The organism is Streptomyces sp. A3M-1-3, assembly GCF_024213665.1.
Taxonomy (GTDB): Bacteria; Actinomycetota; Actinomycetes; order Streptomycetales; family Streptomycetaceae; genus Streptomyces.
Window position 1 is genome coordinate 1 of record NZ_JANAVP010000016.1, and the last position, 57,671, is coordinate 57,671.

The 57,671-nt window shown below is 70.1% G+C and carries 39 protein-coding genes and 1 pseudogene (1 of these 40 running past the window's edge); 33 read left to right on the forward strand and 7 right to left on the reverse strand.

Annotated features, from left to right (window positions below):
* The first annotated feature begins 168 nt into the window (after positions 1 to 168).
* The 3 genes from NLX86_RS19435 (at position 169) to NLX86_RS19445 (ending at position 3,430) form a co-directional block, all read left to right on the forward strand.
* Entirely contained in the window at positions 169 to 885 is a 717-nt protein-coding gene (locus NLX86_RS19435; protein WP_254372999.1) for a class I SAM-dependent methyltransferase, read from the forward strand.
* Positions 886 to 952: 67 nt separating this feature from the next.
* The gene (locus NLX86_RS19440; RefSeq protein ID WP_254373000.1) at positions 953 to 2,335 is read left to right on the forward strand and encodes a DoxX family protein; all 1,383 of its coding nucleotides are present in this window, start codon (positions 953 to 955) and stop codon (positions 2,333 to 2,335) included.
* A 156-nt stretch (positions 2,336 to 2,491) separates the two neighbouring features.
* On the forward strand, positions 2,492 to 3,430 hold the full coding sequence (locus NLX86_RS19445; RefSeq protein ID WP_254373001.1) for an FAD-dependent oxidoreductase: 939 nt from the start codon (positions 2,492 to 2,494) through the stop codon (positions 3,428 to 3,430).
* Positions 3,431 to 3,727: 297 nt separating this feature from the next.
* Here NLX86_RS19445 and NLX86_RS19450 read toward each other — a convergent pair whose 3' ends face one another.
* On the reverse strand, positions 3,728 to 5,557 hold the full coding sequence (locus NLX86_RS19450) for a non-ribosomal peptide synthetase (protein ID WP_254373002.1): 1,830 nt from the start codon (positions 5,555 to 5,557) through the stop codon (positions 3,728 to 3,730).
* A 217-nt stretch (positions 5,558 to 5,774) separates the two neighbouring features.
* Between NLX86_RS19450 and NLX86_RS19455 the strand changes: the two genes are divergently transcribed.
* On the forward strand, positions 5,775 to 6,518 hold the full coding sequence (locus tag NLX86_RS19455; RefSeq protein ID WP_254373003.1) for a tryptophan 2,3-dioxygenase: 744 nt from the start codon (positions 5,775 to 5,777) through the stop codon (positions 6,516 to 6,518).
* Positions 6,519 to 6,613: 95 nt separating this feature from the next.
* On the opposite strand, the gene NLX86_RS19460 is transcribed toward NLX86_RS19455, so the two are convergent.
* The gene (locus NLX86_RS19460; protein WP_254373004.1) at positions 6,614 to 8,227 is read right to left on the reverse strand and encodes a (2,3-dihydroxybenzoyl)adenylate synthase; all 1,614 of its coding nucleotides are present in this window, start codon (positions 8,225 to 8,227) and stop codon (positions 6,614 to 6,616) included.
* Positions 8,228 to 8,242: 15 nt separating this feature from the next.
* Entirely contained in the window at positions 8,243 to 9,445 is a 1,203-nt protein-coding gene (locus NLX86_RS19465; protein ID WP_254373005.1) for a cytochrome P450, read from the reverse strand.
* A gap of 148 nt (positions 9,446 to 9,593) precedes the next feature.
* On the opposite strand from NLX86_RS19465, the gene NLX86_RS19470 reads away from it, so the two are divergent.
* The 4 genes from NLX86_RS19470 to NLX86_RS19485 are packed head-to-tail and all read left to right on the forward strand — an operon-like array spanning position 9,594 to position 13,119.
* Complete coding sequence (locus NLX86_RS19470) at positions 9,594 to 10,331, forward strand: thioesterase II family protein (RefSeq protein WP_254373006.1); 738 nt, start codon at positions 9,594 to 9,596, stop codon at positions 10,329 to 10,331.
* Between the two features lie 13 nt (positions 10,332 to 10,344).
* Entirely contained in the window at positions 10,345 to 11,427 is a 1,083-nt protein-coding gene (locus NLX86_RS19475; protein ID WP_254373007.1) for an isocitrate/isopropylmalate dehydrogenase family protein, read from the forward strand.
* Complete coding sequence (locus tag NLX86_RS19480) at positions 11,408 to 12,793, forward strand: NAD(P)/FAD-dependent oxidoreductase (protein ID WP_254373008.1); 1,386 nt, start codon at positions 11,408 to 11,410, stop codon at positions 12,791 to 12,793. The genes NLX86_RS19475 and NLX86_RS19480 overlap by 20 nt, the downstream gene beginning before the upstream one ends.
* Entirely contained in the window at positions 12,784 to 13,119 is a 336-nt protein-coding gene (locus tag NLX86_RS19485) for an antibiotic biosynthesis monooxygenase (protein WP_254373009.1), read from the forward strand. The genes NLX86_RS19480 and NLX86_RS19485 overlap by 10 nt, the downstream gene beginning before the upstream one ends.
* Positions 13,120 to 13,238: 119 nt before the next feature.
* On the opposite strand, the gene NLX86_RS19490 is transcribed toward NLX86_RS19485, so the two are convergent.
* Positions 13,239 to 15,647, reverse strand: a complete 2,409-nt coding sequence (locus tag NLX86_RS19490) for an excinuclease ABC subunit UvrA (protein WP_254373010.1) — start codon at positions 15,645 to 15,647, stop codon at positions 13,239 to 13,241.
* A 235-nt stretch (positions 15,648 to 15,882) separates the two neighbouring features.
* On the opposite strand from NLX86_RS19490, the gene NLX86_RS19495 reads away from it, so the two are divergent.
* From NLX86_RS19495 to NLX86_RS19510, 4 genes are all read left to right on the forward strand, one after another.
* Positions 15,883 to 23,643 carry a non-ribosomal peptide synthetase gene (locus tag NLX86_RS19495; RefSeq protein WP_302061521.1) on the forward strand — a complete coding sequence of 2,587 codons (7,761 nt, stop codon included), beginning with the start codon at positions 15,883 to 15,885 and terminating at the stop codon, positions 23,641 to 23,643.
* 7 nt (positions 23,644 to 23,650) lie between these two features.
* On the forward strand, positions 23,651 to 33,115 hold the full coding sequence (locus NLX86_RS19500; protein WP_254373012.1) for a non-ribosomal peptide synthetase: 9,465 nt from the start codon (positions 23,651 to 23,653) through the stop codon (positions 33,113 to 33,115).
* Between the two features lie 46 nt (positions 33,116 to 33,161).
* Positions 33,162 to 33,374, forward strand: a complete 213-nt coding sequence (locus tag NLX86_RS19505; RefSeq protein ID WP_254373013.1) for an MbtH family protein — start codon at positions 33,162 to 33,164, stop codon at positions 33,372 to 33,374.
* Between the two features lie 390 nt (positions 33,375 to 33,764).
* Complete coding sequence (locus NLX86_RS19510) at positions 33,765 to 34,076, forward strand: winged helix-turn-helix domain-containing protein (RefSeq protein ID WP_254373014.1); 312 nt, start codon at positions 33,765 to 33,767, stop codon at positions 34,074 to 34,076.
* 94 nt (positions 34,077 to 34,170) lie between these two features.
* Here the strand turns inward: NLX86_RS19510 and NLX86_RS19515 are convergent, their stop codons facing one another.
* Entirely contained in the window at positions 34,171 to 35,358 is a 1,188-nt protein-coding gene (locus NLX86_RS19515) for an erythromycin esterase family protein (protein WP_254373015.1), read from the reverse strand.
* Positions 35,359 to 35,433: 75 nt separating this feature from the next.
* Positions 35,434 to 36,189, reverse strand: coding sequence for a TioE family transcriptional regulator (locus tag NLX86_RS19520; RefSeq protein WP_302061527.1), 756 nt, complete (start codon positions 36,187 to 36,189; stop codon positions 35,434 to 35,436).
* A gap of 139 nt (positions 36,190 to 36,328) precedes the next feature.
* On the opposite strand from NLX86_RS19520, the gene NLX86_RS19525 reads away from it, so the two are divergent.
* The 4 genes from NLX86_RS19525 (at position 36,329) to NLX86_RS19540 (ending at position 39,692) form a co-directional block, all read left to right on the forward strand.
* Positions 36,329 to 37,309, forward strand: a complete 981-nt coding sequence (locus NLX86_RS19525; protein WP_254373017.1) for an ATP-binding cassette domain-containing protein — start codon at positions 36,329 to 36,331, stop codon at positions 37,307 to 37,309.
* Entirely contained in the window at positions 37,309 to 38,133 is an 825-nt protein-coding gene (locus tag NLX86_RS19530) for an ABC transporter permease (protein ID WP_254373018.1), read from the forward strand. Before NLX86_RS19525 ends, NLX86_RS19530 begins: the two co-directional genes overlap by 1 nt.
* A 184-nt stretch (positions 38,134 to 38,317) precedes the next feature.
* Positions 38,318 to 38,758, forward strand: coding sequence for a hypothetical protein (locus tag NLX86_RS19535; RefSeq protein ID WP_254373019.1), 441 nt, complete (start codon positions 38,318 to 38,320; stop codon positions 38,756 to 38,758).
* Between the two features lie 73 nt (positions 38,759 to 38,831).
* Positions 38,832 to 39,692, forward strand: a complete 861-nt coding sequence (locus NLX86_RS19540) for an NAD-dependent epimerase/dehydratase family protein (RefSeq protein WP_254373020.1) — start codon at positions 38,832 to 38,834, stop codon at positions 39,690 to 39,692.
* 7 nt (positions 39,693 to 39,699) lie between these two features.
* Here NLX86_RS19540 and NLX86_RS19545 read toward each other — a convergent pair whose 3' ends face one another.
* On the reverse strand, positions 39,700 to 40,308 hold the full coding sequence (locus tag NLX86_RS19545; RefSeq protein ID WP_254373021.1) for a TetR family transcriptional regulator: 609 nt from the start codon (positions 40,306 to 40,308) through the stop codon (positions 39,700 to 39,702).
* 367 nt (positions 40,309 to 40,675) lie between these two features.
* Between NLX86_RS19545 and NLX86_RS19550 the strand changes: the two genes are divergently transcribed.
* The 17 genes and pseudogenes from NLX86_RS19550 to NLX86_RS34770 all read left to right on the forward strand — a co-directional run.
* A complete protein-coding gene (locus NLX86_RS19550; protein WP_254373022.1) occupies positions 40,676 to 41,437 on the forward strand; it encodes an SDR family oxidoreductase in 762 nt (253 codons plus the stop codon).
* Between the two features lie 101 nt (positions 41,438 to 41,538).
* Entirely contained in the window at positions 41,539 to 42,336 is a 798-nt protein-coding gene (locus tag NLX86_RS19555) for a carbon-nitrogen family hydrolase (RefSeq protein WP_254373120.1), read from the forward strand.
* A gap of 373 nt (positions 42,337 to 42,709) precedes the next feature.
* Entirely contained in the window at positions 42,710 to 43,561 is an 852-nt protein-coding gene (locus NLX86_RS19560) for a hypothetical protein (protein WP_254373023.1), read from the forward strand.
* Positions 43,562 to 43,671: 110 nt separating this feature from the next.
* Positions 43,672 to 45,336 carry a GH3 auxin-responsive promoter family protein gene (locus NLX86_RS19565; protein WP_254373024.1) on the forward strand — a complete coding sequence of 555 codons (1,665 nt, stop codon included), beginning with the start codon at positions 43,672 to 43,674 and terminating at the stop codon, positions 45,334 to 45,336.
* Positions 45,337 to 45,390: 54 nt separating this feature from the next.
* Positions 45,391 to 46,275 carry an alpha/beta fold hydrolase gene (locus NLX86_RS19570; RefSeq protein WP_254373025.1) on the forward strand — a complete coding sequence of 295 codons (885 nt, stop codon included), beginning with the start codon at positions 45,391 to 45,393 and terminating at the stop codon, positions 46,273 to 46,275.
* Complete coding sequence (locus NLX86_RS19575) at positions 46,268 to 47,437, forward strand: mandelate racemase/muconate lactonizing enzyme family protein (protein WP_254373026.1); 1,170 nt, start codon at positions 46,268 to 46,270, stop codon at positions 47,435 to 47,437. The genes NLX86_RS19570 and NLX86_RS19575 overlap by 8 nt, the downstream gene beginning before the upstream one ends.
* Positions 47,438 to 47,530: 93 nt before the next feature.
* On the forward strand, positions 47,531 to 48,427 hold the full coding sequence (locus NLX86_RS19580) for an FAH family protein (RefSeq protein WP_254373027.1): 897 nt from the start codon (positions 47,531 to 47,533) through the stop codon (positions 48,425 to 48,427).
* Positions 48,388 to 49,707, forward strand: a complete 1,320-nt coding sequence (locus tag NLX86_RS19585) for a hypothetical protein (protein ID WP_254373028.1) — start codon at positions 48,388 to 48,390, stop codon at positions 49,705 to 49,707. The genes NLX86_RS19580 and NLX86_RS19585 overlap by 40 nt, the downstream gene beginning before the upstream one ends.
* A 157-nt stretch (positions 49,708 to 49,864) precedes the next feature.
* Positions 49,865 to 51,124: an MFS transporter gene (locus tag NLX86_RS19590; RefSeq protein WP_254373029.1), complete on the forward strand. Its 1,260-nt coding sequence runs from the start codon at positions 49,865 to 49,867 to the stop codon at positions 51,122 to 51,124.
* 76 nt (positions 51,125 to 51,200) lie between these two features.
* Positions 51,201 to 51,947 carry an SDR family NAD(P)-dependent oxidoreductase gene (locus tag NLX86_RS19595; protein ID WP_254373030.1) on the forward strand — a complete coding sequence of 249 codons (747 nt, stop codon included), beginning with the start codon at positions 51,201 to 51,203 and terminating at the stop codon, positions 51,945 to 51,947.
* Positions 51,948 to 51,993: 46 nt separating this feature from the next.
* Positions 51,994 to 52,305, forward strand: coding sequence for a YciI family protein (locus NLX86_RS19600; protein ID WP_254373031.1), 312 nt, complete (start codon positions 51,994 to 51,996; stop codon positions 52,303 to 52,305).
* Positions 52,306 to 52,382: 77 nt separating this feature from the next.
* The gene (locus NLX86_RS19605; protein WP_254373032.1) at positions 52,383 to 53,747 is read left to right on the forward strand and encodes a PLP-dependent aminotransferase family protein; all 1,365 of its coding nucleotides are present in this window, start codon (positions 52,383 to 52,385) and stop codon (positions 53,745 to 53,747) included.
* A gap of 86 nt (positions 53,748 to 53,833) precedes the next feature.
* Positions 53,834 to 55,093 carry an ATP-grasp domain-containing protein gene (locus NLX86_RS19610; RefSeq protein WP_254373033.1) on the forward strand — a complete coding sequence of 420 codons (1,260 nt, stop codon included), beginning with the start codon at positions 53,834 to 53,836 and terminating at the stop codon, positions 55,091 to 55,093.
* A gap of 94 nt (positions 55,094 to 55,187) precedes the next feature.
* Positions 55,188 to 56,297: an LLM class flavin-dependent oxidoreductase gene (locus NLX86_RS19615; RefSeq protein WP_254373034.1), complete on the forward strand. Its 1,110-nt coding sequence runs from the start codon at positions 55,188 to 55,190 to the stop codon at positions 56,295 to 56,297.
* A 143-nt stretch (positions 56,298 to 56,440) separates the two neighbouring features.
* A complete protein-coding gene (locus tag NLX86_RS19620) occupies positions 56,441 to 56,914 on the forward strand; it encodes a flavin reductase family protein (protein ID WP_254373035.1) in 474 nt (157 codons plus the stop codon).
* A 66-nt stretch (positions 56,915 to 56,980) separates the two neighbouring features.
* Positions 56,981 to 57,235: pseudogene (locus tag NLX86_RS35105) on the forward strand (AfsA-related hotdog domain-containing protein); the annotation flags it as partial.
* Between the two features lie 25 nt (positions 57,236 to 57,260).
* On the forward strand, positions 57,261 to 57,671 hold the 5' portion of the coding sequence (locus NLX86_RS34770; protein ID WP_254373036.1) for an AfsA-related hotdog domain-containing protein. 261 nt of this gene lie beyond the right edge of the window; only the first 411 of its 672 coding nucleotides appear in the window; its start codon is at positions 57,261 to 57,263; its stop codon lies beyond the right edge, outside the window.

Genomic DNA, 57,671 nt, shown 5'->3' on the forward strand with positions numbered 1-57,671 from the left:
TCGTCCGTCAGATCTGCACGCGCCACAACACAAGATCATTTCACAGGCGAGATCCACTTTCGCAACAGGCCCTAGTGCCCCTGAGCCGTGGCCGTTCGTTGGCCAACCAGGCGACAGAAGTTGGCAAGAGATCGAAAACAGAACCGAAGACGTCGCAATCATGGAAGCATGAATGAACCTGCTTCCCGGCCCGACGGAATCGACGCGCTGACCGATGTCTTCGACGCCGTCTACCGCGGCGAGAGCCCGTTCGGTAAGCGTCCGCCCTGGGACATCGGTAAGCCGCAGCCCGCCTTCGTCGCACTCGAAGAAGCGGGACTCATCAGTGGTGCGGTGCTCGATCCGGGCTGCGGTACCGGCGAGGACGCGCTCCATCTGGCTGGCAAGGGCTATGCGGTGACGGGGCTCGACCTGTCGCCGACGGCGATTTCCATCGCGCAGCGCAAGTCCAAGGAGCGTGGACTCGACGCCACCTTCGAGGTCGCCAGCGCCCTCGAACTCGCGGGCTACGACGGGCGTTTCGACACCGTGATCGACTGCGGCCTTGCGCACACGTTCGACGCCGACAAGCTACGGACCTACGCGGAAGCGCTGCACCGCGTCTGCCGCCCGGGGGCGGTCGTGCATGTGCTCGCGATCAGCGATCGCGGGGCCGAGGAGCTGCAGGCGCGGCTCGCCGAAGAGATCGAGCAGATACCGGCGAAACTTCCCGACAATGCCTCGGCGCCGCGCGGCCCGAAACACTCCGCCGACGGCTTGCGCAACGGCTTCGCCGACGGCTGGACAGTCGAGTCCATCACCGACACCCATATGCACTCGATACTCCCGTCCGCAACGGCACCCCTCGACCTGCCCGCCTGGCTCGGCCGATTCCGCCGCACCTGACCCAGGATCCACCGACCGGATTGTGAGTGGTGGTTGAGGAGGTAAACGGCGATGAAGGTGATGAATCATGAAGGTACGAGTAGGCAAATGGCTTCGGACCCTGGCATCCTCACCGGGCAACCGGGCGACCAGGCGACCGAACCTGCGGACCGGTAACCGGCTCAACTCGCCGCATTGGAGTACGGCCACCCGGGTCGCCTTCCGATTCAGCTCCGTCTACTCCGGGCTCTACTGCCTGACGACGCCCCAGATCTTCCTGGCTCTGCGGGGTGGCGGACTGGGGCATCTGCAGGAGGCGGCCGACTCGTGGGCGAAACTCTGGTCGATACGTCCAGTGCGGAACTGGGTGGCCGCTCACGTATTCGACAAGGAAGTGGGCGAGCGCTTCGACGGCGGCGACGACCTGTACGCGTGGGTGGGGCAGTTCTGCCGGCTGATGGGCGCCGCTGCGGTCACCCCGATCTGGTCCGTGCTGGACCGGCGCCGGACGAACTACGAGACGTTGGACGCGTCGTTCCGGTTGGTGGTTCGGATGTGTCTTGCGGGGCAGATGTTCTCCTACGGTGCCGTCAAGGCCATCCCGCTGCAGTTCCAACTGCCGCTGTCCAGGCTCATCGAGCCGTTCGGGAATTTCAGCCCGATGGGTGTGCTGTGGTCGCAGACGGGCTCCTCGGAGGCGTACCAAATCCTGCTGGGCTGCGCGGAAATCGCTGGCGGACTGCTGCTGATCCTGCCGAGGACGGCGACACTGGGTGCGCTGCTGTGCGCCGCGGAGCTGACTCAGGTGTTCATTCTGAACATGACCTTCGACGTCCCGGTGAAGATCCATTCGTTCCATCTGCTCTTGCTGAGTCTTGTGCTGCTGGCACCGGAGTCGGCGCGCCTCGCCAAAGTCTTCCTGTCGAATGGGACAGTCGACCCGTCGCCCCGGCCGGAACTGTTCCGCACGCGCCGCGCGAACCAGATTGCCGCGGCCGCGCAGGTCGGCGTGGGGTTGTGGCTGCTCCGTACGCAGCTCCACATCGACTGGGCGTTCTGGAAGAAACATGGCGGCGGACGGGAAAAGCCTGCACTGTATGGCATCTGGGACGTGGACGAATTCTCGATCGACGGTCAGCAACACCCACCGCTGACGACTGACAAACAACGATGGCAGCGGGTCGTTTTCGACTCCGGCGACGTCGTGACCATCCAGCGCATGGACGATTCGCTCGACGTCCATGCTGCGGCGATCGACATGGACGGCCATTCGATCACCCTGCTCAAGATGACCGACCCGGAGTGGAAGGCGACTTTGACGCTGCGGCGTCCCGCAGACGATCTACTGACCCTGGACGGCGAAGTCGACGGCTACCGGCTGCAGCTGCGACTGCACCGACTGAATCTCGACACGTTCCCTGTCGTCGGCCGCGGCTTCCACTGGGTGCAGAAAAACGCCTACATGCAGTAGCGGATTCGGGCGGGTCCCTGATCGGTGGCGATAGAGCCCGTTGCGTTGAGAGGCGCTCGGCTGGTTCGGACGGCGTCCCGGCACCCGCCTCTGTCGCCGGCCAGATCGTTCATGCGGCGGATCTCGCTGACATCGCCTGACGGAAGGTACCGACCCATGTCTTCGAACACCGACGCCGAAACCGTCATCGTAGGGGCCGGCCCTGCCGGGCTCACGGCGGCGCTCGCCCTGGCCAGGTACCGCCACCGAGTGGTCGTCGCGGACAGTCACCACGCACCGCGGAACAGCGCGTCGACAGGCGTCCACGGGCATGTCGGGATGGACGGCGTCTCTCCCGCCGAATTCCGGTCGCGCGCTTGGCAGGAACTCTCCCGGTACGGGACCGTAGAGCTTCTGGAAGCCGATGTCGAAAGCGTGCGCACCACGGGCAGTGACCGATTTCGTGTCGGTCTCGACAACGGCGACACCTTCGAGGCTTCGACCGTCCTGCTTGCCACGGGTGTCATCGATATCTGTCCGACACAAGTGGACGGGTTTTCGGACTGCTGGGGCCACACCGTGATCCACTGCCCGTTCTGCCTTGGCGACGAGAATGTCGACCGGCGCTGGGGCATTGTCGTCGACAGCGCGGAACTTGCCGCGCTGTCGGCTGTGGCATTCCGTGCGTGGAGCGCCGATGCGATCGCCATCTGCCGCGAGTCGATGCCTGGCGTCGACAGCGCTCGCACAGCTGCGCGCCGTGCGGGAGGTGACGTCATCGCGGGCACGATCCGCCGCCTGCATCACCGTCAAGGATCGCTGTACGCAGTCGAATTCGACGACGGCCGCATCCTGGAGCGGGATACGCTGGTGTGGACGCCGCAGCAGCGGCAACAACCTGTTGTCGCCCGAGCGATCGACGAGCTGAAATTGACTGTCGGCGACGGGGGCTTCGTAACCGTCGATGCCACTCAATGCACAAACGTCCCGGGCCTGTACGCAGCCGGAGACCTGACCAGCCGATGGAAGCAGTCGATCACTGCATCGGCTGCGACGGGTGCCACAGCCGCCGATGCCATCCACATGTCGGCGATTCTGGGCGCCGTCAACCTCTGAACCGGACTGTGGCTCTACCCCGCCGCTTCAGCGCCGGAACGTGGGTGACTCCACGCCGATGACGACTCACGTCGGGTTTTCGGTGCGTGGGGTCTCCGGGTCTGTGGCAGCGAAGGACCGCTGGACAGTCGAGCTTCTGTCACCTGAAACCGACAGCTCGACGTCCCGTTCTTCACGCCGGTCCTGCGGAACGCCTCAACTCGGTGGGCGCCCGGATGGAGATCTTCCGAGGCATCTGAGTGACGGGTGCCGCCGCGCCCTGAGCGGGTGCGGCGGCACGTGCACGTGTGGGATTCCTCAGGCGCTCTCCGGCTCCTTGGCCGCCTGCACGATGCCGGCCAGATCCGCGAGCGTGGCGGCCTGGAAGATCGTCCGCATCGGGATCACGACGCCGAACTCACTGCGGATTCGCCGGGCCAGCATGGTGGCCAGGACCGAATGACCTCCGAGGTCGAAGAAGTTGTCCTCGGGCCGCGCCTCCGGGACCCCGAGGATCCGCTGAACGAGGCCACACAGGTCCGTGTCACGGGTGGTCTCCGGTTCCGGCACGGGCGGGCGGGCGTCAGCCGCGCTGAGGGCCGCGCGGTCCACCTTGCCGTTGGGGGTGACGGGAAAGCGGTCGAGGACGACGACGGTGTACGGCACCATGTGCTCCGGCAACGACCTTGCCAGGTAAGACCGCAGCCCCGCGCCGGTGAGGTCCGCACCCGCCGACGCGGTCACGTAGGCCACGACCCGGGCCGTCGCGACATCACCCTCCACCACGGCACAGGCGAGGTCGACGGCGGGATGCTCGGCCAACCGGGTCTCGATCTCCCCCAGCTCGATGCGGAAGCCGCGGAGCTTCACCTGGTTGTCCACCCGGCCCGCGAAGAACAGCTCCCCGTCCGCACGGCGCCAGCCCAGGTCGCCCGAGCGGTACATCCGGCTGCCCGGTGGACCGGCGGGGTTGGCCACGAACCGCGCGGCGCTCAGTCCTGGCTGGTTCAGATACCCGCGCGCCAGGCCCGGCCCGGCGAGGTAGAGCTCGCCCTCGTCCTCGTGGCCGGCTGCTGCCAGCCGCTCGTCGAGGACCTGCACGCTGCTGCCCGGGAACGGTCGGCCGATGCCGATGTCGTCCGGTCCGGTGATCCTACCCATGGAGATGCCGACCGTGACCTCGGTGGGACCGTAGCCGTTAAACATCGACCTGCCCTCGGCCCAGGTCCGCACGAGGGAAGGGGAGACGGCGTCACCGGTGGACACGAGCGTCCCGCCGGGCAGTACGCCGTCCGCCTCGGTGACGCTGAGCGCCACCGGGGGCAGCGTGGCGTGCGTCACCTGGTTCTCGACCATCGTGTCCCGCAGCGGCCGGCCGGGCAACAGAGCCTCGGCCGACGCCATCACCAGGGCCGCACCGGACAGCAGGGCCAGCGAGATGTCCCAGAAGGCGGCGTCGAAGCTGATGGACGCCCACTGCAGAACGCGGTCACCCGGGCCCGCCCCGATCTGCTCGGCCTGGCTCGCCACCAGGCCGACGACGCCGCTGTGCGGCACCGCGACACCCTTGGGCCGGCCGGTCGACCCCGAGGTGTAGACGACGTACATCAGATGCTCGGGGCGCAGCTCGGCACGGCGCTCGCGGTCGGACACGTCGTGGTCGGGCTGCGCCTCGCAGTCCCCACGGAACCGGGGGTCGTCGAGGACCAGCTCCGGTACGCCCTGGCTCGGCAGCGCGAGTTCCGTGTGCTCCGACGCCCGGATCAGCAGCACCGGCTGCGCGTCGGCCACCATGTGCGCCAGCCGCTCCGCCGGATACGCGGGATCGAGCGTGAGGTAGGCGCCGCCCGCCTTCAGCACGGCAAGGAGCACCGTGATCAGATCGGCGGACTTGGGCACGGAGACGGCGACCACCGAGTCGGGCCCCACGCCACGGGAGATCAGGCTTCTGGCGAGCCGGTTGGCCGCGGAGTTCAGCTCGGCATAGCTGACGGCCTTGCCCTCGAACAGGACCGCGGTGTCGTCCCCCGCTCGGGCGGCGACCCTCTCGAAGAGATGTGGAACCGTGTGCTTCGCTTCGCCGCTTCCGGGTTCGTTCAGTAGTGGGCGTCCTTGCGCTATCCGGTGCTGGTCGGAGCCGGAATTCATGAGGCCTGGTCCTCCGTTTCTCCCGGGCGCGTGGATTCTCGCCGGTATGCCCAGGATGGGATCCCGTGTGGTCAAGGGTCTCCATCATGAGACAGAGAGCAGGCACGCACAACAACCGTATGCATCCTGAATGAGAGGTGAAAGATATGCCCTGTGGCCTGTTTTGCCGTGTTATCAATGGGCCATTAATGCCCGGCGCTCGGAGGCATGCATCGTCATGAACAACGCCCACTCCGGCTACTACGCCTATTGCGATTACTTGGCCCTCGGCCCGCTGCTCGACATTCAACGGCCGACCACGGAGCAGCCCAACGAGTTGCTCTTCATCGTCGTGCACCAGTCGCACGAGCTGTGGTTCAAGGAGTTGCTCCACGAGCTGGACTCCCTCCAGGTGCCCCTGCGCAAGGCAGACAGCGGCCCCGCCCTGCGGACGCTGCGGCGGGCTCGGGTGATCATCAAGTCGCTGACGGTGCAGATCAACGTCCTGGAGACCTTGACCTCCGAACAGTTCGATACGTTCCGGGCACAGCTGGGCGGAAGCGGCTTCTATTCGGCGCAGTTCCGTGAGATCGAGATCGTGCTCGGACGGCGTGACAAGACGGCGGCCGCCCTCTTTCCCGAGGGCAGCCCGGACCGGGCGCGCATCGAGGCGAGGGCCGCCGAGCCCCGCCTTTTCGATGCTTTCCTCGCCTACCTCTCGGCCCAGGGGTACTCACCCGACGACCTGCCCTCCGCATTGCGAGAGGTCCACGCCGACGACGGCGTGGAGGAACAGATCTGCCAGGCGCTGGTGGATCTCGACCAGGCCTTTCAGGAATGGAAGTACCGCCATGTCGTTCTCGTCCAGCGTGTCATCGGCGACAGGGTCGGTACGGGCGGCACGAGCGGCGCGGAGTTTCTGCGCCGAGCAATATTCACCCCTTCTTTCCCCGTTCTGTGGAACATGCGGAAAGCTGTGTGAGAGAAACCGGGGGGCGAGAACTGACAGGCCCGGGGATCCGTGTGTCAGCACGGTCCCTGGGCCTGTTCCATGGCGCGGGCGAGGGCCCGGGCGGCTCAGGGCCGGCCGGCCGGGGAGGCGGCCGGTGCCGCCGGCCCGCCGGCGAGCGCGCGCAGGGCCTTCTTGTCCACCTTGCCCATCGCGGTGCGCGGCAACTGGGCGACCGGGACCAGCCGGTCAGGGATCTTGAACGTGGCCAGGCCGCACCCGCGGAGGAACTCCTTGATCGCGGACGTCCGGACATCCGCCTCGGTCACGACGACGAATGCGTACGTCCGCTCGCCGAGTACGGTGTCCGCCACGCCGACCACGGCCGCGTCCTGGACTGCCGGATGGGTGCGCAGCTGCCGCTCCACCTCTTCCGCCGACACCTTTTCCCCCGCGCGGTTGATGATCTCCTTGATCCTTCCGACGATCTCGATGTTGCCGTCCGGGCCGCGCCGGACGAGATCGCCCGTCCGGAAGAATCCGTCCGGCGTGAACGCACGGTCGTTCTCCTCGGGAGCCCGGTAGTACCCGCGAATGGTGTACGGACCCCGCGCCAGCATCTCCCCGGGCTCTCCCTCGGGCACGGGATTCCCGGACTCGTCGACGACCAGGACCTCGTCGTACGGCGACATGGGCCGTCCGTCCGTGTCCACGGCCACGTCGTCCGGATCGTCGAGCCTGGTGTGGGTGAGCAGGCCCTCGCTGATGCCGTACCACCGCTGAATCCGGCACCCGAGGGCCCGACGCGCCCGACTCGCGAGTGCCGGGTCGAGCGGGGCGCTGCCGACCTGAATGAGCAGTCGGGACAGTTCACCGGGCTCCCGTCCGGAGTCGGCCCACAACCGCAGTACGGCGGGCACCAGCGTGGTCACGGTGACGCCCTCGCGAAGGATCAGCGGGAACACCTCGTCGGGCCGCACGCTCGACGTCAGGACGGCCTTGCCGCCCAGCAGGAGACTCCCGAGCACACCCGGACAGGCGAGCGCCGCCTGGTGCGCGACCGGATTGACGGCGAGGTAGGCCACCTCCGGGCCGACGCCCATGGCCTCCGCCGTGGCCCGCATGACGTAGACGTAGTCGTCATGGGTCCGGGGAATCAGCTTCGGCAGTCCGGTGGTGCCCCCGGACAGCAGGAACAGCGCCGGATCGGACGGGTCCACGCGGGGCATGGCGACGCCCCCGCGGACCAGTGACTCCAATGAGGTGAACTCCTGGGCGTCGCCGCTGACAAGCACGTGCGGCACCGAGGGGATCTCCCGCGCCAGCCGGCGGTAGTCGAATCCGCCGAACTCGTCCTTCACCACGTAGGCCACCGCACCGGAGTGGGCGCACAGATGGGCTATCTCGTTCTTGCGGTGCCCGGGCAGCGCGAGCACCGGGATGGCTCCGGCCCGCAGCAGGGCGAAGACCAGGATAACGAACTCGGGGATGTTGGGCAGGTGTACGACCACCCGGTCGAGGGGCCTGATCCCCAGTTCGATCAGGCCGCCCGCCAGCCGGTCGGCCCGTTGGGACAGCTCCGCGTAGGTCATCCGGCGCCCGTCGCAGACCACGGCCACGCGGTCGGCATGCCGCCGGCAGGACTCGTGCAGCAGGTCACCGATCGGCCGGCCGATCCAGATTCCGGTCCGGCGGTAGTCCGCCGCGAGGTGGTCGGGCCAGGGCACGAAACCGTCGAGCATAAGGGTGTTCCCTTTCTAGGCGGATCGCGGATGGAAGACGACGGGGAGCGAGCTGTAGCCGTAGAGGAAGTTGGAGTAGATGCGCTCCGGCACCCCGTCGAGCTCGATCTCCTCCACGGACATGACGAGGGACCGCAGCAGCGCGCGCAGCTCGGCCCGGCCCAGGGCGGCACCGACGCAGAAGTGCGGACCGTGGCCGAAGGTGAGGTGCTTGTTGGGACGGCGGGACAGGTCGAGGGTCCGCGGGTCGGCGAAGACCGTCTCGTCGTTGTTCGCCGAGGTGGTCCAGAACGTGACGATGTCACCGGCGCGGAGCTGCTGTCCGCCGAGGGAGAAGTCGCACAGCGCCGTGCGCCCGAAGTGCATGCTCGGTGTCGACCACCGCAGCAGCTCCTCCACCGCGGTGTCCAGGTCGATCGTTCCCTCGCGCAGCCCACGCCACTGGTCGGGGTACCGGGTGAAGGCGAGGACCGTACTGATCGCGGTCATCCGCGACGACTCGTCCCCGCCCAGGACCAGGCTGTAGCAGTTGAGGGCGACCTCTTCCGGGGTGAGCGGGCGCCCGTCGACCTCGGCGCCGGCGATCATGCTGATCACGTCGTCCCCCGGGTTCGACCGGCGCTCGAACGCGAGCTCCATCAGATAGAGCACGATCTCGTTGCGCGCCTCGACCGCGTCGAGTTCGGCGCCCTCCGGATCCTCGGACGCCAAGGCCGCCTTGCTCCACAGGAGCAGTTGCTTGCGGTCCCGGCCGGGGATGGACAGCAGGTCGCAGATGGTGTTCATCGGGATGTGCTCGGCGACCTCCGAGGCGAAGTCGAACGAGCCGAGCTCGGTGACCTGACCCACGAGGTCCGCCGCGCGCTCCTCGACCCTCTTCGCCACCGCGCCCAGCACCCGGGGGGAGAAGGCGCGGAGCATCAGGTTGCGCAGATGCTGGTGCCTGGGCCGGTCGGTGACGGCGAGCATCTTCCCGCCCGCCGAGTCGCCGCCGCGCAGCAGGACGTCGAGGACGTTGCCGCGGGCGGAGCTCAGCTGTTTCCAGTTGCCGTGGCAGGAGAGAACATCGTCGTACCCCGCCACGACCCAGAATCCGGGCTGCCCCCCTGGGGACGGGTGCCAGTACACGGGGCTCTCCCCGCGTACCCGGTGCCAGAATTCGTACGGGTCGTTCCTGACGAAGGTCGCCGGGTCTGTGAGATCGAGCGACGGAGTCATCCGGGATCCCCCTTTCCCTAGCATCGTCGTGGCCCAGCCACGCGGCGCCGCCGGTGTCTTGCTGAAATCTTTCGCGATGATCCCGGGACTCGGCGTGGCTCGGAAACCATGGGCCGGGCGAGGCAACGGCCGACGGGAGGGGAGCAGAATGAGCCGGATACGGGAACGGGGCTGGGTGCGGTCTCTGACCGCCGTCGAACATCCCGACCTTCGTGTGGTGTGCTTCCCGCATTCCGGGGGTTCGGCGACGGCCTTCGGCGCGTGGGCCACCGCCATGCCGCCCGGCGTGGAGCTGTTGGCCGTCCAGTACCCCGGCCGCGGTGACAGGTTCGGGGAGCCGTGCATGGACGATCTGCCCGCGATGGCAGGCCAGGCCGCGGCGGAACTGCTGCGGCTCCCCCCGGCCGACTGCGTGCTCTTCGGGCACAGCCTGGGCGCGCTGGTGGCCTACGAGACCGCCCTGGTCCTGCGGGACGCGGGCAAGGAGCCGCGCAGGCTCTGCGCGTCCGCCACGTCCGCGCCCGGTCTGTGCGGCGGCGGACGCCTTCACCTGGCACCCGACGACGAGTTCTGGGCGACGCTGTGCGAGCTGGGCGGCATCGAACCCGGTATCGCCGAGCACGCCGAGCTGCGCGAACTCCTGCTGCCGACGCTGCGCTCGGACCTGACGGCCCATGAGAACTACCGCCCCGACCCCGGGGCCCGGCCGCTGTCCTGCCCGGTGAGCTGTTACCACGGTGAGGGCGACCCACTGGTGGACGAGCCGCGGCTGAAGGCGTGGGCGGGTGTCACGTCCGGTGACTTCACCCTGCGCGTGCGGCCGGGAGGGCACTTCCATGTGACCACCGACGCCGCGGAACTCGTCGCGGACGTCGTGCGCCGATGAAGGGGGTGCCGCTGTGAACAGGATCACCGTGATTCCCGGTGACGGCATCGGCCCGGAAGTCGTCGAACCGGCGCTGGACATTCTTGAGGCGCTCGCCCTCGGTGTGCAGGCGGACGTCCTCGACCACGTGAACGCGGAAACGTACCTGCGGACCGGGGACGCCCTGACCGAGGCCGATCTCGAACGGATCCGGAGCAGCCGGGCGACACTGCTCGGCGCGGTCGGGGACCCCCGGCTGAGCGACACCGGCTACGTACGGAGCGTCCTGTCCACCCTGCGCGTCGAGCTCGACCTCTACGCCAACTACCGGCCCGCGCGGCTGTGGCACGACAGACTCAGCCCGCTGCGCGACAAGACCCGGCGCGCGATCGACTGTGTGATCGTCCGGGAGAACACCGAAGGGCTCTACAGCGGTGTGGGGGGCAGCACCCGCACGGGGTCCCCGCAGGAGATCGCCGTCGACGTGGACCTCAGCACCTATCACGGGGTGTCGCGCATCATGGATTTCGCCTTCTCCGTGGCACGACGGTCGGTGTGCCTGGTGGACAAGGCCAACGCCGTCCGCAACGGCGGGCAGTTGTGGCAGCGCTGCTGGCAGGAGGCTGTCGAACGGCACCCGGGGTTCGAGACGTCCCATCGCTACGTGGACACCGCCGCGATGAACCTGGCGACCGACCCGACCGCCTTCGACGTCATCGTCACGAACAATTCCTACGGCGACATCCTGAGCGATCTCACCGCCGCCCTCGCAGGCGGCATCGGCGTGGCGGCGTCGGCCAATCTCAACGCCACCACCCGACAGGGTCTTTTCGAGCCGGTGCACGGCAGTGCGCCCGACATCGCGGGGACCGGAGTCGCCAATCCCCTCGGTGCCATTCTCTCCGCGGCCCTGCTGATCGAGCACCTGGGCCATACCGGCGAGGCCGAGGCCGTCCGCCGGGCGGTCGGGGCCACCGTCGAGGCCGGGAGAGTCACCCGCGACCTCGGCGGGTCCCTGAGTACGAAGGAGGCGGGCGCCGCGGTCCTGGCGGAACTTCGACAGCCCTGCGGAACGAGTGCCAGACGAGGGAACAGCCATGCACATGCAGGGGAATGACGGGTCTCGCGCCGACGGGGATCCTGAGATCGTCATCGTCGGGGCCGGCCTGGTGGGCGCGGTCGCGGCCATGTATCTCGCCCCCCGGTCCGGTCCGGTCACGATGCTGGAGAAGCGGGCGGACCCGCGGCGTGGTGCCGGCCGGAGCGGACGGTCCATCACGGTGATGCTGTCCGCGCGCGGCTGGCGCGTCCTGTCGGACCTGGGACTCGAGCAGGCGGTGCGGGAGATCAGCGTCCCCCTGCACGGACGCTGCGCGCACCTGCCCGACGGCAGTTCCCACGTCACCCCGTACAGCCGGGACGGGCAGCCGATCTGGTCGGTGGAGCGTGAGCGGCTGCATCACCTCCTGCTGGACGCCGCCGAGGCGACTCCCGGCGTACGCATACGCTTCGAGCAGCAGGTGCACGCCGTGGACCTGGAGGAGCCGGCTGTGCTCGTGGAGGACCAGGGCGGTCGGCACCGGCTGGCGTGCCGCCGCGTCCTCGGCTGCGACGGCGCCCATTCCACGGCCCGTGACGCCCTGGTCGCCCGCAACGTGCGGGCTCAGGTGCGGAATCTGGAGCTGGCCTATCAGGAGATCCAGGTGCCGGGCGGCTGGCTCGACCGCAGGACCATGCACTACTGGCCGACCGGTGACGCGCTGTTCGCCGCGTTCCCCATGCCGTCCGGAGAGTTCGCCGGCTCCCTGTTCATGCGCCTCGACGGGCCGACGCCCTCCTTCGCCACGGTGGCCGGTGGCCAGGACCTGTCGGAGGTGTTCGCCGCCCGCTTCCCCGAACCGACGGCCGTCATCCCGGACCTGGCCGAACAGCTCGCCACCAAGTCCGTCTCCACCATCTCGCTCGTCAACTGCGACCGATGGGTCTGGCGGGACACGTTCGCGCTGCTCGGGGACTCGTGCCACGCGATGGCCCCGTTCATGGGGCACGGCATGAACTGCGGCTTCGAGGACGCCCGTACGCTCGTCGACTGCCTCGACCAGGCCGAGGACTGGACGGCGGCGCTGGCCGCCTACGAGAAGTCACGGATCGAGGACGCCAGCGCGATCTCGTACCTCTCTTACCAGCACTACTACACCATGGCCAACCCGCCGCAGGACGACACCTCCCACGCCGAGGGACTCCTGCGCAGGCGTCTCGGCGACCTCTTCCCCGATCGGTTCGTGCCCCTGTACGAGCAATGCGCCTTCACCGAGGAGAGCTACGCCTCGGTGCTGAGGAACGATCAGAACCTCGACCGCCTCGTGGAGAGCCTGCTCCGCCGGTACGGCACGGAGCTCGTCTCGGCGTCCGACAGCCGGCTTCGCGCCTGCATGCCCGTCGACACCGACACCGTCACCCTGGAGGACTCCGGATGTTCGTGATCCTGTTCAAGTCGCGCCTCTCCGAGCAGGCAGGCGAGGACTACTACGCCATGGAGGATGTGATGCGGGAGCGGGTCCGCGCCATCGCCGGCGACGACCTGGTGGAGGTCAAGCACTACACGGGAGAGGACGGTGAGCGCCTCGCGGTCGTCATGTGGCGCAACGCCGAAACCCTGGACAAGTGGCGGGCCGACCCCGAGCACCAGGTGGCGCAGGAGCTGGGCCGGGAACGGTGGTACTCCTCCTACGAGTTGCAGGTGGCCGAGGTGATCCGCAGCTCCAGTCATCTCGCCACCGAGGCGACGCCGTCGGACGCGTCGCAGTAGGACGCCCGCGCAGACCACGCGAGGACACCCGGCCGATCCGGTCCGGTCGATCCGGTCGCGCACGCGGCGCAGCGCCTGAGCGAGGTCGCTCAGGCGCTGCGCCGCGTGGGGGCCTGGTCTCAGGCGCCGACGTAGTCCGCAAGGTGCTCGCCGGTGAGGGTGGAGCGGGCGGCGACGAGGTCGGCGGGGGTGCCCTCGAAAACGACCTTGCCGCCGTCGTGACCGGCGCCGGGGCCGAGGTCGATGATCCAGTCGGCGTGCGCCATGACCGCCTGGTGGTGCTCGACGACGATGACCGACTTGCCGGAGTCCACGAGCCGGTCGAGCAGGCCGAGCAACTGCTCGACGTCGGCGAGGTGCAGGCCGCTGGTTGGCTCGTCGAGGATGTAGACGCTGCCCGTCCCGGCCATGTTGGTGGCCAGCTTGAGGCGTTGCCGCTCGCCGCCGGACAGGGTGGTGAGCGGCTGGCCGAGGCTGAGGTAGCCGAGTCCCACGTCGGCGAGCCGGCCGAGGACGGCGTGCGCGGCCACGGGGTATCCCCTGCTCGAAGAGCTTGGGGAAGTGCGCGCCTCACCGCTGCGGAAGAACTCCTCGGCCTCGATCACCGACATCGCGAACACCTCGCTGATGTCACGGCCACCGAGGCGGTACTCCAGCACCGACGCCTGGAACCGCTTCCCCTCGCACTCCTCGCAGGGGGTGGCGACGCCGGCCATGATCGCCAGGTCGGTGTAGATGACGCCGGCGCCCTTGCAGGTGGGGCAGGCGCCCTCGGAGTTGGCGCTGAACAGCGCCGGCTTCACACCGTTGGCCTTCGCGAACGCCTTGCGGATCGGGTCGAGCAGTCCGGTGTAGGTCGCCGGGTTGCTGCGCCGGGAACCCTTGATGGGTCCCTGGTCCACCGTCACCACGCCATCCCACCCGGCCACTGAACCGTGGATCAGTGAACTCTTGCCGGAGCCGGCGACCCCGGTGACCACGGTGAGCACGCCCAGCGGGATGTCTACGTCGACGTCGCGCAGGTTGTGGGTGTCCGCGCCGCGCACCTCCAGCACGTCGGACGGCTTGCGCACCGACGGCTTCACCGAGGCCCGGTCGTCCAGGTGCCGTCCGGTGAGCGTGCCGCCGGCCCGCAGCCCCTCGACCGTGCCCTCGAAGACCACCTCGCCGCCGGCCGCACCGGCCATCGGCCCGAGGTCGACCACGTGGTCGGCGATCACGATCGTCTCCGGCTTGTGCTCCACCACCAGAACGGTGTTGCCCTTGTCCCGCAGCCGCAGCAGCAGGTCGTTCATGCGCTGGATGTCGTGCGGATGCAGGCCGATGGTGGGCTCGTCGAAGACATAGGTGACGTCGGTGAGCGCGGAACCGAGGTGGCGAATCATCTTGGTGCGCTGCGCCTCACCGCCCGAGAGCGTGCCCGACGACCGGTCGAGCGAGAGATAGCCCAGCCCGATCTCGACGAACGAGTCGAGGGTCTCGCCAAGCACCGTCAGCAGCGTCACGACCGACGGCTCGTCGAGAGCGCGGATCCATGCGGCCAGGTCGCTGATCTGCATCGCGCAGGCGTCGGCGATGCTGATCCCCTTGATCTTCGAGGACCGGGCGGTTTCGCTGAGCCGGGTGCCGTGGCACGCGGGACAGACGGAGAACGTCACTGCCCGGTCCACGAAAGCACGGATGTGCGGCTGCAACGTCTCCTTGTCCTTGGACAGGAACGACTTCTGGACCCGCGCGAGCAGGCCCTCGTAGGTGGTGTTGATCCCCTTCACCTTGACCTTGACCGGGTCCCGGTGCAGGAAGTCGTGCAGCTCTTCGCCGGTGTAGTCGCGGATCGGCTTGTGCGGGTCGAGGAAACCGGACTCGGTGAACGACTGCACCACCCAGCCGTCCGCCTTCCAGCCCGGAATGGTGATCGCGCCGTCGGCGAGCGACTTGGAGTCGTCGTAGAGCTGGGTGGGATCGATGTCGGAGACGGTGCCCATGCCCTCGCAGCGCAGACACATGCCGCCGACGACGCTGAAGCCCTTCTCTATCTTCTTCCCGTTCACCACCAGGGTGCCCGTCGCCTCGGCCGAGGCGACGTTGAAGGCGAACGCCTTTTGCGAGCCGATGTACGGCTTGGCGAGCCGGCTGAACAGGATGCGCAGCAACGCGCCCGCGTCGGTGGCGGTGCCGACCGTGGAGCGGGGACTGGTGCCCATCGGCTGCTGGTCGACGATGATCGCGGTCGTCAGCCCGTCGAGGACGTCGACCTCGGGGCGCGCCAGCGTCGGCATGAAGCCCTGAATGAAGGCGCTGTAGGTCTCGTTGATCAGCCGCTGCGACTCCGCGGCGATCGTGTCGAACACCAGCGAGCTCTTGCCCGAGCCGGAGACACCGGTGAACACCGTCAGCCGGCGCTTGGGGATCTCGACATGGACGTTCTTGAGGTTGTTCTCGCGTGCGCCGTGCACGCGGATCAGATCGTGGCTGTCGGCAGCGTGCAGCGCGGGCGACTGCGGGTCCGTCCCCGTCGCGATGCTCATCGGGTCTCCATCCTTTAGACGTGGCGGGCTTTCGCCATCCGGCGTCGGCGTGGCCCGGTTCGAGCTAACCAGCCGCACGCCGTCCGTCCGGCCATGTTTCGATCTCTGGCTCATTCTGTTTCAATCTCTGGCCAACATCTTTCACGCTGGTTGATCACCCCCAGAGCCGCGACGACCATCGAGCACGACGAGTGGCCGTTGACCTGGTTACCACGTTTGCTGGGGGGAAGTCTGGATGGGTTGTACCGGCGTTACGTCTGCGCAGGAGGCCATGTGGCTCGCGCAGGAGCTTGCTCCGGACATACCGAACAATGTGGCGACCTTGTGGGACGTCGAAGGTGACCTGGACGTCTTCCTGCTGACTGCGGCACTGGGGACAGCCGTGGCCGAGGCCGAGACGCTGACGGTGAACTTCCGCCGGGGCGAGGACGGGCTGCGGCTGGTTGCCCGGAAGCCTGAAGCGTGGGAGCCGTTCCACATCGACGTGAGCGACGCCGATGACCCCGCCGATGCGGCACGCGCCATCGTGGCCGAGCTCGTGCGCCGGCCGTTCGACCTGGGCGAGGACGCGCTCTTCCGGATCGGCTCGATCCGGCTGAGCGGCACCCGCCACCTCGTGGTTCTCGTCTTCCACCACATCCTCACCGACGCGTTCGGTGTCCTCACGCTGCTGTCCCAGCGGATCGCGGCCATCTACCGTGCGCTGCACTCGGGTTCCGCCGTACCTGAGGGTCCCGCGAACTCACCGGGCGACGCGTCGGAGAAGGACGCCGCGTACCGGGCATCCGAACGGTTCGCCGACGCCCAGCGGTTCTGGCGGGACTACGTCGCCGACGAGCCGACCGCCGCGCGGCTTCCCACCGGTGTCCGTCCGGCCGCCGACGGCCCCGCCACCGAGGCCGGGTACTGGGACGGACTCACCGAGCAGCAGGGGATGACCACCCGCACCGCGACGATCCCGGCCGCCGAACTAGCCGCCTGGGGGCGCACCGCCGAAGCGGTGGAGACCGGCGTGCCGGACCTGATCGCCTCGGCGGCCACCGCGTTCCTGCGACACATGTGCGGTCTGCCCAGGCCGCTGCTGACCATCACCGTCAACCACCGCATCGGTGCCCTGCGGCGATCGCTCGGCCTGCTCTCGAACCGTCTGCCGCTCCTGGTTGAGGTGCCGCCCGCGGCCGACTTCGTGGAACTGGCCGAGGCGCTCGGCCAGGAACGGCGACGCGTGCTGCGGCACGCCCGACACGATATCTCCCTGATCAAACGGGAAACAGGCCATGCCGGCGATGCGCGCAGCCCGTTCGGCGCCGTCGTCAACGTGATTCCCTTCGTCGAGGAGCTCGACCTCGCGGGCGGCGTGGCGCGCTTCGCCGGCGGCACCTTCGGCGTGGTCGACGAGATCATGGTCTGCGTCTACACCGACGGCGGGGCCGACAGCGACCTGTTCGTCCGCTTCGACGCCCCGCGGTCGGTGTACGACGACCAGGACATCGCCGGACTCGCCGACAGGTTCGTGACGTTCGTACGAACGGCCCTGGCCGACCCGCGCGCCCCGGTCGGGGACGTCTGCGTACTCAGCGCCGCGGAACACCACACGCTGCTCACCGAGTACGCCGGACCGACGGTCACCCCGCCGGCTGCGACATTGACGGAACTGCTCGACCGGCAGGCCGACTCCACCCCGGACGCGATCGCGGTGACCTTCGAGGACACCTGTCTGACGTACCGGGAGCTGGCCGACCGGTCCGGTCGGCTGGCCCGCATGCTGATCCAGGAAGGAGTGGGGCCCGAACGATTCGTCGCGGTCGCGATTCCCCGCTCCCTGGAGCTGGTCGTCGCACTGGTCGCGGTACTCAAGGCGGGCGCCGCCTACGTGCCCGTCGACCCGGACTATCCCGCCGCCCGAGTGGAGTTCATGCTCGCCGACGCGAGGCCGGCGCTGCTCCTGACGGTCAAGGGCACCGCGGACCGACTGCCCCGGACGGACATCGCCCGGATCACGGTCGACGAGGCCCCGCTGACCGACGGGCCCGCCGTGGTCGCCCCGCACTCCGTCGAGCATCCGGCGTACATGATCTACACGTCGGGATCGACCGGACGGCCCAAGGGCACCGTCATCACCCACGCCGCTATAGTCAACCGGCTGCTGTGGATGCAGGACCGCTACGGGCTGGACGGCTCCGACCGGGTCCTGCAGAAGACCTCGGCCTCCTTCGACGTCTCGGTCTGGGAGATCTTCTGGCCGCTGATCACCGGCGCCACCCTCGTGATGGCGCGGCCGGACGGGCACCGCGACCCGGCCTACCTCGCCGAGCTGATCCAGCGGGCCGGGGTCACGACGCTGCACTTCGTCCCGTCGATGCTCGCCGAGTTCGTCAACGACGAGGCGGCGGGCGCCTGCACCGGCCTGCGCCGCGTCATCTGCAGCGGCGAGGCGCTGCCCGCCGAACTCGCCGCGCGGTTCCACGAGGTGCTCGGCGTGCCCCTGCACAACCTGTACGGGCCGACCGAGGCGGCGGTGGACGTCACCGCGTGGCAGTACCGGCCAGGGGCGAGCACCATACCGATCGGCACACCGATCTGGAACACCGCGCTGTACGTGCTCGACAGTCGGCTTCGGCTGGTCCCGCCCGGAGTGTTCGGCGACCTGTACATCGCGGGCGCCGGACTCGCCCGGGGCTACCACGACCGCTCGGCCCAGACCGCGGAACGCTTCGTCGCCTGCCCGTTCGGCCCGGCCGGGCGGCGCATGTACCGGACGGGCGACCTGGCGCGCTGGAACGCCGACGGCGAGCTGGAGTTCGCGGGACGCGCCGATCACCAGGCGAAGATCCGTGGCTTCCGGGTCGAGCCCCAGGAGATCGAGGCGACGCTGGCCGCGCACCCCGGGGTGGTCCAGGCAGCGGTCATCGCCCGGCCCGGCCGCGGCGCCGACGGGGCCGTACAACTCGTCGCCTACGTCGTGCCGTCGACCTCCGGCAGCATCGGCAAGGCCGGCGCGGACTGGGACCTCCACGCCGGGCTGGACATCGCCGAGCTGCGGGGCTTCGTCGCGGCCCGGCTGCCCGCCCACCTGGTACCCGCCTCCTTCGTCGCGCTGGACCGGCTGCCGCTGACCGCGAACGGCAAGCTGGACCGGGCCGTGCTGCCCGAGCCGGAGTTCGCCGGCCGGGCCCACCGGCCGCCCCGGACCGGCGAAGAGCGCATCCTGGCTACCGCGTTCGCCGAGGTGCTCGGGTTGAGCCGGATCGGGGTGGACGACGACTTCTTCACGCTCGGCGGCGACAGCATCCGGGCGATACAGGTGGTGGCCCGCGCCCGCACCGGCGGCCTCGCGCTCAGCCCGCGCACCGTGTTCGAGTGCCGCACCGTCGCCGCGCTGGCCGCGGCCGCGACCCGCGACACCGCACCGTCGGCACTCGCCGAACTCGACGGCGGTGGCGTCGGCCTGTTGCCGCTGCCGCCGATGGCACGACTCCACGTCGAGCGCGGCCCCGGACTGGACCGGCTCGCCCAGTGGCTGGTGCTGGAACTGCCGTCCGACATCGACCTCGACGGCCTCACCGCGACGGTGCGCGCCGTCCTCGACCGGCACGACGTGCTGCGCTCACGACTGACGGACGACGGCCTGCTGGTGCACCCGCCCGGCTCGCTCGACGCCGCCGAGCTCGTCAAGCGGGTCGGCTGCCCGGGAGACTGGAACGGCGAGTCGTGGCAGACGCTGCTGCGCGCCGAGGCGGCCGAGGCGGTACGCCACATCGAAGCCTCGGCCGGCCGCATGCTCCGGCTGGTCTGGTTCGAGCCGGCGACAGGCGGCCCCGGCAGGCTGCTGATCGCGGCGCACCATCTGGTCGTCGACGGAATGTCGTGGCGGGTGCTGCTCCCCGACCTGGCCGAGGCATGGCGGCAGCTCCGGACCGGCGAGGCGCCGGCGCTGCCCGAGGTGGGGACGTCCCTGCGCCGGTGGCTGCGCGCCCTGGCCGACGAGGCGACACGGCCCGAGCGGGCGGCGGAGGTGTCGCTGTGGCGCGACATGCTCGCCGCCCCCGTCGCCGCGATCGGGTCCCGGCCGCTCGATCCGAGGCGGGACCTCACCGCGACGACCGAGACCGTGCGCATACAGCTCCCGGCCGACCTCACCGACGCCGTGCTGACCTCGGTGCCGGCGGCGTACCGCGGCGGCGCCGACGACGTGCTGCTCACGGCCCTCGTCCTGGCGCTGGCCCGGCAGCGGCGGGGCATGACCGACGGCGCCACGGTCGTACGCCTGGAAGGGCACGGCCGGCAGGACGAACTCGTCCCGGGCGCGGACCTGTCCCGCACGGCCGGCTGGTTCACCACCGTCCACCCCGTCCGGTTCGACATCTCCGGAATCGACGTCGACGAGGCGATCGCCGGGGGAGCGGCCGCCGGCGACGCCTTCAAGCGCGTGAAGGAGCAGCGCCGTGAACTGCCCGACCAGGGCATCGGCTACACCCTGCTGCGCTACCTCAACGACGAGACCGCGGCGGTGCTGCGCCGGTACTCGGCGGACGAGATCGGATTCAACTTCCTGGGCCGCTTCTCCTTCACGGGCCATGAGCCGAGGCACGGTGCCGGATGGACACCGGCGCCGGAATGCGCCGAGCTCGTCGCGGCCCCCGACCCCGACATGCCGGCGTCCTGCGCACTGGAGCTCAACTCCCTGGTGACCGACACCGGGGACGGCGCGCGGCTCACCGCCCTGTTCACCTTCGCCACCGGCGTGCTGACCGCCGACGAGGTCCGCGACCTGGCCGACACCTGGGGCGCCGCCCTGCGCGGCCTGCACACCCTGGTGACGACCGGCGCGAGGGGACTGACCCCGTCCGACGTGACGCTGGTGAACGTCGGTCAGGCCGAACTGGACGCCTGGCAGCGGCGTTTCGGGCAGGTGGGCGACGTGTGGCCGCTCACACCGCTGCAGGCCGGCCTGCTGTTCCACACGATGGTCGCGGACACGGCCTCCGAGGCCTACCAGACGCAGTTCGTGTTCCGGCTCAGCGGCCCGGTGGACGTGGCGCGCCTGCGTGCCGCGGGCCAGGCGCTGCTCGACCGGCACCCGAACCTTAGGGTGGCGTCCCTGTCGAGCGCCACCGGTGAGCCCGTGCAGATCGTGGTGGACGATCTCCCGCTGCCCTGGCGGCACGTGGATCTCACCGGCGAGCCCGAGGCCGAGGCGCGGCTCGAAGAGGTCCTCGCCGAGGAGCGGGACGCCCGCTTCCGTCCCGACAGCCCACCACTGCTCCGGCTCACCCTCGTCACGCTGGGACCGGAACGGGCCGAACTCGCCCTCACCGCCCATCACGTGCTGCTCGACGGCTGGTCAGTGCCGCTGATCGAGCGGGAACTGATGGACCTGTACGCGACGGGCGGCCACGACGCCGACCCGCCGCGCCCCCACGGCTACCGGGACTTCCTGCGGTGGCTGTCACGGCAGGATGCGGCACAGTCGGCACAGGCGTGGGCCGCGGAGCTGGCCGGCGTGGTGGAGCCGACCCTCCTGGCGCCCACGGCACGCTCGGCCGGCAGCGGCAGCGGGCAGGTTGACGCGGCGCTGACCGGCGAGGACGCCACCAGGCTGGCGAGGCGGGCCGCCGAGTGGGGCGTCACCCCCAACACCCTGGTACAGGGCGCGTGGGCCGTCGTGCTCGCCGAGCTGACCGGCCGCGAGGACGTGCTGTTCGGCGCCACGGTCGCCGGCCGGCCGTCCGAACTGCCGGGTGTGGACACGATGATCGGCCTGTTCATCAACACGGTGCCGGTGCGTGTGCGGTGCACGCCGACCGACGGCCTCCCGCAATTGCTGGGGCGGCTGCAGGACGCCCAGGCGAGGCTGCTGGACCATCACCACCTCGGGCTCGCCGACGTCCAGCGGTCGACCGGGCTGAGCGCTCTGTTCGACACGCTCGTGGTGTTCGAGTCGTTCCCCGTCGATCGCGCCGGCCTCTCGGCGGCGAGCGCGTCGGCGAACCTGGCGGTGACCGGCATCCGCCCGTACGCCCCACCGCACTACCCGCTGACCGTGATCGCGACGGCCGATCCGCTGCTGCGGATCTCCTTCCAGTACCGGCGAGACGCCTTCGAGCAAGCCGCGGTGGAGGTGATCGCCGATCGGCTGATCCGGGTGCTGCGGCAGTTCGCCGCCGACCCGGAGACCACCGTCGGTGCGATCGACGTGCTGTCCGACGTGGAGCGGGAGCGGGTGCTGCACGGCTGGAACGACACTGCGGCCGCGCTGCCCGAACGGACCGTTCCCGAGCTGTTCGCCGAGCAGGCGGCGGCGACGCCGGACGTGGTTGCCGTCGAGTTCGACGGTCGCCGGCTGACCTACCGGGAGCTGAACGAGCGGGCCAACCGACTGGCGCACTGGCTGATCGGGCAGGGCGTGCGGCCGGAGTCGCGGGTGGTGGTGCTGCTGCCTCGCTCCCTCGACCTGGTCGTGGCGTTGCTGGCGGTGTGGAAGACCGGTGGTGCCTATGTGCCGGTGGACCCGGACTATCCGTCCGCCCGGGTGCGGGCCGTCGTCGAGGACAGCTCACCGGTGCTGATGCTGGACCCGCGGCGACTGGCCGAGGTGGACCTGTCCGCCCACCCCGCCCACGACCCTCGGACCGCGGTCGCCTTCGACCACGCCGCCTACACCATCTACACCTCCGGCTCCACCGGAAAGCCCAAGGGCGTGGTCATCCAGCACGGGTCCCTGCTCAGCCTGCTGACAGGCATGCAGGATCGGTTCTCCTTGTCGCCGGACGACCGGCTGCTGGCAGTCGCCACCGTCGCGTTCGACATCGCCGCGCTGGAACTGTTCCTGCCCCTGCTGGCCGGCGCCCGGGTGGTGCTGGCCGGCAAGGACGACATCACCCAGCCCTCGGCGCTGCTCGACCTCGTCGAACAGGCCGGCGTCACCGTCATGCAGGCCACCCCCGCGCTCTGGCAGACGCTGGCCACCCATGTCCCGGCCTGTCTGACCGGGCTGCGAGTGATCACCAGCGGTGAGGTCCTGCCCATGTCGCTGGCCGACACCCTGTGCAAACACGCCGCCGAGGTCACCAACCTCTACGGCCCCACCGAAGCCACCATCTACGCCACCGCCGCCCACCTCGTGCCCGGCACCGCCGGCATGCCTCCCTCCATCGGTGGTCCCGTCGCCAACACCCGGATCCTCATCCTCGACCGCACGCTGCACCCCGTGCCTCCCGGTGTGACCGGTGATCTCTGGATCGCCGGGCACGGCCTGGCCCGCGGCTATCACGGCCAGCCGGGGTTGACCGCCGAGCGGTTCGTGGCCGATCCGTTCGGTCCGGCGGGCGCGCGGATGTACCGCAGCGGAGATCTCGCCCGCTGGACCGACACGGGTGAGGTGGAGTACCTCGGGCGCAGCGATCACCAGATCAAGTTGCGGGGGTTCCGCATCGAACCCGCCGAGATCGAGCACACCCTGACCCGTCATCCGGCCATCCGCCGCGTCACCGTCATCGCCCGCGAAGACCAGCCCGGCGATCGGCGACTGGTGGCGTATGTGGTGCCGGAGACCGAGGGCGAGATGCCGTCGGTGGAGCAGCTGCGGGAGTTCATGGGGGAGCGGCTACCGGCGTACATGATTCCGGCGGCGTTCGTGGTGCTCGCGGAATTGCCGTTGACGCCGAACGGGAAGCTGGATCGTTTCGCGTTGCCGCAGCCGGAGCTCGGCGGAGACGAGTACCGGGCTCCCCGGTCGCCTCAGGAGGCGACGCTGTGCCGGCTGTTCGCCGAGGTTCTGGGAGCGGATCAAGTCGGTATCGACGACGACTTCTTCGCCCTGGGCGGGCATTCTCTGCTGGCCACCCGACTGGTGGCGCGGGTACGGTCGGAATTGGGCGTGGAGATCCCGATCCGGACCCTGTTCACCGCCCCCACCGTCGCCGAGCTGACCAGCCGCTGGAATGAGATGTCGGCCTCTTCTAGAAAGCCGCTGCGCAGAATGAGCGAAAGGTAGAAACACCATGATTCCCTTGTCGTACGCGCAGCGGCGGATGTGGTTCATCAACCGCTTCGAAGGCCCTTCCTCGACATACAACATCCCGTTGCTCCTGCGGTTCCACGGGGCGCTCGACACCGGTGCGTTGCGCGCGGCGTTCCAGGACGTGATCGTGCGCCACGAGGTCCTGCGAACGATGTTCGGAGACGTCGACGGCCAGCCCTTCCAGCGCATTCTCGACCCGGCCGAGATCGAGCTGCCCTGGAAGGACTGGGGCCGGGTGGCTCCCGACCGGGTGCCGGGTGTGGTGTCGTCGGTGGCCGGCAGCTGGTTCGACCTGTCGGTCGACATCCCGCTGCGCGGGTGCCTCGTACAGTGCGGTGAAGAAGAATTCGTATTGGTTCTGGTGATTCACCACATTGCCGGTGACGGTGGATCGTTGGCGCCTTTGGCGCGCGATGTGTCGGTGGCTTACCGGGCCCGGGTGGCCGGCAGTGCGACGGAATGGTCCGAACTGCCCGTACAGTATGCGGATTACGCGTTGTGGCAGCAGGAATTACTGGGGGACAAGTCCGATCCGGCCAGTGTTCTATCGGTTCAGACGGCGTATTGGCGGGAGGAGTTGGCGGGGGTTTCGAAGCCTTTACCTCTACCTTTGGACAGACCCCGCCCCGAGGTGGCGAGTTTCCGGGGCGGGTCGGTGGAGACCGGGCTGTCAAGTGAGTTGCTGGCGCGAATCGAGGGGTTGGCGCGGGCTCGTGGTGTGACGGTGTCGATGGTGCTCCAGGCCGCGTTGGTGGTGTTGTTGCATCGGTGGGGAGGTAGTAGAGATGTCACCGTCGGGTCGCCGATCGCGGGCCGCACGGATGAGGCGCTGAATGATCTGGTGGGGCTTTTTGTCAATACGTGGGCATTGCGCGTGCAGTTGAACTCGGAACGGTCGTTCGAGTGGGTGCTTGACCAGGTTCGGCGGAAGGCGCTTGCGGCATACGACAATCAGGATGTGCCGTTCGAGCGGCTCGTGGAGTTGTTGAGGCCGGAACGATCGACCGCTCATCACCCGTTGTTCCAGGTGGTGTTCGCGTGGCAGAACAATGTGCCGCCGCAATTGGACATGCCCGGTCTGACGGTGTCGATGGAACCCCTTCCCACCGGCACCGCAAAGTTCGATCTGTTCTTCAATCTGGCGCCGGACGAGTCCACCGGATCGGTCGTGGGCGAAATCGAGTACGCCACCGATCTCTTCGACCGCTCGACGGTGGAGGACATCGCGGCGCGGTTCGTGCGCGTGGTCGAGCAGGTGGTGGCCGACCCGCGGAGCACCGTCGGCGCCGTCGACGTGCTGACCGACGCGGAGCGGAAGCACAGTTCGCCCGAAACCACCCCGGCTGCGCTGCCCGAGACCACCGGCACCCCGCTCGACGCCGAGGAACGCCGGAAGATCCTCGTCGAGTGGAACGACACAGCCCGCGAATTCCCCTGCCCGGGACCGATTCACCTGCTCTTCGAGGAGCAGGCCGAGCGGCGGCCGGACGCGATCGCGCTGCGCTGGGCCGGGGGAACCATGACCTACGGCGAGCTGAACAGGCAGGCGAACCGGATCGCTTGGGAACTCAAGGAACGGGGCGTCGGCCCGGAGACCGTCGTCGGAGTCGGCACCCCCCGTGGTCCGGTCATGATCGCCGCCGTGTTCGGCGTGCTCAAAGCGGGCGGGGCCTACCTGCCCCTCGAACCGTCACTGCCGGCCGACCGCGTCGCCGGTATGCTCGCCGACGCCGGGGCGAGCGTCGTGCTGTCCACGCCCGACACCGAACGCTGGGCTGTCCCGGACGGTGTCGAGCTCGTCGAGGTGGGCGGGCCCGAGGCGTCGCCGGCGTCGCTCTCCCCCGAGGCCGAGCGCAATCCGGAGCCGGTCGCCGGGCCGGACAACACGGCGTACATCATCTTCACCTCCGGCAGCACCGGAAGGCCCAAGGGCGTCGCGGTCACCCACCGACCGGTGCACAACCTGCTCAACTGGTGTTACAGCACCTTCGAGTTCGGCCCCCACGACGTGGCCCTGTGCGTCACCTCGCTGGGCTTCGACCTCTCCGTCTTCGACATCTTCGGCCTGCTCGGCCGGGGCGGCGGCCTCTACATCGCGGACGCCACCCAGCAACGCGACCCCCGGCTGCTGCTCGACGTCCTGCTCACCGAGCCGATCACCTTCTGGGACTCGGTGCCCACCACCCTCAACCAGGTGGCCTCCCTGCTCTCCGGGAACACCGGGTACGAGGGAACCGACGACCTGCGCCTGGTGTTCCTCTCCGGCGACTACACGCCGCTGTCCCTGCCCGACGAGGTCCGCAGGGTGTTCACCGGCGCCGAGATCATCAGCCTCGGCGGGGCGACCGAGGCGACGGTGTGGTCCAACTACTTCCGAGTCCGGGACATCGATCCGCAATGGCGCAGCATCCCCTACGGCCGTCCCATCGACAACGCCCGCTACTACGTGCTCGACGAGAACATGGAGCCGTGCCCGGTCGGCGTCGAGGGCGACCTCTACATCGGCGGGGACTGCCTCTGCGTCGGCTACGTCAACCGGCCCGAGCTGACCGCGGAACGCTTCATCGACGACCCGTTCAGTGCGCGGGACGGCGACCGGCTCTACCGGACCGGTGACCGCGCCAGCTTCTTCCCGGACGGCAACATCTGCTTCCTCGGCCGCGCGGACAACCAGGTGAAGCTGCGCGGGTTCCGCGTCGAACCCGGCGAGATCGAGCACACCCTCACCCGCCATCCGGCCGTCCGCCAGGCCATCGTCACCGCCCGCGAGGACCACCCCGGCGACCTGCGCCTGGTCGCCTACGTCGTCGCCGACACCGAGGCCGTGGACAGCGCGCGCGGGGCGGACGAGCAAGTCGGGGAGTGGCAGGAGGTCTACGACCAGGCATACCTGGACGCCGCCGACCGCGAGCTCGGCGAGGACTTCACCGGCTGGAACAGCTCCTACACCGGTGAGCCGATCCCGCTCGACGAGATGCGTGCCTGGCGGGAAGCCGCGGTGGAACGCGTCCTGTGCTGGTCACCCAGGCGCGTCCTCGAACTCGGTGTCGGCTCGGGCCTCCTGCTCGCGCACCTCGCGGGCCGGGTGGAGGAGTACTGGGCCACCGACTTCTCCTCGTCGGTGATCGAGCGGTTGCGGCACCAGGTGACGCGGGCCGGCCTGTCCGACCGGGTCCGGCTGCGCTGCCAGGCCGCCGACGAACTCTCCGGACTTCCCCGGGGCGGATTCGACACCGTGGTGCTCAACTCGGTCGTGCAGTACTTCCCGAACGAGCGGTACCTCGAACAGGTCCTGAACGGCGCCTGGGAACTGCTCGCACCGGGCGGCCGAATCGTCCTCGGCGACATCCGGCGAGCGAACTCGCTGCGGGTGCTGCAGGCGGGCGTCCAGCGGGCGAAACACCCGGACGCGGCACCGGCCGTGCTGCGCAACGCGGTGGAACAGGCCGTCCTGCTGGAGAAGGAACTGGTCGTCGACCCCGCGTGGTTCCTGCGATGGTCGGAGCGGACCGGGGGAGCCGGCGTCGACGTCCGGATCAAGGACGGCACCCACCACAACGAGCTCACCCGGCACCGCTACGAGGTCGTGATGCACAAGCCGGGCGCCGGGGAACCGGGCGAGTTGCGGCGGCTGGACGCCGTCCCCTCCCTGGTCTGGGACGGACACCTGGGCCGCCTCGCCGGCCGGGTGCGCGACCACGCCGCGCCGGTCGTGCGGATCACCGCCGTTCCGAACGCGCGCCTGACCGGGGAGGTCACGACGGCGCGCGACCTTGGCCATGAGGACTCCGCCGCGTCACAGGTGCCGTCGCTCGACCCGGCCGACGTCCGGGCGTGGGCCGCGCGGCACGGCTGGGACGCGGTGGTGACCTGGTCGGCGAACGCAGTCGACCAGGTCGACGTGATCCTCTTCCGGGACGGCTCGGTGTCCGGTGCGCCCCTCACCGGAACGTACGTGCCTGCGGCGGGCGAACGCGCGCTGGTCAACGACCCCGCGGACGCCGGCGCCATCACCGCGCTGCTGCCCGCCCTGCGCGCGTACCTGCGGGAAACCCTGCCCGAGTACATGGTGCCGGCCGCGATCGTGCCCATCGGCAGCGTGCCGCTGACGGACAACGGCAAGCCGGACCGGCGCGCGCTGCCCGTACCGGACTACACGGCCGGCAGCGGTGGCCGGGCCCCCTCCACGCCAGAGGAGGAGTCGCTGTGCGCGCTGTTCGCCGCGGTGCTCGGACTCGACCGGGTCGGCGTGGACGACAACTTCTTCACCGTCGGCGGGCACTCGCTGCTGGCCACCCGACTGGTCAGCCGGGTTCGCGCCGTGCACGGCGTGGAGATCCCGATCCGGCTCGTCTTCCAGGCGCCCACGGTCGCCGAACTGGCGGCACACCTGACGACCCTGAGCAACGTCCGCCCGCCGCTGCTCCCCCAGGACAGGCCCGAGCGGCTGCCGGTCTCCTTCGCCCAGCAGCGGCTGTGGTTCATCCACCGCTTCGAGGGGCCTTCGGCGACCTACAACGTCTCCCTCGCCCTGCGGATGCGCGGCGAACTCGACGCGGCGGCGCTCCGCCGGGCCGTGCACGACGTCGTGGTGCGGCACGAGTCGCTGCGCACCGTCTTCGGCGAGGCTGACGGGCAGCCGTACCAGCAGATCCTGGAGCCGACCGCGATCGAGGTTCCCTGGCAGAAGCGCGAGGTCACCGAGGCCGAACTCCCCGACGCCCTGCGGGATGCGGCGCGCCTGCCGTTCGACCTGGCCGGCGAGATCCCGCTGCGCGCATGGCTGTTCCGGATCAGCGAGCTGGAGTCGGTGTTCCTCATCTGCGCGCACCACATCGCGGCGGACGGCTGGTCGGCTCTCCCGCTCGCCCAGGACCTGACCGCGGCGTACGGGGCCCGCCGCGGCGGCCGGCCGCCGGAGTGGGAGCCGCTTCCGGTGCAGTACGCGGACTACACCCTGTGGCAGCGGGAGCTGCTGGGGAACAGCGACGCCCCGGGCAGTCTGTACCGGCGTCAGCTGGACTACTGGACGACCCACCTGGCCGAACTGCCGGAGACCGTCGAACTGCCCACCGACCGGTCACGGCCCGCGGTGGCGTCGTACGCCGGCGATCTGGTGCCGCTCGAACTCGACGACCAACTCACCGAGGGCGTACGACGGTTGGCCCGGGAGACCGGCGCCACGGTGTCGATGGTGCTGCAGGCGGGGCTGGCCGCGATGCTCACCAGGCTGGGCGTGGGCACGGACGTGCCGATCGGTTCGCCCATCGCCGGACGCACCGACGAGGCGCTCAACCGGCTGGTCGGCTTCTTCGTCAACACATGGGTGCTGCGGGCAGACACCTCCGGCGACCCCGGCTTCACCGAACTCGTCGGCCGGGTGCGGGAGACGAGCCTCGCCGCGTACGACCACCAGGACATTCCGTTCGAGCACCTGGTCGAGGTGCTGAACCCGGTGCGATCGCCCGCGCACCACCCGCTCTTCCAGGTGTGCCTGGCGCTGCAGAACAACGCGCGCCCGGAGTTCGCCCTGCCGGGCCTGACGGTGTCCGAGGAACCGTTCAGCATCGGCACCTCGCGCTTCGACCTGTTCATCAGCCTCACCGAAATCGACGACGACGGGCCGGCCCGGATCGACGGGTCCGCGGAGTACGCGACGGAACTGTTCGACGCCGGGACGATCACCACGCTGCTCGAACGCTGGCTGCACTTCCTGCGCCAGGTGGTCGCCGCGCCGGACACACCCATCGGGGCCGTGGACATCCTCGCCGACGGCGAGCGCGCGGCGCTGACCCGGTGGGGCGGCCAGGGCCGGGACGCCCGGTTTGTGGCCGGCACCCTCCACCAACGGTTCGCCGCCACGGCCGCCGCGACCCCGGACGCGACCGCGCTGGTCTCCGCGGACGGCACGCTCAGCTGGACCTACGCCGAACTGGACCGCTGGGCCAATCGCATCGCCCGCCACCTCCGGGCACGCGGCGCCCGCCCGCACACCCGGGTGGCGCTCGTGCTCGAACGCTCACCGCTGCTCATCGCCGCGATCCTCGGGGTGCTGAAGACGGGGGCCGCCTACGCGCCGATCGACCCCACCCATCCGCCCGAGCGCATCGAGTTCATGCTCGCGGACCTCGCCCCTACCGTCACCGTGGACGAAGGACTCGCCGACGAGGACCTCGACGGGTACCCGGACTCGCCGCCCGAGGCCGTCGGCGTCGGCGAGCAGAGCGTCGCGTACGTGATGTACACGTCCGGCTCCAGCGGCCGCCCCAAGGGGGTCGAGGTGACCCACCGGAACGTGGTCGACCTCGCGCTCGACGGCTGCTGGGGTGCCCACCGCCGCGTCCTGGTCCACTCGGCGCACACGTTCGACGCGTCGACGTACGAGCTGTGGGTGCCGCTGCTCGGCGGCGGCACGGCGGTGGTGGCACGCGCCGGCAGGCCGGACACCGCGGAACTGGCCCATGTCATCGCCGAGCGGGCGGTGACCGGGCTGTGGCTGACCGCCGGGCTCTTCGCCGTGATGGCCGAGCAGCACCCAGAGTGCTTCAGCGCCGTCCGCGAGGTGTGGGCGGGCGGTGACGTACTCTCGCCGACCGCCGTCCGCCGGGTCCTCGACGCCTGTCCCGGCCTCACCGTGGTGAACGGGTACGGCCCGACGGAGACCACCACGTTCGCTGCCCGGCACCGGGTGTCCTCGGTGGACCGGTGCACCGACCCGCTGCCGATCGGCGAACCCATGGACGGCAGCCGGCTGCTGGTCCTGGACGACCGGTTGCGGCCGGTGCCGCCCGGTGTGGTGGGTGAGCTGTACATCGGGGGGGACGGGGTGGCCCTCGGGTACGCGGGCCGGCCGGGCCTGACCGGCGTGCGGTTCGTTCCCGACCCGTTCGGGCCGCCGGGGGCGCGGATGTACCGCACGGGCGATCTGGTGCGCTGGAACACGGCCGGGAGCCTTCAGTACTTGGGCCGGGCCGACAACCAGATCAAGCTCCGCGGCTTCCGTGTGGAGCCGGGTGAGGTCGAGGCGGTGCTGCGCGAGCAGGACGGTGTGGCGCATGCGGTGGTCGTCGCGCGCCAGGACCGGCTCGGTGAACGCCGACTGGTCGCCTACGTGGTACCCGACGCGTCCGCGTCCTCCGACGGCGACGCCGTCGAGCACGTCGGCGAGTGGCGTGAGATCTACGACGACATGTACGGCGAGACCGCGGTCGACCCGGGCGGGGTCGGCGAGGACTTCACCGGATGGAACAGCTCCTACACCGGCCGGCCCATCCCGCTGCCCGAGATGCGGGCCTGGCGCGAGGCCGTGCTCAAGCGGGTGCGCGACCTGCACCCGCGCCGGGTGCTGGAGCTCGGCGTCGGCTCGGGCCTGCTGCTGGGACCGCTGGCGCCGGAGGCCGAGGAGTACTGGGGCACCGACTTCTCGGCACCCGTCATCGAGCGGCTGCGTGCCCAGGTCGCCGCCGACCGGCGGCTGTCGGACAAGGTGTCCCTGCGCTGCCGGCCGGCCGACGACCCGGACGGTCTGCCGGCGGGGTTCTTCGACACGGTGATCCTCAACTCGGTCGTGCAGTACTTCCCGGACGCCGACTATCTCACCCGGGTGCTCGACATCGCGATGGACCGGCTCGCGCCCGGCGGACGCATCGTGATCGGTGACGTCCGCAACTACCGGACCCTGCGGACGTTCAGCGCCGCGGTCCACCGTTGCCGACAACCGGACGACGGCCCGGCCGCCGTGCAGGCCGCGGTCGAACGCGCGGTGCTGGGCGAGAAGGAACTGGTCATCGACCCGGGCTACTTCACGCGCTGGGCCGAGGCGCGTCCGGACGCCGTCGCCGACATCCGCCTCAAGCAGGGCGCTCACCACAACGAGCTCACCCGCCACCGCTACGAGGTCGTGCTGCACAAGGAGCCCGGCCGACCGCTGCACCTGGCGGACCTGCCCGCGGCGGTCTGGGGAGCGGACGTCCATGAACTGGCCGACGTGGAGACCGCGCTGGCCCGGCACGGCGGCCAACTGCGCCTGACCCGCATCCCCAACTCCAGGCTGGCAGGCGAGGCCGGCGAGTGGGGCGCCCCCGTAGAGTCGGGGGGCACGCTCGACCCCGCCGAGCTGGAGGCATGGGGCACCGCACGCGGGCTCGCCGTGTACTGCACGTGGTCGGCACAGGCGGCGGACTGCTTCGAGGCGGTCGTCCTGCCCGACGTCGACGCCTCCTGCTGCGACGGCGTGTACCGGCCGGCCGATGCCCCCTCGTCCCGCCTGGTGAACGTGCCCGCGGTGTCCCGCCGCGTGTCACGGCTGCCCTCGCGGCTGCGAGAGCAACTCGCGGGCCGACTGCCGGAGTTCATGATGCCCGGCGAGATCACGGTCCTCGACCGGCTGCCGCTCACCGAGAACGGGAAGGTGGACCGCGCCGCACTGCCCGAGCCCGACCCGACCGGCGGCGACTACCGCGCGCCGCGCACGCCGCGCGAGGAGGAACTCGCCGGGCTGTTCGCCGAGGTGCTGGGCCTGGACCGGGTCGGGATCGACGACGACTTCTTCGCCTGCGGCGGCCACTCCCTGCGGCTGACCCGCCTCGTCTGGCGGATCCACGAGAAGCTGGGCGTGGACGTGCCGATCCGGACGGTGTTCCAGTACCCCACGGTGGCCGAGCTCGCCGCGCAGCTGTCCGCGGACACGCAGGTGGGCTTCGAGGATCCGTTCGCCGTGCTGCTGCCGATCCGCACCGAGGGGGAGAAGCCCCCGCTGTGGTGGCTGCACCCGGGCGGCGGGCTGAGCTGGCCCTACATGGGCTTCGCCCGGCACGTGGACCCCTCCTGGCCGCTCTACGGCATCCAGGCGCGCGGCTTCGACGGAACCACACCGCCGGCGAACTCCGTCGAGGAGATGGTCGACGACTATCTGCAGCAGGTGCTGGAGGTCCAGCCGAGCGGCCCCTACCACCTGCTGGGCTGGTCCTTCGGTGGCACGCTGGCCCACGCCATGGCGGCGGAACTGCAGCGCCGCGGGCACGAGGTGGCGCTCCTGGCGCTGCTGGACTCCGCGCCCTCCAGCCACTTCGCCGACCTGGAAGCTCTCGACGAGGCCATGGTGCGCCGATTCCTCGCCAATTACATGGGTCACCTGGCCGGCATGGAGGAGTACCCGTCCCTGGTGGCCACCGCCTCGTCGATCTTCGTCGGGCAGATGGAGCAGATGCGGCGGTTCACTTCACCGCGGTACCGCGGCGATGTCGTCTTCTTCAACGCACTCCTCGACCCGGAGACACACGACAAGCGGGAGTTGGAGGAGGAACTCGAGGTGCTGTGGCAGGAGCACGTCGACGGCCGGGTGCAGCGCATCGACGTCTCCTGCGCTCACAACGAGATGTACTGGCCACGGAACGCGGCTGAGATCAGCCGATTCATCAACCGGATTCTGCGGGCCGCGAAGTGACCCTGACCAAACCCCTGACCGGTGGAAAGTGATCTGGAGGACACGGGTGAGCACCAATCCGTTCGACGATGAGAATGGCCGGTTCCATGTGCTGGTCAACGACGAGGACCAGTATTCGCTCTGGCCCACGTTCGCCGAGGTGCCGGCCGGCTGGCGTATCGCCTTCGGGCCGGCGGGACGGGCGGAGAGCGTCGCCTACGTGGAGGAGAACTGGGCCGACATGCGGCCCCGCAGTCTTCAGGAGGCGATGAACCGGTAAGCCACAGCGCCGTGTTGCGGGGAGCGGGCCCCGGGGCCGCCCGGAACACATCGGTGCTGCCGCCCGATTGCCAGCCATAACGACCGAACTATCATGGCTTTCCACCAGTTACGCACGCACGGCAGACGTAAGTGCGCCATATGCAGGCACAGATGGTGACCCATTATGAGCGTCAACGGGGAGGCTAGTGCTGTGGGAGGCACAAACAGCGACGTCATGTTCGTCCGATGGCCGGCACAAACGGACCTTCGGAATCGATGTAAGAGGGAAGGCTTACCCCGTCTTCTCGTCGTCGAGGGAGGTGCACGTCCGCCGGTCTGCAACGACCCATTTGAAGACTGGGTTCGTGCACCGATATCTCGGGATGACCTGGATGCTCGGGTCAGAGCGTTGCAGAACCGGCTCGACAGCCGTCAGGTTCCGACACTCGATTCGGCCGGAACGCTGAGTTTCGGACAGCAATCCATCACCATCTCGAATGCCCAGACCGAACTGATGGAGCTGCTCATAGAACACTTCGGGGAGGTGGTGTACCGGCACGAACTCGCGCAGCGCCTTGCCGAGCGAGTGCCGATGCCGATGGTGACGAGAAATTCGCTCGACCTGCACATCATGCGCCTCCGTCGCCGCCTGTCCCCGATGGATCTGGTCATCCGGACCGCGTGGGGCCGCGGCTACGTGCTGGAGAACGCGGTCTCCTGACCAGGGACCGGTGGTTGTGCCCGACCGGCTCGGGGGGCCTGGCGGCTCGGCGGGAAAGGAACTCAAACGTCGCTTGACCCGCCGTTTCGCCCGTTCACTGTTCTCTCAGCGCGGCCAGGCGGAGTCCGTCCTGTGACGGTGTGAGGACAGCCGTGCCGTCGCTGATGTGCAGGACTGCGTCGGCCCTGTCGAGGGTTGTCCGGTCGAGCGGGATGTAGCCCTGCCGCGGGGTGGTGTCGGTCCGCGTGCGGGCGGGAGCGACCGTGGTGCCCGTCGTCAGACCCCAGGTGCTGGTACGGCTCTGGAGGAAGCCCTCGTAGGTGTCCGGCTCGGGATCCCGAAGCCCTATGGCTTCGCTGCGGCCCAGGCTGCCCGCGACGAAGGTGTACTGCTCGCCCAGCATCGACCCCACGATGGTGCCGGCGCCGGACCAGGTGACATCCATGTCCGCCTGGTGCCAGGAGCTCTGGTTCCGCTGCAGGTGGAGGTTGTGGGCGAAGACCAGCGTCGCGCCCCGTCGTCCCTCGTCGCTTCGGATGTCGAGGAGGTTCTGGGCCATGAGCGCGTCCCGGACGGCGAGCAGGCGGGAGAGCCGTGCACTGAGGTCGAGGTGCTGTGCTGCCTGCTTGTGATACCGCAGCAGGCCGAGCCCGGCGGTGAGGTGCGTCTTGGCCCGGAGCCACTCGGCGTGTGAAGCCGCCGCGGTCCTCTCCGGCGCGTGCGCGTAGAGCAGGGTGAGCATGTCGTCGGCGATCAGTCGCAGCCGCTCGGCCTCGGGCGTGGCACCGATCGACATGGCCGGGTCCATGACCGCCTCCGTGCGGCTCCAGCGTTCGTCGTCTCCGAGGAGCCCCGCGAGGTCGAGGTCGAGTCGCAGGTAGTCGCGGGCGTGTTCGAGGTAGCGCCGCGGGCTGGGTGCGCCGGCGTTCTCCAGCGGGGCGTCGAAACCATGGAAGGCCAGGCACTCCTCAGGCGGCCGGTTCTGGTTGTGGTCGCGCATCCACGCGATAAGTCGCCTGTTGGTTTCCAGGTCGCCGAAGCCGTGGGAGAAGCCTTCGCTCATCACCGTGTCGAGGCTTCCGATTCCCTCCTGGACGAAGTCGTTCACGATGAGCGCGGCCACGCGATCGGTTTCGAGGGCGATCGACCGGAAGCCGCGCTCGGCCAGCTGAACGAACAGTTCGTTGCGGACCCACCCGAAGGCGGGTTCCTGGTGCGTCGGTTCACCGAGGGCCAGTACGTCACATGGGGCGATGGTTAGGTCCCGAATATCCTGTCTCATGTGTCTCATGTGTCTCAATTGAACCATTGAAAGACCCTTTGAGACTTTCGAAGGCTTCAGCTGCCCAGTTGCCGCTCAGCCGTGTTGTGAAGTTTCAAACCGTTGGTCAGGTCGCGGGAGGGGCGGGGCGATGCCGAGGAGGGCCACGTACTGGCCGAGCCGGACGGCCGCGTCGAGCATCGAGACCCCCCGGGTGGTGAGTCTTCGCCGCCAGTCGTCGAGGGCGGCGGACAGCGCCTCGGTGCCGCCGGCCGTACGGAGCTGCTGGACCACGGTGGAGATGTGCTCCAGCGAGTAGCCGCCGCGCCTGAGGAGATGGGCGAGTTCCGCGTCGCGGATGTCGTTGGCGCCGTACATGCGGTGTCCGGTGACCGGCTCGCGGGCGGGGGCGAGGATGCCCGTCTCCTCCCAGTTGCGGAGGGTCGCAGCGGTGACGCCGAGGCGGCGGGCGAGTTCTCCGATGCTGAGGGTCTCGGTGCCCGCGGGTGCGTGCGCGGCGGTGTCCGCGCCGGTGGTGAGGTGCTCGACGGCCTGTCCGACCGCGTCCAGTGTTACCCGGTCACGCAGCAGTTGGGCGTGGCCGCGGTCGACGGCGGTCAGCGCGGCGTCGAGTTCGCCCGCGTTGAGCGCCCCCATGATCTGCCCGCTCAGTGCGTAGCCGTGCGCCGGGATGAGCGCCAGATAGGCGCGCAGGGCCGCCGCGTGCACCTCGGTGTAGGTCCGGTAGCCGGACGCGGTGCGTTCGGCCACCGGAATGCATCCGTCCCGCTCGTAGTTGCGCACCGCCTGGGTCGAGATGCCGTGCTCGCGGGCGAGATCGAAGGGGCGCAGGTAATCCACGGTTTTAAACTTTAGCGCACCAACCCTTGCAGCCTTTCCTAAAAAGTTTCAACGGGTATTGCAGGTATACGCTTGAGCGTCAGTGAGCAGGGAAGTTCAGCGGTTCGTCCCGAGAAGGGAAACCTGGTAAATGCCGGCAGCGATCGAAGTGGCTGGACTGTGTAAGAGTTTTGGACCGGTGGCGGCACTCGATCACCTTGACCTCACCGTGCCGGAGGGCACGGTGCACGGGCTGCTCGGCCCCAACGGAGCAGGCAAGACGACCGCCGTCCGCGTCCTGAGCACCCTGCTCAGGCCGGACGACGGGATGGCCGAGGTCTTCGGCGTCGATGTCCGCGTCGACCCATGGCGGGTGCGGTCCACCATAGGACTGACCGGCCAGTACGCCGCGATCGACGAATTGCTGACCGGGCGCGAGAACCTGCACATGATCGGCAGGCTGTTCCGGCTGTCCAAGCCCGACTGCAGGGCACGCGCCGGCGAGTTGCTGAAGCGCTTCGACCTGGGCCAGGCGGCCGACCGGCAGGCGAAGACGTACTCGGGCGGGATGCGCCGCAGGCTCGACCTCGCCGCGAGCCTCATGGCACGGCCCAGACTCATCTTCCTCGACGAGCCGACCACCGGCCTGGACCCGCGCAGCCGCCTCGATGTGTGGCGGATCGTGGGCGAGTTGGTCACGGAGGGCACGACCGTGCTGCTCACGACGCAGTACCTGGAGGAGGCCGACCACCTCGCCGACTCGCTGTCGGTGATCGACAGGGGCAAGGTCATCGTGAGCGGCACACCGGACGAACTCAAGGCGCAGGTGGGCCATGACTGGGCCGACGTGGCCCTCATCGACGGCGCCGCCGTCGAGAAGACCAGGGAGATCCTGCGGCGGAAGCTGGGCACCGAGCCGGTCGTCGACCTGGAGACCATGCGGGTGCACGCGCCGCTGTCCGACGGCGGCACGCTGGCCGATCTGCTGCATCTGCTCAGGGGCTCCGGTGTCGCGATCCGCGACGTGGCCGTCCGCCGCCCCACCCTCGACGACGTGTTCCTCGCCGTCACCGGCCACCCCGCCGAGCGCAAGACCGACGAGCAGGACGCTGGAAAGGACGGTGAGCGGTGATGGCGTCCACGACCTTGAAGCCGCAGAGCGACACGGTGACCACGCGGCCGCAGAGCGGGTTCTCGTGGTGGGCCTCCGACGCGTGGGAGATGGCGCTGCGCAACACCCGCCACATTCTGCGCAGCCCCGACCTGGTGATGCTCTCGCTCCTCCAGCCGGTGATGTTCATCCTGCTGTTCGCGTACGTCTTCGGCGGCGCGATCGACGTGAAGGGCGGGGACTACCCCCAGTTCCTGCTGCCCGGCATCTTCGTGCAGATGGTGCTCGTAGGTTCGGCCGCCGGTACCACCATCGGCGTGGCCACGGACATGCGCCACGGACTGATGGACCGCTTCCGTTCGATGCCGATGAGCCGTTCCGCCGTGCTCGTCGGCCGCACGCTCTCGGAGGTCCTGCGCAACGTCGTCGCCGTGAGCGTAACGCTCGTCGTCGGCCTGCTCATCGGCTTCCGCTTCCTCGACGGCTTCCTGTCAGCGCTCGGCGGCATGCTGCTGTTGCTGTTCTTCGGTTACGCGCTGTCCTGGTTCGGTGCCTTCATCGGTCTGTCCTTGCGCAACGCGGAGGCCGCCCAGGCGGCCGGCACCATATGGATCTTCCCCTTCAGCCTGATCTCCTCGGCCTTCGTGCCGACCGAGACCATGCCGGGATGGCTGCGGGTCTACGCCGACCACAGCCCCATGACCGCAGCCGTCAACGCGCTGCGCGCACTGTTCAGCGGCGGCCCGGTGGGCAGTTACGTGCTCCAGACGCTCGCCTGGTCGATCGGCCTGATCGCGGTCTTCGCGCCGCTCGCGGTGCGCAAGTACGCGTCGCGCTCCCACTGACCTGCAGCGCTGACCAGCGAGCGTGCGGCCGGGGGACGGACGATCTCCGAACCCGGCCGCATGCCTTGTCCGTGGACTGATGCGCCGTCACTTCGATGGGAGCCTTCATGACGGAGGCTCTTGCAGCGGGGCTCGCAGCGGGCCCCGGCAGAGGGGTCTCGCCTCCCCGGTAAGGAGCGATGTCGTGACGCCGTCCGAACGGGGTCGGATGACGGACGGCCTCCAACGGCTCATCGACATCACGCTCTACCTGGCGTCCGAGCTCCAGACCAACCCCGTGCTGCGCGGCGGGGTCCGGCTCGCCGTCGAGCAGGGCGAGTTCGGCATGCGGGACGCCGAGCCTTACCGGCAGTGGGTGGACACCTTCCGCACCCAGCTCCAGGCGGCCCGGGCCCGTGACGAACTCGGTCCCGACGTGGACGAGGACGAGTTCGCTGTGGTCCTGGTGAGCGCGTTCTCCGGTACCCAGCTGTTCTCGCAGGTCACCACAGGCCGGGCCGACCTGCCCGAGCGGATCTGCACCCTCTGGCGGTATCTGCTGCCGGCGGCCGCGTCCGCCGAGGCCAGGGGATCGCTCACGGTCAGTCCCCACAAGCACCGCCGCACCGCCGCACGCAAGCGGTGAGGGCGACCGTCCTCGGCGCGACGGGGTTCGTGGGGGCCCTGTCCTGCGTGAACTGGCCGTCCAGGGCGTCGAAGTGCGGGCCGCCACCCGGGGCGGGGCCGGGCGGGCCGGCGGCTCGCACACCGAGGGGGTGGAGTGGGTGCGCGCGGACCTGCTGGACCCGCCCTCGCTGCGCGGGGTGTGCGACGGCAGTGACGTGCTGCTCCAGCTGGCCTCGTACATCGGCCCCGACGAGGAGCTGTGCCGGGCGGTCAATGTCCGCGGGACGCACGCGGCTCTCGCCGAGGCCCGGCGCGCGGGGGTGGCGCACGTGGTGCTCTTGTCGACGGCCGCCGTGTACGGGGCGGGTCCGCACCGCGGGATCGAGGTCGGCGCCGTCCCGGAGCGGCCGGTGTCGGCGGCGAGCCGCACCCGGCTCGCCGCCGAGCGGGGGGTGCTCGACGCGGGCGGAACGGTGCTCAGGCCCGGCCTGATCCTGGGGACGGGCGACCGGTGGGTGGTGCCCGCCATCGCGGAGCTGCTGCGCCGGGTGCCCGCCCGGTGGGACTTCGGGCGGGGGCTGCTCTCACTGGTCGACGTCGGCGATCTCGCCCGCCTGATCGCCGGAGTCGCCGCCGCCGGAGCGGGGCTGGGCGTCCGGCACGCGGGACATCCCGAGCCGGTCTCGACCGGCGAGCTGTTCGACGCGCTGGACCGGCAGGGGATCCTCCCCGGGCCGGCCGAGCAGTGGCCGCTCGACCGGTGCCTGGCCGAACTACGGGCGAACCCCGGCGCCATGAGTGAGCGTCAGTTCCGCCTGATCGCCGAGGACCACTGGTACTTCAGCGAGGGGGTGTGGGCGGAAACGGGGGTTCCGCTGGGGCCGGGGCCGTTGGCGCGGCTGGCCGAGGCCGCCCCCTGGTACCGGTTGCACCTGGCCGGGAGGCACGGTTAGGGGCCGGTCAACCCGGGGCGGGCATCGTACGCTCCGCCACGGTCATGCCCCGGTGCGCGATGCGCCAGAGCGGTACGAACTGCTCGACGCCCGAGGCGTCCTGGCCGCACTCGCGGCGGCGGGGGTGGAGGTCGGCGCCGCGGATGAACAGCGCGGCCAGGTCGGCCACTTCGTGCGGCCGGACGTCGGCCGGCAGATCGCCCGCCCGGTCGGCCTCGCCGGCGAGCGCGTCCAGCGCCGGCCGCCAGTCGGCGGACCAGTTCTCCAGTGCCGCTTCCCGCTCGTGCCCCAGGCGGGCCGCGGCGCGCATGACCACGTCCTGCTCCAGGGCGCGGACCAGGCCCACCACGACCGCGGTCAGCCGGTCCAGAGGGGCTCCGGCTTTCGGAACGCATGCGTCCAGGACGGTGCGCACCGCCTGCTGGGCCTCGGCGACCACGGCGTCGGCAAGGTCGCGCTTGGAGTCGAAGTGGAAGGTCAGGGCCCCGGTGGTGAGGCCGGCGGTGGTGGTGATCTGTCTGATCGCGGCTCCGGCGTAACCACTGCGGTCGAACTCGATCGCCGCGGCCTGAATGAGAACGGAGCGCGTCCGCTCAGCCCGGTCCTGACTGCTCATGCTCTCCGCTCTCGTCAAGGCGCCATGCCGGGAACGCATATGTGCCTCATGTCTCGACTGATGCCCTTCCCAGGATGCGGCCGTGACAAGAATCCGTACAGACCGACCTGCCACAACCGTCAATGGTTTCCTGAGGTTTACGGCCGCACGGTGGCGCGCGGTCCCGGTAGGCGGAGCGGGATCGGCACAACGTGCCAAATCCGTCGCAGGTTCTCGCCCGCGGGGCTCTCACGGGCCGATCCCGTTTAAATTCCGATGCAGCTCATGCCGTGCGCCGCGCTCCCGCCCGCCGGCTACCTGTACCTGCGCCGGCGCGCAGCGCACGGGCCGGTACGCGGGGCGGGTGCTCAACCCAGGAGACCCGCCCGTGATTCGTCCTCGCGCCCTTGTCACCGGGGGGTCCCGCGGCATCGGGGCCTCCATCGCCGCCGACCTCGCCGCGTCCGGCCATGCCGTCGCGGTCCACTGCCGTACGGACGTCGCCGCGGCGGAGGCCGTGGTGTCCGCACTGCCCGGGGACGGGCACGCCGTGGTGACGGGTGACCTGGGACAGCCCGATCAGGCCGAGGCGGTCATGGCTGCGGCGGTCGCCGCCCTGGGCACGGTGGACGTGCTGGTCAACAACGCCGGCATCTACGTCGAACAGCCCGTCCACAGCACGTCGTACGCGCAGTGGCAGGCCACGTGGCAGCGGGTGGTGGACGTCAATCTGCACGGCCCCGCCAATCTCACCTGGTGCCTGGTCGACCATCTGCTGCACCGGCCGGAGGGGCCGCGGGGCGCCCGGATCATCAATGTGGGCTCGCGCGGCGCCTACAGGGGGGAGCCCGACGCTCCCGCCTACGGTGCCAGCAAGGCCGCCGTGCACGCGCTGAGCCAGTCGCTGGCGCGCTCCCTGGCTCCGTACGGGATCGCGGTCACGGCCGTGGCGCCCGGGTTCGTCCGTACGGAGCTGTCCGAGTCGATGCTGGCCGGCGCGGCGGGCGAGGCCGTGCTGGCCCAGCACCCGATGGGCCGGGTCGCCGAACCCGCCGATGTCGCCGCCGCCGTGGCCTGGCTCGCCTCGCCCGCGGCCGAGTGGTCCAGCGGGGCCGTGCTCGACCTCAACGGCGCCTCGTACCTGCGCTAGCGCCGCGCGCCCGCCCCCGGCTCAACCGCGGAGTACCGCGGGAGAACCGCCGTCATGTCCGCAGTCCCGAGAGGAAAGTACCCAAGATGGACGCTGTGCCCGTGCGTGTCTCGCTCCTTCAGATCGACGTGAAGGCGGACGAACCCGCGTCGGCCAGGCGTGAGCGGGTCGCCGGCCTGGTGCGCCAGCAGCGCGGCGCAGACCTGGTGGTGCTGCCAGAGCTGTGGGGCATCGGGGCGTTCTCCTTCGACGGCTTCCACGAGCACGCCGAGCCGCTGGACGGACCGACCGCACGGGCGATGAGCGCGGCGGCACACGACGCGGAGGTCTGGCTGCACGCCGGTTCGATCGTGGAGCGGGACGGGGACGGGGCGCTGTACAACACGTCCTTGCTCTTCTCCCCCGACGGCGGGCTGCACCGCACCTACCGGAAGATCCACCGCTTCGGCTTCGACCAGGGCGAGGCCGCCCTGATGTCGCGGGGCGACGAGATCGTCACCGCGCACCTCGCCGGGCCGGATGTGACGGTGGGCCTGGCCACCTGCTACGACCTGCGTTTCCCGGAGCAGTTCCGGCAGCTGGTCGACGCCGGGGCCCAGGTGATCGTCGTTCCGGCCGGCTGGCCCGCGCGCCGTCGTGCGCACTGGTCGCTGCTGACGCGGGCCCGGGCGGTCGAGTCGCAGGCGTACGTGGTGGCATGCAATACGGCGGGCACGCACGCCGGGGTCGAACAGGCCGGGTACAGCGCGGTGATCGACCCGTGGGGCGAGGTCGTCGCCGAGGCCGGCGCCGGGGAGGAGACGCTGGTGGCGGAGTTCGATCCGGCCGTCGTCGCCGAGACCCGGGCCGAATTCCCTGCGTTGCGTGACCGGGTGCTGGGGCTGCCACAGCCGGTGTAGCCAGCCGGTCGTGAACCGGCACTGCTGGAGGAGATCCCCCGCGTCATGGGCGCGGGGGACCTTCGTCGTTCGGGTCGGGACGCGGCAACCGCGTATGCCAATTCGCTCATTCCGCAGGAAAGGTCATGAGCCATCAGGATCGGAGCTGATGTTCGCCCCTCAGTTCGCCTGCACCCCTTGTGGAGGGCCATCGAGCTGTGTAACGCTTCTCGGCGAGCCAGTGTGTCTTCTTCCAGGTGCTCACTTCCGGCCGCGCCCCGTTGCGCGGCCTTTTTGTTTCCCGCCGGCCCCTGCGCCGGGGAATCCCGGATCCGGCCCGCACGCGCACTCCGCGCGTGACGGGTGTGTTCTCGTACGGCAAGGAGTTGCGATCGTGGCGGAGAGGGTTCAGCACGACGAGCGGTACTGCGCTTCAACGCGCTGTGGCCGGGCGGACGGTGACGGCACCGTGTCGCACCGCCGCGGCGCGGCTCCCGGAGCCCGGCTTTGCGCGCCGTGCAAAAGCGCGCTGGTGCGCGATCTGGCGGCACTGCCCGACCTCCACGACGAGAGCGAGCAGTACCTGGGGACGGGCGCGCCGGCCGGTTTCACGCAGCGCATCACCGGCAGCCGGGAGCGCGGCCTGCCGGTGAATTCCGGCGCCCTGGAAGCCCGCCACGACGTCGTCGTCCGGCTGGCGGCGTGGACGCAGCTGGTGCTCGACGAGGTGCCGTCGGCCGGGGCTCCGCGCCGCACGGTGGCGGACATGGCGGCCCTCCTCGGCCGGCACGCCGACTGGCTCGCGGCACACCCCGCGGCGGGCGCCGTGGCCGACGAGGTCGCGGGCGGGGCGGCCGCCCTGCGAAGCCTGAGCACCCCGCGGCCGGCCGGTCTCATACCGCTGGGCGACTGCGCCGAGCCCGGGTGCACCGCCCAGGTCTCCATGGCCGGCCGGGGCGGTGACGAGATGGTGCTGCGGGGCCCGGTGTGCGGCGCCGGGCACGTACTGACGCCGACGCAGCAGCTCGCCAAGGGCGAGACGGCGGACGCCAGGCCCCGGCGGGTGCCCACGGAACTGGCGGCGCTCGCACTCGGCGTGCAGACGGGGACGATCCGCATGTGGGTCCGGCGCGGCAAGCTGACCCGCTACGGCACCAGGCAGAGCGCCCTGTACGACCTCGCGGAGCTGACCGCGCTGGCCAGGGAGCACGGGGCGGTCCGGCGCCGGACCGGCGCCGAGGTCTGACCGGCGCCTTCGCGCCCGGACCGTTCCGACAAACGTTTTCGCGGGCAGCTCTGCCCAAAGAAAGATGTTTTATCACCATTTTTCAGTAGATCAAAGAGGAGTTGAGAGCAGTGGACACACCCCACTGGCAGGAGCACTGGAACGCCCGCCGCACCGCATTCGTCGAGGAGTGCCTGCAGGCCCGTGACGAGCTGCTCGTCGAACTGAAGGACCCGCAGGGAACCCAGCGCAGGGTCCTGGAGGACATCATCGAGCTGTGTGCCGGCTCGCTGCACTGGAAGGAGAAGGGGTACGACGCGGTCGCCACCGACCCCGACCGCTTCCGTGCGGTCCTTCCCGTCATGCGGTACAACGACTTCTCCGCGGAGATCGAGCGCGAGACCCGCACCAAGGGCGGGGTGCTCTCCTCCAGCCCGGTGCTGCGCTGGCTCAAGACCAGCGGTACGACCGGGGTGCCCAAGCGGGTGCCGTACACGCTGCACTGGCTGCTGAAGTACCGCGTCCCGGCGATCAAGGCCATGTGGGGCACGTACCTCGAACACCACCCCGAGCTGCTCGCCCACCCCCATGCCACGCTCGACACGCAGACCCTGCGCGAGGACGTGTACGACTTCGTGCACGGCGTGCAGCACCAGGCGATCAGCAACCGGCATCCCCAGATCAACAGCCGGGACTGGAACCCGCCGTGGTACGAGTCCCCCTGGTTCGGCCCGGACGCGCCCACCAGCCACGTCGGCCGGATGTACCACCGCATCCGCCATCTCCTCGGCACCGAGCTGCACTTCATCTCGGCGATCAACCCGAGCACCCTGGTCTCACTGAGAGACCTGATCGCCGAGCACAGCGAGGCCCTGGTGCGCGATCTGCGCGCGGGAACCATGGAGGGCAAGCCGTACGGGGAGCCGGACGAGAAGGCCGCCCGGCACCTCCAATCGGTGCTCGCCCAGGGCGAGTTCAGCCTCAAGGACGTGTGGCCTTCACTGACTCTGTACAGCTGCTGGCTGTCCGCGTCCGCCGAGCTGTACCGGACCAAGCTCGAAGCGGTGCTGCCCGGCGTCAGCAAGATGCCGTTCATGAGCTGCGGCACGGAGGGCGTCACTACCATCCCGGTCGACGACTCGCTCGACAGCCAGCCGCTCGCCGTGGGCCAGGCCTTCTTCGAGTTCGTGCCCGCCGACGTGCCGCTCGGCGAACTGATCGACCAGGGAGCGGAGTTCGAGACCCTGCTGGTCGGCGAGGTGGAGGCGGGCCGCGACTACCACCTGATCATGACGCAGGGCAATGGGCTCTACCGGCTGTGGACCGGTGACGTCTACCGCGTCGACCGGATCATGGACGGGACACCGTGGGTGCACTTCGTCCACCGGGACGGCGTCTACCACTCGTTCACCGGCGAGAAGATCACCGAATCCCAGGTGACCGACGCCATCAAGCAGGGCATGGCGGCCGGCGGGCTCGACACCGGTCTGTACATGTGCGGACCCATGTGGGGCGAGCTGCCGCGGTACGTCGTGGTCAGCGAGGCCCCCGAGCCCGGCCCCGAACTGGACGGCACGCTCTCGACCGCGGTGGACGAGGCATTGCGGGAGATCAACATCGAGTACGCGTCCAAGCGGGACAGCGGCCGCCTCGGACCGCTCGAACTCGTCACCGTGCAGCGCGACTCGATCACGGCGTACATCGAGGCACGCCGTCAGGCGGGCAACTCCACCCAGTACAAGTACAAGCCCTTCCAGGCGGATATCGACTTCGTAGCCGAGCTCGTCGGCCGCTGAGGCGCACCCACCCACCCTGATCCGACCACCAGCGAAGGAACAAGGAACAACGAGATGATCGAGACCAAGAGGCCTCCGCAGAACATCCGCCGCGAGATCACAGACGTGCCGTCCGACGGCGCGCGCCTGGCGCTCCACGTGTGGCAGCCGCCGAGCGGCCGCACCAAGGGCGCGGTCTTCTACTTCCACGGGCTCCAGAGCCACGCCGGCTGGGCCTGGGAGGTGGGCGCGCGCTTCGCCGACAACGACATCGCCTTCTTCGTGCTCGACCGGCGCGGCAGCGGGATCAGCCCGGGCGAGCGGCAGGAGATCCCCGACGCCGAAACGATTCTGCGTGACTACATCAACGCAGTGGCGCAGGTGCGCGAGAGCATCGGCGAGGACGTTCCGCTGTCCTTGTTCGGCCACTGCCTGGGCGGCTCCTTCCTGGCGGCGCTCATGCACCATCCGGACTTCACCACCCGCTACGACGCGGCCGTCTTCTGCTCCGCCTGGCTGGGCAAGCTGCACGCCACGCTCGACGGGGAGCAGCTGCGAGCGCTCGCCGACGAGCAGAGCGACGAACTGTGGGACGCCGGCCTCAAGTCCGCGGACTTCACCGACGACCCGAAGTACCAGCACTTCATCGACCACGACGACCTGGCGGTACGCCTGCTCACCCGCCGCTCGCGGGCCACGCTGCTGGAGCTGGAGCGCCGCTACCTGCGGCCCGAGCGGGCGCTGCCGCGGGTGCCGTTCACCTTCGTCTCGGGCATGAGCGACCCGATCATCGACCTCGCCGCCGCCCACAGCGCGTTCCAGAGCCTGGTGTCCGGGCGCGGCACGATCATGAAGCTGCCCACCGACAAGCACTACCTCTTCTACACCGGCGTCGCCGACGACCTGATCGACTGGAGCTCGGTCCACACCCTGCTGCAGGGCCTGGACCGCGATGTCTGAGGCGCTGCTGTACCGGGTGGAGCTGCCGATGCGGTCGGCGTTCGAGCATCCCGCCGCCCGGCGCAAGACCTCCGACAGCCTGGTGCTGCGGCTGGACGCCGACGGAGCGTACGGGGTCGGCGAGTGCGCGCCGCGTTCGTACGTGACCGGTGAGACCAGCGACGGGGTCGTCGAGGCGCTGCGCCGGGTGCCGCTCGACCGGGTCTTCGCCCGGATCCGGGCGACGGCGGCGGCCGAACTGCTGGAGCGGCTGCATGCGGACGGGTTCGAGGCGGCCTTCGGGGTCAGCGGCGGCAGCAACCTGATCTGCCTGCTCGAAACCGCGGTACTCGACCTGCTGGGCAAGCAACTGGAGCTCAGCGCCCGTGAACTGCTCGGCAGCGTCGGCTCCAAGCGCGAGGAGCCGGGCCGGCTGCCGGTGTCCCAGGTGCTCGATCTCAGCATCGACGTCGAGGAGTTCCTGGCCACCCGGGGACCGTTCCACTTCGTGAAGATCAAGGCGTCCGAGGACATCGCGCGGGACGCCCGCACGGTGCGGGCCATCCGGGACCACGTCGGCGACTCGGTCTCCATCATGGTCGACGCCAACATGAGCTGGACGCCCGAGAACGCGCTCGGGCATGCCTGGCGGCTGCGTGACTGCGGAGTGGACCTCATCGAGGAGCCGCTGCCCAAGGGCGACTGGGAGAGTCTGCGCTCCCTGCGCCGCGGCGCCGGTGTCGGCATCATGCTGGACGAGTCGGTGTGCACCCTCGACGACGCCCGTACGGCGGTCGAGTACGGGGCCTGCGACGCGGTCAACGTGCGGGTCGCCAAGAACGGCGGGGTGCTGCGGGCCGGCCGGCTCGTCGGCTACGCCCGCGAGCACGGCCTCGCGTTCCAGTTCGGGGTGCAGGTCGCCGAGGTCGGCCCGCTGATCAACGCGAGCCGGGCGCTGGCCTTCCGCCATCTCGACGCCCTGACCGTCGAGGCGGGCCAGTCCGACCGCTTCTTCCCCGAGATGATCGTCGCGCCGCCGCCGGCCGTCGACCGGCTCACCAACACCATCGCACCGGCCGGGGGTCACGGCTTCGGCGTGACCCTCAACGACAACGCCGAACGCTGGGCCGCTCTCCGGTTCAGCGAGGGCCGGGCCGACTGGCAGGACCTGGCCGCGCGCTGAGCCGCTCCCTGCCGTCCGCCCCCCTGCAATCCCCCTTCCGTACGCCCGTGTGCGTACACCCCTGCGCCTATGCCCGCCAAGGAGGCACCTGACATGACCATGCTCTTTGAATGCACGCACCGCGGTGAGCGGTACTTCGGCTTCGACCGGCCCGAGGACGGGGCGCCGCTGCACCTGTACCCGCTGAAGGACGACGACCTGCACGCCGCCGTACTTGCGGCGGACGGCGACAGCGCCGCGCTCGTGGCAGCGCTCACGGACGGCAAGGACGCGGTGGCCGTCCCGGCCGAGGAGCTCGGCGCCCTCCGGATGCGGCCGCCGCTGCTGCCCACGGCCGTCGGCGACGCCATGGTGGGCGGCTTCATGCAGACCCACAACGTCAAGGTCGACGCCACCACCCAGGCTCAGCCCAACTGGTTCCTCAAGGGGCTGGGCGACGTACTCAAGGTCTCCGGCGAGGAGCTGGCGGTACCGGAGAGCGCGGTGACCGTCACCGAAGAGGCCGAGGTCGTACTCGTCTACGTCACCGACGAGGAGGGCGAGGCACGCTACGTCGGGCACACGTTCGGCAACGACCTCACCGACATCGGCCGGTTCCGGCAGCACCACGGGCACCTGTCGTACGCGAAGCTCTGCGACGCCTCGGTGGCTCCGTGGCTCTTCCTCGGCCCACCGCCCGTGTCGGTGACCGGCCGGGTGACGATCGAGCGCGACGGGCGGGAGGCCTGGCGTGCCCCCTTCGCCACGGGCACCCGGGCCATGCACTACCGGCTTGAGGACATCATGCCCGCGCTGTTCGGGCACCGGGCGCTGCTGCACCCGGGGCGGGTGCACTACGTCTACATCGGCGCGGACCGCAGCAGCTTCCACGGCGGCTTCCAGATCGCGGACGGCGACCGCGTCACCCTCGAATTCGCCGAGCACGGGGTCACGGTGTCGAACACGGTCTCGTGGCCGCGGCCCGCGGCGACGAACCCGGCCGGACGATGACCGCCCCGGAGCCGGTGCGCAGACTCAGCGGCATCGAGTCGGAACTCGCGCGCACCCACGCCCGGACCCGGGGAGGCGCCCAGGTCACCACCCTGGTCACGGTAGCGGCGGTGTTCGGCTCCGCCTACCTGGCCCAGGTGGTGGCGCGCTGGTCGGCGGGGTTCTCCGCCCTGTCGATGCGCATCCGCGAGGAGGGCGACGCCCTCTGGTTCCACCGGGGCGGCGACGCCGGACCGGCGTGGACGGGCCAGGAGGAGATGCCGGCCGCCCGGACGCCGGCGGACCTGCTGGCCGAGGAGGTCAACGATTCCCTGCGGCCGGGAGGTCCGCTGTGGCGGCTTCGGATCGTCCACGACCGGGGCGAGGCCGCGACGCACTTCTACCTCGCATGCCACCCCGCGATCTGTGACGGGTACACGGCCGGGCGGCTGGTGCGGGTGCTGCTGGACACCCTGTTCGGGGAGGAGCCGGAGCAGCGCGGGCCGCGCCCCTTCACCGAACAGCTCCTGCCCGACTGCGACGAGCTGTCGTACCGCGCGCTGCCCCCGGTGGCCGTGCCGCCCGCCCCGGCCGTCCCGCCTTCGTGTGCGGGGCCGGACGAGGGAGGCAACCCCTTCCGGGCGCGGCCGCACGGGCAGGTGGTGTGGCCACTCGCCCTGTCGCCGAGGCAGAGCGCGCTGCTCAAGAGGTGGTGCGGCCAGCACCTCATCACCGTCGACCAGTTCTTCGCGGCGGTGCTGGCCGTCTGCTTCACCCGGGCGACCGGCCACGACCGGGTCGACGTGCTCACCACGGTCTCGCTGCGCCAGCGGTACGCCGAGAGCGTCCGGCTCTCCGAGACCGGCTGCTGCGCCCACACGCTGCGCACGCCGCTGCGGATCACGGACGGCACGCTCGTGGAGCAGGCCCGCGCCTACGCGGCGTCCGTCGCGGCGGCGGACGCCGCCTGGCGGCCGCCCCGGGCGGAGCCGGGCCGCCGCGGCGTCCCCACGCCGGCCGGGGAAGCGGCGGCCTTCGGCGGGGCGCACCGGCTGCGGCTCTCCCGGACCGGGAACGCCGACACCGTGCTCGGCGGGCACGTGCGCCGGGTGACGGAGTTCGGGACCGTCGTCAGCCACGGCACGTACGCGTCCGGGTCCCTTCACCTGTCCGTGTTCAAGGGAGGGCTGCGGCTCCTCCTGGGGCTCGGCGGCTCGGCCGACGACCGCCGGGTGGCCGAGGACGTGATGCGCGAGCTGGCCGATACGGTCCTGCGGCCACCAGTCGGCCAACTTCCCTAACTCGTATCCGCTCGCTGCTCGACCGGCCTAGCAAAGCGAACGTTCGCTATTCTTTCTCGTGTCTGGCTCAATCGAGGGCCGCGAATGCCGCTCACGCAGCGCTCCGCTCCTCCTGCGCCCCGGTCACCACTCCCCCACGACGAATGGCAGGTAACTGATGGCGCTACCCAAAGCGTTCTGGCTCCTGTGGTTCGGGCAGACGTTCAGTCGCCTCGGCACCCTGGCGCCCGCCTTCCTGATCCTCTACCTGGAGCAGGGCGAACTCCTGGATGCCCATCAGACACCGCTGATCGTCGGACTCTACGGCGCGGGAATCGTGCTGTCCGGCCTGGTGGGAGGGGCCGTCGCGGACCTGATCGGCGAGCGCCGCACCATCATCGCCGCGCAGCCGGTCACCGCGGTCACGGCACTGCTGTTCGCCGTCACCACCAACGTGTACGCGCTCTGCGTGCTCTCCCTGGTCACCGGCTTCCTGTCCGCGGTGGACAGGCCGGCCGGGGCGGGGCTGATCGCCAAGATCGTGCCGCAGGAGCAGTTCACGAAGGCGTACAGCCTCTTCCTGGTGGGCTTCAACGTCGGCATGTCGCTGGGCCCGGTCATCTCCGGCGTCCTGCTGTCCTTCTACCCGCCGGCCCTGTTCATCGTGTGGTCGCTGTGCTGCGTGATCTACGCGGTGCTGGTCTGGCGACTGCCCGCCGACGCCCCGCGACCCGCCGCCCAGCAGAGCGGCTCCTCGGTGCTGCGCGGCGCCGTGAAGGGCATCGCCGAGCCGTTCCACTCCCCGGTGCTCGTCGCGTTCCTGGCCCTCACCTTCCTCCTGGCGTGCATCTATCTCCAGGTGAACTCGGCGCTGCCGCTGGACATGCGCGGCGCCAAGCTCAGCCCGGGCGACATCGGCATCGTGCTGGCCATCAACGCGGTCCTGTCGATCGCGCTGCTGCCGCTGGCGCCCCGGCTGGTCAAGGGCCTTCGGGACCAGGTGCCGTTGATCATCGCGAGTGCGCTGTTCGGCATCGGGTTCGGCCTCAACGCGCTGGCCGACGGCATGACGGGCTTCATCGTCGCCACTGTCGTCTGGACGCTGGGCGAGGTCGTCTGGGCGCCCATGTCGGCGACCTTCATCGCCAACCGCGCGCCGGCCGGGCGCGCCAGCACCTACCAGGGGTCCTACTTCTTCGCCTGGAACGCCGCGTTCGTGGTCGGCGGCCCGGTCGGGCTCACCGTGGCGAACTCGTACGGCTACAGCACCTTGTGGATCTCCACCTTCGTCCTCGGCATCGGCGCCGCGCTCGCCTTCGCCCTGATCACTAGGCTTCCGGGCTTCCTCCTCCCCGCCGCCGGCACTCGGCAGCCCGGGCACAACCCCGAGCCGGACTCAGGCGAACCGGTGCGGGCCAACGGCTCGCAGGCCGGCTGACCCCGTCCTCGCCGGACCGTCCGGACCTCCGTCCCCGCATTCACCCCTACGCAGACGTATTCCAGGGAGCAGAAACATGACCGCACGTACCGCACTCCTGATCGGCGCCGCCGGCGGCATCCTCCGCGAAGTGGCGCTCGGGCTCGCCAAGGAGGGGCACACGCTCGTCCTGTTCGACAAGGACGAGGCGGCCGTCGAGGGCCTCGCCGGGCAGCTGGCCGAGTACACGAAGGTCGAGACGGTCGTCGGCGACATCACCGACATCCCCTCCGCCGAGCGCCAGCTCCTCGACATCGTCGAGCGGCACGAGCCGTCGATCCTGGTCAACGGCGTCGGCGGGGACACCCGCGTTATCGGCTACGGGGACCTGACCAAGGACCACCTCGACCAGTCGTTCTTGGAGAACGTGGTCAGCACCTGGATCGCGATCAAGGTGTGTGCGCCCGTCATGGCGAAGGCCGGTTACGGACGCATCGTCAACTTCGCCTCCGCGGGCGGCCGTACGTACAGCCACTTCAACAACGCGGCCTATGTCGGCGCCAAGGGCGCCGTGATCTCGATGACCAAGCAGATGGCCTACGAGCTCGCCTCCTCCGGGGTCGTCGTGAACGTGGTCGCCCACGGCCCCATCGCCACCGCGCGCGTGGCTGGCGCCTGGGAGCGGCGTGACGAGGAGTCGAAGAAGGACGTGCTCTCCCGGCTGCCGATGCGGCGCATGGGCACGGTCACCGAGGCCGTCGGCAGCGTGCTGCACCTGTGCTCGGAGAGCGCCGGCTACTCGACCGGCACCGTGATCGACGTCAACGGCGGCCTCTACATGTGAGGCCCCGGGCCATCGCACCACCGCACCACCGAGAGAGGAAGTTTCCGTGGCGAAGTTCGTAGTGGAGTTCCAGTACAACGTCGACCGTGAGGGGCGTCAGCACCTGTATCCGGCGCACGCCGAGAACCTCTACGACCTGGCGGAGCGCGGCATCCTGCTGCTGGCCGGGCCGCTGGCGGACAGCAACGCCGGCCTGCTGCTCTACGAGGTCGAGGACCGGGCGGCGCTCCAGCAGCTGCTGGACGAGGAGCCCTACGTCAAGGGCGGCATCGTCGCCGAGACCCGCATCGGCGAATGGGCCCCGGGCAAGGGCAGCCGGATCGAGGCGCTGAACGGGTCCGGGCGGGCCGCTGCCTGATCCGCACCGGCTGATCCGGGCGTTCCCCAGCAGCTGCGCACCGCGCCCACCACCGACATGAAAGAGGACCAACTCACGTGAATGCACAGCAGGCTGACGCAACGTCCGGCATCGGTCCGGTCGCGGGCGCCGACGGCCTCGTCTCCTTCGACCGGGACCGGCTGCACGCCGGGATCGCCGACCCGGAGATGGACTCGATGCGGATCCTCAGCGAGACCGCGATGAAGTTCCCCGAGGCCATGTCGTTCTCCTCCGGAGCCCCCCACGACGGCAACCACGACCTGTCGAAGCTGTCGTATTACATAGACCGCTACATCAAACACCTGGAGGAGCGGGGGGTGCCGCAGCAGCGCATCACCCGCCTGATGTTCCAGTACGGCCCGGTCAGCGGCTTCATCCAGGACGAAGTCGCCCGCATGCTGAAGCACGACGAGAACATCGGTGTCGCCCCCGAGGCCATCATGATCACGCACGGCTTCCAGGAGGCGACCCTGGTCGCCCTGCGCGGTCTGTTCGCCTCCTCCGACGACGTGCTGCTGACGGTCTCCCCGGCGTACGTCGGCATCCGCGGCGCCGCCCGGATGCTGGACATCCCGATCAAGGGAATCACCGAGGGGCCGGACGGCATCGACCCCGAGGACGTGGCGGCCGCGGCCCGCGCGGTGCGCGCCGAGGGCAAGCGCCCCGTCGCGGTGTACCTGGTCCCGGACTTCTCCAACCCGTCCGGCACGGTGCTGCCCCTGGAGGCGCGCCGGCGGCTGCTGGAGGTGGCGGCCGAGGAGGACCTGGTGATCCTTGAGGACAACCCGTACGGGCTGTTCTCCCGGGACGGCGAGAAGATGCCGACCCTCAAGTCCCTCGACGAGCACCGCCGGGTGATCTACCTCGGTTCGTTCGCCAAGTCGGCGTTCCCCGGTGCCCGCCTCGGCTACCTGATCGCGGACCAGGACGTCACCGGCGCCGGGGGCACCACCCGGACTCTGGCCCAGGAGCTCTCCAAGGCCAAGGCGATGTACACCGTGGGCTCCTCCTCGCTGTCGCAGGCGGTGATCGGCGGGATCCTCGTCGACCACGACTACGACCTGATCTCCCCCACCCGCGAGCTGGCCGCCGTCTACCTCGAGCGCCTGGAGACCACGCTGGAGGCGCTGGCCGAGCACTTCCCGCCGGCGCGCTACGCCGAGCACGGGGTGCGCTGGAACACCCCCCGCGGTGGCTTCTTCGTCGTCGTCGAGGTCGGCTTCGAGGCCGACCTGGCGGCCATGGAGCGCTCCGCGCGTGACTACGGCGTCAGCTGGGCGCCGATGAGCATGTTCTACGTGGAAGGCGGCGGCGGCCGGGCCCTGCGGCTCGGGGTCAGCAACCTCAAGCCGGAGGACATCCGTACCGGCATCGCCCGCCTGGCCCGCTTCATCTCAGAGACCCCCCGCGACCGGGGCTGATCCTCCGGACGGAATACAGCGCTCGCCCGCCGGCGAGGCCGGGGCGGCACCCGAAAGCCTGTCACCAGATGGAAAGACAAGGACATATGAGTCACTCAAGTGAGTCGCCGGTCGCGGTCGTCGTCGACGGGTACTCGGCCGGGAACTACTACCCCGCGGCGTTCGGGAGGCTCGGCGCGCGTGTGATCCACGTGCAGAGCACGCCCGAGCTGATCCCTTCGATGCTGGCACCGGATCTGTCGCAGTACGCGGAGAACGTCGTCTGCTCCGACGAGGAGGTGCTGGTCGACAAGCTCCGCCCGTACGGTCCCGTGTGCGTCATCGCCGGCCAGGAGGGCGCCGTCGTACTGGCGGACCGGCTGAGCGAGGCCCTGGGGATCCCGTCCAACGGGTCGGCGCTCTCGCAGGCCCGCCGGGACAAGTACGAGATGATCGAGGCGCTGCGCCGGGCGGGCGTGCGGTGCGCGGACCAGTTCAAGAGCGGCGACGCCGGGGCCGTGACCGCGTGGGCCGAGGCCCGCGGCACGTACCCCGTGGTCGTCAAGCCGCTGAGTTCGGCGGCGTCGGACGGCGTCTACATCTGCAACGACGCCTCCGACGTCCGGGCCGCGGCCGAGACTGTGCTCGGCTCGCCGGACATCTTCGGCGGCGCGAACACCGAGATCGTCGTGCAGTCCTACCTCAAGGGCACCGAATACATCGTGGACACCGTCACCAGCGACGGGCACCGCTACGCCTGCGGCGTGTGGCGGTACGAGAAGTCCCTGCTGCCGACCGGCAAGAACATCTACAACCGGGACATCCTCCTCGACGCCGACAGCGACCCGGTTCCGGCGCTGATCGCGTACGTCGACGAGGTGCTGGCCGCGCTCGACGTGCGCTGGGGTCCGGCGCACGTCGAGGTGATCGTGACCGACGAGGGCCCCGCCCTCGTCGAGATCGGCACCCGGCTCAACGGCAACATCGACGCCGGCTTCCACGATGTGTGCCTGGGCCACAACCAGGCGTCGCTGGCCGCGCAGGCCTACGCGCGTCCCGAGGAGTTCCAGAAGCAGTACGGCGGGCAGGCGTACCGCAAGCTGCGGCCCGCGGTCGTCTACAACACGCCGACCGAGCTGGACGGCGTCGTGGCGTCGGTGGACGAGGCGGTCGTCGAGGAGATCTCCGCACTCGACAGCGTCCACCGCGTCGGCGTCAAGCTTGCGGCCGGCTCCCGGATCCGGCCCACCGTCGACTTGCTGACCAGCTCCCTGCGCGTGTACCTGACCGCGCCGGACGAGGAGCGCCTGACGGCGGCGTACGAGCGGGTGCGCGAGCTGAAGGACGACGTCTACCACCTCGCCTGACCCGGTCCGGGCCTCACCAGTCGTGGGACGCGCAGGCCTTAGCGCGTCCGGATCATCCAGAAACATTCCCTTTCCTCGGCTTTGGAGTACTGCTGTGCACAGCCGTATCGGCATCTTCCTTTCCCCCGTCCACGAGACCGGTCAGGACCCACACCTCGCGATCCGCCGCAACCTGGACCTGGTCGAGTACGTCGACGACCTGAACTTCGACGAGGCGTGGTTCGGCGAGCACCACACCCTGGGCTGGGGCCTGGTCGGTGCGCCGGAGACCCTCATCGCGGCGGCGTCGCAGCGCACGCGTCAGATCAAGCTGGCCCACGGCGTGGTCCCGCTCTCGGGCCACCACCCGTTCCACGTCGCAAGCCGTGCGGTGCACCTCGACCACCTCACCCGCGGCCGCTACATCCTGGGCGTCGGTCCGGGCGTGCCCTTCGACGCCAAGATGTTCGGCCTGGAGCAGCCCGTCCAGCGCCGCCGCCTCGAAGAGGCCCTGCCGACCGTCCTGGAGCTCGTCAACGGCGAGGAGCGGATCACGCAGGAGACGGACTGGTGCGAGCTGCACGACGCCAAGCTCCAGCTGCCGCGCTTCAGCCCCCAGGGCATCGAGGTGGCCATGGCCACCTCCGGCACCTCGCAGTCCAGCCCGCGCCTGATCGGCCAGTACGGCCTGAGCATGACCTCGTTCGCGCTGCCGTTCGCGCTGATGACCCCGGGCGCGCCGGACCACATCGGTCTGGCAAACCAGTGGAAGTACGCGGAGGAGTCCGCCGCGGAGCACGGTCAGGTCCTCGACCGCGACAAGTGGCGCATCGCGCTTCCGGTGCACGTCGCGGAGACTCGCGAGGAGGCCTTCAACGACGTCCGCGAGGGCTACGACCGCTGGCTGTTCGAGTACTTCGGCAAGGCCGCGGGCCGCGACGTCATCAGCCCGGGCACGCCGCGCGAGAAGGCCCTGGAGGCCCGCGTCGAGGCGGGCGGCGCCCTGGTCGGCTCGGTCGAGGACGTGGTGGACGGCATCCGCCGCATGCAGGAGGCCACGGGCGGCTTCGGCACCCTGCTGGTCTACGTCGCCGACTGGTGCTCGTGGGAGAAGACCAACCGCAGCATGGAGCTGCTGGCCCGCTACGTGGCGCCGCAGATCACCGGCTCGGCGGTCCGCCCGCAGGAGGCCGTCGACTGGGCCATCGCCAGCCGCCAGAAGTAACCCCGGCCGACGCCCGCCGGCCGGGCCCTCAGGGTGTCGCCGCAGCACCACCGCCCGACGGGCCGGGGCCGGCCGGCCCCGGGCACACCATCAACGTCGCCCGCCGGCGCTTGCCGGACGCGGGCAGGAGAGCGGAAGAACAGATGCTGGAGCAGCGCTCGTTCCGAGACATCCTCGGCCGGTTCACCACGGGAGTCGCGCTGATCACCGCGCAGACCCCGGAGGGTCCCGTGGGGATGGCCGTCAACTCGTTCACCTCTGTATCCCTTGACCCCCAGCTCGTCGCGATGTGCGCGGCGCACACCTCGAGCACCTGGCCGGCCATCCGCGCGGCCGAGGGCTTCGCCGTGACCATCCTCGGCGACCAGCACGCCGACCTGTGCCGGACGTTCAGCCTGCGTGGGGCCGACCGGTTCTCCGGCCGCGACTGGGCGTACACCCGCGCGGGACACCCCATAGCGGCGGACGGGCTCGCCTGGCTGGACTGCCGGATCACGCAGATCCACCCGGCGGGCGACCACGACCTGGTGATCGCCGAAGCCACCGAGGGCGGCCTGTCCGAACAGGCGGGCCCCCTGGTGTTCCACGCCGGCCGGTTCGCGGGGCTGGCTGCCTGACGGACCCGTGCCGCATCCGGCGCACCTCGCACACCCCGTCTACCAGAAGGACGATTCCGCGTGTTCGTGACCGATCGTTCGCGAGCCCTCCCGTCGCAGCACGGCGCGGAGCAGGGCGGTCTCAGCTTCGTCAGAACCGCCCCCCGCCACCTCGTCAACCGCGAGGCTGTTGCCGAGGTGCTGATCACTGACTGGCGGCAGCTGGGCGCCGACACCTTCCACCTCGGCGCCCAGTGGCCGCGGGGGCACGCGTTCTACACGCCGGTCGCCGGGTCCTGGCACGACCCGCTGCTCGCGGCCGAGACCCTGCGGCAGGCGTCCTTCCTCAAGGCACCTCTACTACGGCGTGCCCGACGGACACCATGCCGTCATCGACGCGCTCGATGTCGAAGTGGTCCCGGGAGCCCTGCTCCTGGGGCGCCGGCCGGCGGACGTGCGCCTGGAGATCTCCTGCCGCGAGGTGCGCTACGACCAGGGCCGGCTGTCCTCGCTCACCCTGGAGGCCGACTTCCTGCGCAGCGACACGTTCGCCGGGGTGGGGCGGGTGGCGCTGAGGGTGCTGGACTGCCCCGCCGAGGCCGGGCGGGCGCGCGCCCCGCGTGACCTGCCGACCCTGCCGGAGCCGGTCCTGGCCGCCGTCGTGGGGCGGCTGCACGAGCACGATGTCGTGCTGGGTGTGGTGAAGCGGCCGGCCGCGGGGGCCGGACAGACCTGGCAGCTGCGGATCGACCCCAGCCATCCGGTGCTGTTCGACCAC

Excerpts from the sequence above, each read along its gene's own strand:
- NLX86_RS19435 (WP_254372999.1), top strand. The coding sequence starts at position 169 with ATGAATGAACCTGCTTCCCGGCCCGACGGAATCGACGCGCTGACCGAT.
- NLX86_RS19440 (WP_254373000.1), top strand. The coding sequence starts at position 953 with ATGAAGGTACGAGTAGGCAAATGGCTTCGGACCCTGGCATCCTCACCG.
- NLX86_RS19445 (WP_254373001.1), top strand. The coding sequence starts at position 2,492 with ATGTCTTCGAACACCGACGCCGAAACCGTCATCGTAGGGGCCGGCCCT.
- NLX86_RS19450 (WP_254373002.1), bottom strand. The coding sequence starts at position 5,557 with ATGAATTCCGGCTCCGACCAGCACCGGATAGCGCAAGGACGCCCACTA.
- NLX86_RS19455 (WP_254373003.1), top strand. The coding sequence starts at position 5,775 with ATGAACAACGCCCACTCCGGCTACTACGCCTATTGCGATTACTTGGCC.
- NLX86_RS19460 (WP_254373004.1), bottom strand. The coding sequence starts at position 8,227 with ATGCTCGACGGTTTCGTGCCCTGGCCCGACCACCTCGCGGCGGACTAC.
- NLX86_RS19465 (WP_254373005.1), bottom strand. The coding sequence starts at position 9,445 with ATGACTCCGTCGCTCGATCTCACAGACCCGGCGACCTTCGTCAGGAAC.
- NLX86_RS19470 (WP_254373006.1), top strand. The coding sequence starts at position 9,594 with ATGAGCCGGATACGGGAACGGGGCTGGGTGCGGTCTCTGACCGCCGTC.
- NLX86_RS19480 (WP_254373008.1), top strand. The coding sequence starts at position 11,408 with ATGCACATGCAGGGGAATGACGGGTCTCGCGCCGACGGGGATCCTGAG.
- NLX86_RS19485 (WP_254373009.1), top strand. The coding sequence starts at position 12,784 with ATGTTCGTGATCCTGTTCAAGTCGCGCCTCTCCGAGCAGGCAGGCGAG.
- NLX86_RS19490 (WP_254373010.1), bottom strand. The coding sequence starts at position 15,647 with ATGAGCATCGCGACGGGGACGGACCCGCAGTCGCCCGCGCTGCACGCT.
- NLX86_RS19495 (WP_302061521.1), top strand. The coding sequence starts at position 15,883 with ATGGGTTGTACCGGCGTTACGTCTGCGCAGGAGGCCATGTGGCTCGCG.
- NLX86_RS19500 (WP_254373012.1), top strand. The coding sequence starts at position 23,651 with ATGATTCCCTTGTCGTACGCGCAGCGGCGGATGTGGTTCATCAACCGC.
- NLX86_RS19515 (WP_254373015.1), bottom strand. The coding sequence starts at position 35,358 with ATGAGACAGGATATTCGGGACCTAACCATCGCCCCATGTGACGTACTG.
- NLX86_RS19525 (WP_254373017.1), top strand. The coding sequence starts at position 36,329 with ATGCCGGCAGCGATCGAAGTGGCTGGACTGTGTAAGAGTTTTGGACCG.
- NLX86_RS19530 (WP_254373018.1), top strand. The coding sequence starts at position 37,309 with ATGGCGTCCACGACCTTGAAGCCGCAGAGCGACACGGTGACCACGCGG.
- NLX86_RS19545 (WP_254373021.1), bottom strand. The coding sequence starts at position 40,308 with ATGAGCAGTCAGGACCGGGCTGAGCGGACGCGCTCCGTTCTCATTCAG.
- NLX86_RS19570 (WP_254373025.1), top strand. The coding sequence starts at position 45,391 with ATGATCGAGACCAAGAGGCCTCCGCAGAACATCCGCCGCGAGATCACA.
- NLX86_RS19575 (WP_254373026.1), top strand. The coding sequence starts at position 46,268 with ATGTCTGAGGCGCTGCTGTACCGGGTGGAGCTGCCGATGCGGTCGGCG.
- NLX86_RS19580 (WP_254373027.1), top strand. The coding sequence starts at position 47,531 with ATGACCATGCTCTTTGAATGCACGCACCGCGGTGAGCGGTACTTCGGC.
- NLX86_RS19590 (WP_254373029.1), top strand. The coding sequence starts at position 49,865 with ATGGCGCTACCCAAAGCGTTCTGGCTCCTGTGGTTCGGGCAGACGTTC.
- NLX86_RS19595 (WP_254373030.1), top strand. The coding sequence starts at position 51,201 with ATGACCGCACGTACCGCACTCCTGATCGGCGCCGCCGGCGGCATCCTC.
- NLX86_RS19610 (WP_254373033.1), top strand. The coding sequence starts at position 53,834 with ATGAGTCACTCAAGTGAGTCGCCGGTCGCGGTCGTCGTCGACGGGTAC.
- NLX86_RS19620 (WP_254373035.1), top strand. The coding sequence starts at position 56,441 with ATGCTGGAGCAGCGCTCGTTCCGAGACATCCTCGGCCGGTTCACCACG.